The sequence below is a fragment of the Flavobacterium zepuense genome, assembly GCF_007097145.1.
Lineage (GTDB): Bacteria > Bacteroidota > Bacteroidia > Flavobacteriales > Flavobacteriaceae > Flavobacterium > Flavobacterium zepuense.
Genome location: NZ_VJVZ01000002.1, coordinates 173015 through 230685 on the forward strand (window position 1 = coordinate 173015; position 57671 = coordinate 230685).

The 57671-nt window shown below is 41.2% G+C and carries 47 protein-coding genes (1 of these 47 cut by a window edge); 9 read left to right on the forward strand and 38 right to left on the reverse strand.

Annotated elements, in window-relative coordinates:
- The 7 genes from FMM05_RS03625 to FMM05_RS03655 form a co-directional block, all read right to left on the reverse strand.
- Positions 1 to 346 carry the 5' end (the start) of an SDR family NAD(P)-dependent oxidoreductase gene (locus FMM05_RS03625; RefSeq protein ID WP_143371983.1) on the reverse strand. It extends 431 nt beyond the left edge of the window, so the window shows 346 of its 777 coding nt (coding positions 1–346); the start codon lies at positions 344 to 346; its stop codon lies off the left edge, out of view.
- Between the two features lie 91 nt (positions 347 to 437).
- Entirely contained in the window at positions 438 to 1700 is a 1263-nt protein-coding gene (locus FMM05_RS03630) for an efflux RND transporter periplasmic adaptor subunit (protein ID WP_143371984.1), read from the reverse strand.
- A 7-nt stretch (positions 1701 to 1707) separates the two neighbouring features.
- On the reverse strand, positions 1708 to 3120 hold the full coding sequence (locus FMM05_RS03635) for a TolC family protein (protein WP_143371985.1): 1413 nt from the start codon (positions 3118 to 3120) through the stop codon (positions 1708 to 1710).
- Positions 3121 to 3210: 90 nt separating this feature from the next.
- Positions 3211 to 3486, reverse strand: coding sequence for a four helix bundle protein (locus FMM05_RS03640; RefSeq protein WP_317129557.1), 276 nt, complete (start codon positions 3484 to 3486; stop codon positions 3211 to 3213).
- Positions 3487 to 3576: 90 nt separating this feature from the next.
- Positions 3577 to 6693, reverse strand: a complete 3117-nt coding sequence (locus FMM05_RS03645; RefSeq protein ID WP_143371986.1) for an efflux RND transporter permease subunit — start codon at positions 6691 to 6693, stop codon at positions 3577 to 3579.
- Positions 6694 to 6778: 85 nt separating this feature from the next.
- Positions 6779 to 7102, reverse strand: coding sequence for a DUF6660 family protein (locus FMM05_RS03650; protein ID WP_235894353.1), 324 nt, complete (start codon positions 7100 to 7102; stop codon positions 6779 to 6781).
- Between the two features lie 52 nt (positions 7103 to 7154).
- The gene (locus FMM05_RS03655; protein WP_143371987.1) at positions 7155 to 7940 is read right to left on the reverse strand and encodes a bestrophin-like domain; all 786 of its coding nucleotides are present in this window, start codon (positions 7938 to 7940) and stop codon (positions 7155 to 7157) included.
- Positions 7941 to 8099: 159 nt separating this feature from the next.
- On the opposite strand from FMM05_RS03655, the gene FMM05_RS03660 reads away from it, so the two are divergent.
- From FMM05_RS03660 to FMM05_RS03670, 3 genes are all read left to right on the forward strand, one after another.
- Positions 8100 to 10145 (forward strand): thioredoxin domain-containing protein, encoded by a 2046-nt coding sequence (locus tag FMM05_RS03660; RefSeq protein ID WP_143371988.1) that lies wholly within the window; start codon positions 8100 to 8102, stop codon positions 10143 to 10145.
- Positions 10121 to 10981, forward strand: coding sequence for a mechanosensitive ion channel family protein (locus tag FMM05_RS03665; protein WP_143371989.1), 861 nt, complete (start codon positions 10121 to 10123; stop codon positions 10979 to 10981). The genes FMM05_RS03660 and FMM05_RS03665 overlap by 25 nt, the downstream gene beginning before the upstream one ends.
- A 154-nt stretch (positions 10982 to 11135) precedes the next feature.
- Positions 11136 to 11816 carry a hypothetical protein gene (locus FMM05_RS03670; RefSeq protein WP_143371990.1) on the forward strand — a complete coding sequence of 227 codons (681 nt, stop codon included), beginning with the start codon at positions 11136 to 11138 and terminating at the stop codon, positions 11814 to 11816.
- Positions 11817 to 11825: 9 nt separating this feature from the next.
- On the opposite strand, the gene tsaB is transcribed toward FMM05_RS03670, so the two are convergent.
- From tsaB to FMM05_RS03685, 3 genes are read right to left on the reverse strand one after another with little or no spacing between them, the layout of a single operon-like run.
- The gene (gene tsaB, locus FMM05_RS03675; RefSeq protein ID WP_143371991.1) at positions 11826 to 12482 is read right to left on the reverse strand and encodes a tRNA (adenosine(37)-N6)-threonylcarbamoyltransferase complex dimerization subunit type 1 TsaB; all 657 of its coding nucleotides are present in this window, start codon (positions 12480 to 12482) and stop codon (positions 11826 to 11828) included.
- Positions 12482 to 13774: an efflux RND transporter periplasmic adaptor subunit gene (locus FMM05_RS03680; protein ID WP_143371992.1), complete on the reverse strand. Its 1293-nt coding sequence runs from the start codon at positions 13772 to 13774 to the stop codon at positions 12482 to 12484. Before FMM05_RS03680 ends, tsaB begins: the two co-directional genes overlap by 1 nt.
- A gap of 2 nt (positions 13775 to 13776) precedes the next feature.
- On the reverse strand, positions 13777 to 15219 hold the full coding sequence (locus tag FMM05_RS03685; RefSeq protein ID WP_143371993.1) for a TolC family protein: 1443 nt from the start codon (positions 15217 to 15219) through the stop codon (positions 13777 to 13779).
- Between the two features lie 140 nt (positions 15220 to 15359).
- On the opposite strand from FMM05_RS03685, the gene FMM05_RS03690 reads away from it, so the two are divergent.
- Positions 15360 to 16751, forward strand: a complete 1392-nt coding sequence (locus tag FMM05_RS03690; protein ID WP_143371994.1) for a DUF4403 family protein — start codon at positions 15360 to 15362, stop codon at positions 16749 to 16751.
- 2 nt (positions 16752 to 16753) lie between these two features.
- Here the strand turns inward: FMM05_RS03690 and FMM05_RS03695 are convergent, their stop codons facing one another.
- From FMM05_RS03695 to FMM05_RS03765, 15 genes are all read right to left on the reverse strand, one after another.
- Positions 16754 to 16990, reverse strand: a complete 237-nt coding sequence (locus FMM05_RS03695; protein WP_143371995.1) for a hypothetical protein — start codon at positions 16988 to 16990, stop codon at positions 16754 to 16756.
- A gap of 1 nt (position 16991) precedes the next feature.
- The gene (locus tag FMM05_RS03700) at positions 16992 to 17582 is read right to left on the reverse strand and encodes a DUF420 domain-containing protein (protein ID WP_143371996.1); all 591 of its coding nucleotides are present in this window, start codon (positions 17580 to 17582) and stop codon (positions 16992 to 16994) included.
- Positions 17582 to 18208, reverse strand: coding sequence for an SCO family protein (locus FMM05_RS03705; RefSeq protein WP_143371997.1), 627 nt, complete (start codon positions 18206 to 18208; stop codon positions 17582 to 17584). The genes FMM05_RS03700 and FMM05_RS03705 overlap by 1 nt, the downstream gene beginning before the upstream one ends.
- A gap of 2 nt (positions 18209 to 18210) precedes the next feature.
- Positions 18211 to 18876 (reverse strand): hypothetical protein, encoded by a 666-nt coding sequence (locus FMM05_RS03710; RefSeq protein ID WP_143371998.1) that lies wholly within the window; start codon positions 18874 to 18876, stop codon positions 18211 to 18213.
- Positions 18877 to 18952: 76 nt separating this feature from the next.
- A complete protein-coding gene (locus FMM05_RS03715; RefSeq protein ID WP_143371999.1) occupies positions 18953 to 19315 on the reverse strand; it encodes a cytochrome C oxidase subunit IV family protein in 363 nt (120 codons plus the stop codon).
- 21 nt (positions 19316 to 19336) lie between these two features.
- A complete protein-coding gene (locus tag FMM05_RS03720; RefSeq protein WP_143372000.1) occupies positions 19337 to 20329 on the reverse strand; it encodes a cytochrome c oxidase subunit 3 in 993 nt (330 codons plus the stop codon).
- Between the two features lie 46 nt (positions 20330 to 20375).
- A complete protein-coding gene (locus FMM05_RS03725; protein ID WP_235894354.1) occupies positions 20376 to 20978 on the reverse strand; it encodes a cytochrome c oxidase subunit 3 in 603 nt (200 codons plus the stop codon).
- Positions 20978 to 21880, reverse strand: a complete 903-nt coding sequence (cyoE, locus tag FMM05_RS03730; RefSeq protein ID WP_185965506.1) for a heme o synthase — start codon at positions 21878 to 21880, stop codon at positions 20978 to 20980. The genes FMM05_RS03725 and cyoE overlap by 1 nt, the downstream gene beginning before the upstream one ends.
- A 335-nt stretch (positions 21881 to 22215) precedes the next feature.
- Positions 22216 to 22584, reverse strand: coding sequence for a VanZ family protein (locus FMM05_RS03735; protein ID WP_143372002.1), 369 nt, complete (start codon positions 22582 to 22584; stop codon positions 22216 to 22218).
- Positions 22577 to 22957, reverse strand: coding sequence for a glycine cleavage system protein GcvH (gcvH, locus tag FMM05_RS03740; protein ID WP_143372003.1), 381 nt, complete (start codon positions 22955 to 22957; stop codon positions 22577 to 22579). The genes FMM05_RS03735 and gcvH overlap by 8 nt, the downstream gene beginning before the upstream one ends.
- 58 nt (positions 22958 to 23015) lie before the next feature.
- Complete coding sequence (gene sov, locus FMM05_RS03745) at positions 23016 to 30446, reverse strand: T9SS outer membrane translocon Sov/SprA (protein WP_143372004.1); 7431 nt, start codon at positions 30444 to 30446, stop codon at positions 23016 to 23018.
- A 3-nt stretch (positions 30447 to 30449) separates the two neighbouring features.
- Positions 30450 to 31031: a Holliday junction branch migration protein RuvA gene (gene ruvA / locus FMM05_RS03750; RefSeq protein WP_143372005.1), complete on the reverse strand. Its 582-nt coding sequence runs from the start codon at positions 31029 to 31031 to the stop codon at positions 30450 to 30452.
- A 57-nt stretch (positions 31032 to 31088) separates the two neighbouring features.
- On the reverse strand, positions 31089 to 33380 hold the full coding sequence (locus tag FMM05_RS03755; RefSeq protein WP_143372006.1) for an NADP-dependent malic enzyme: 2292 nt from the start codon (positions 33378 to 33380) through the stop codon (positions 31089 to 31091).
- A gap of 88 nt (positions 33381 to 33468) precedes the next feature.
- The gene (locus tag FMM05_RS03760; RefSeq protein ID WP_143372007.1) at positions 33469 to 34152 is read right to left on the reverse strand and encodes a response regulator transcription factor; all 684 of its coding nucleotides are present in this window, start codon (positions 34150 to 34152) and stop codon (positions 33469 to 33471) included.
- Positions 34149 to 35591 (reverse strand): sensor histidine kinase, encoded by a 1443-nt coding sequence (locus tag FMM05_RS03765; protein WP_143372008.1) that lies wholly within the window; start codon positions 35589 to 35591, stop codon positions 34149 to 34151. The genes FMM05_RS03760 and FMM05_RS03765 overlap by 4 nt, the downstream gene beginning before the upstream one ends.
- A 135-nt stretch (positions 35592 to 35726) precedes the next feature.
- On the opposite strand from FMM05_RS03765, the gene FMM05_RS03770 reads away from it, so the two are divergent.
- Positions 35727 to 36356: a hypothetical protein gene (locus FMM05_RS03770; RefSeq protein ID WP_143372009.1), complete on the forward strand. Its 630-nt coding sequence runs from the start codon at positions 35727 to 35729 to the stop codon at positions 36354 to 36356.
- Here the strand turns inward: FMM05_RS03770 and queG are convergent.
- The 3 genes from queG to FMM05_RS03785 all read right to left on the reverse strand — a co-directional run bounded on the left by queG (position 36334) and on the right by FMM05_RS03785 (position 38770).
- Positions 36334 to 37263 carry a tRNA epoxyqueuosine(34) reductase QueG gene (gene queG, locus FMM05_RS03775; RefSeq protein WP_143372010.1) on the reverse strand — a complete coding sequence of 310 codons (930 nt, stop codon included), beginning with the start codon at positions 37261 to 37263 and terminating at the stop codon, positions 36334 to 36336. The two genes, FMM05_RS03770 and queG, sit on opposite strands and share 23 nt — an antisense overlap.
- A gap of 158 nt (positions 37264 to 37421) precedes the next feature.
- The gene (gene ruvB, locus FMM05_RS03780; protein WP_143372011.1) at positions 37422 to 38444 is read right to left on the reverse strand and encodes a Holliday junction branch migration DNA helicase RuvB; all 1023 of its coding nucleotides are present in this window, start codon (positions 38442 to 38444) and stop codon (positions 37422 to 37424) included.
- 32 nt (positions 38445 to 38476) lie between these two features.
- Positions 38477 to 38770 carry a GNAT family N-acetyltransferase gene (locus FMM05_RS03785; protein ID WP_143372012.1) on the reverse strand — a complete coding sequence of 98 codons (294 nt, stop codon included), beginning with the start codon at positions 38768 to 38770 and terminating at the stop codon, positions 38477 to 38479.
- 165 nt (positions 38771 to 38935) lie between these two features.
- Here FMM05_RS03785 and FMM05_RS03790 point away from each other — a divergent pair, with 165 nt between their 5' ends.
- The gene (locus tag FMM05_RS03790) at positions 38936 to 40357 is read left to right on the forward strand and encodes an APC family permease (protein ID WP_143372013.1); all 1422 of its coding nucleotides are present in this window, start codon (positions 38936 to 38938) and stop codon (positions 40355 to 40357) included.
- Between the two features lie 314 nt (positions 40358 to 40671).
- Here FMM05_RS03790 and FMM05_RS03795 read toward each other — a convergent pair whose 3' ends face one another.
- The 8 genes from FMM05_RS03795 to FMM05_RS03830 are packed head-to-tail and all read right to left on the reverse strand — an operon-like array spanning position 40672 to position 52329.
- Positions 40672 to 42483 (reverse strand): cytochrome c oxidase subunit I, encoded by a 1812-nt coding sequence (locus tag FMM05_RS03795; RefSeq protein ID WP_143372014.1) that lies wholly within the window; start codon positions 42481 to 42483, stop codon positions 40672 to 40674.
- Between the two features lie 32 nt (positions 42484 to 42515).
- Positions 42516 to 43703: a cytochrome c oxidase subunit II gene (locus FMM05_RS03800; RefSeq protein WP_143372015.1), complete on the reverse strand. Its 1188-nt coding sequence runs from the start codon at positions 43701 to 43703 to the stop codon at positions 42516 to 42518.
- Positions 43704 to 43722: 19 nt separating this feature from the next.
- Positions 43723 to 45303: a quinol:cytochrome C oxidoreductase gene (locus FMM05_RS03805; protein WP_143372016.1), complete on the reverse strand. Its 1581-nt coding sequence runs from the start codon at positions 45301 to 45303 to the stop codon at positions 43723 to 43725.
- Between the two features lie 25 nt (positions 45304 to 45328).
- The gene (locus tag FMM05_RS03810; RefSeq protein ID WP_143372017.1) at positions 45329 to 45874 is read right to left on the reverse strand and encodes a c-type cytochrome; all 546 of its coding nucleotides are present in this window, start codon (positions 45872 to 45874) and stop codon (positions 45329 to 45331) included.
- Between the two features lie 8 nt (positions 45875 to 45882).
- Positions 45883 to 46407 carry a DUF3341 domain-containing protein gene (locus FMM05_RS03815; RefSeq protein WP_143372018.1) on the reverse strand — a complete coding sequence of 175 codons (525 nt, stop codon included), beginning with the start codon at positions 46405 to 46407 and terminating at the stop codon, positions 45883 to 45885.
- Between the two features lie 5 nt (positions 46408 to 46412).
- Positions 46413 to 47831 carry an NrfD/PsrC family molybdoenzyme membrane anchor subunit gene (gene nrfD / locus FMM05_RS03820; protein WP_143372019.1) on the reverse strand — a complete coding sequence of 473 codons (1419 nt, stop codon included), beginning with the start codon at positions 47829 to 47831 and terminating at the stop codon, positions 46413 to 46415.
- Positions 47832 to 47868: 37 nt separating this feature from the next.
- The gene (locus tag FMM05_RS03825) at positions 47869 to 50940 is read right to left on the reverse strand and encodes a TAT-variant-translocated molybdopterin oxidoreductase (RefSeq protein ID WP_143372020.1); all 3072 of its coding nucleotides are present in this window, start codon (positions 50938 to 50940) and stop codon (positions 47869 to 47871) included.
- A gap of 33 nt (positions 50941 to 50973) precedes the next feature.
- Positions 50974 to 52329, reverse strand: a complete 1356-nt coding sequence (locus FMM05_RS03830; RefSeq protein WP_143372021.1) for a cytochrome c3 family protein — start codon at positions 52327 to 52329, stop codon at positions 50974 to 50976.
- 213 nt (positions 52330 to 52542) lie between these two features.
- Here FMM05_RS03830 and FMM05_RS03835 point away from each other — a divergent pair, with 213 nt between their 5' ends.
- Complete coding sequence (locus FMM05_RS03835; RefSeq protein ID WP_235894355.1) at positions 52543 to 52932, forward strand: SPOR domain-containing protein; 390 nt, start codon at positions 52543 to 52545, stop codon at positions 52930 to 52932.
- A 133-nt stretch (positions 52933 to 53065) separates the two neighbouring features.
- Here the strand turns inward: FMM05_RS03835 and FMM05_RS03840 are convergent, their stop codons facing one another.
- Together FMM05_RS03840 and FMM05_RS03845 are read right to left on the reverse strand one after the other, a co-directional pair.
- Positions 53066 to 55114: a M16 family metallopeptidase gene (locus tag FMM05_RS03840; RefSeq protein ID WP_143372022.1), complete on the reverse strand. Its 2049-nt coding sequence runs from the start codon at positions 55112 to 55114 to the stop codon at positions 53066 to 53068.
- A 17-nt stretch (positions 55115 to 55131) separates the two neighbouring features.
- Positions 55132 to 56457 (reverse strand): M16 family metallopeptidase, encoded by a 1326-nt coding sequence (locus tag FMM05_RS03845; protein ID WP_143372023.1) that lies wholly within the window; start codon positions 56455 to 56457, stop codon positions 55132 to 55134.
- Between the two features lie 379 nt (positions 56458 to 56836).
- Between FMM05_RS03845 and rplU the strand changes: the two genes are divergently transcribed.
- Both rplU and rpmA read left to right on the forward strand, forming a co-directional pair.
- Positions 56837 to 57202: a 50S ribosomal protein L21 gene (gene rplU, locus FMM05_RS03850; protein WP_026990652.1), complete on the forward strand. Its 366-nt coding sequence runs from the start codon at positions 56837 to 56839 to the stop codon at positions 57200 to 57202.
- Between the two features lie 26 nt (positions 57203 to 57228).
- A complete protein-coding gene (gene rpmA, locus FMM05_RS03855) occupies positions 57229 to 57489 on the forward strand; it encodes a 50S ribosomal protein L27 (RefSeq protein WP_026990653.1) in 261 nt (86 codons plus the stop codon).
- Positions 57490 to 57671 lie beyond the last annotated feature (182 nt).

Genomic DNA, 57671 nt, shown 5'->3' on the forward strand with positions numbered 1-57671 from the left:
TTGCCTGTAAAGTAGCATTAAAATCTTCGGTAGTCATATCAACTACCGGTTTGCCCGCCCCTTTAACACCTGCATTGTTAACCAATATATCAACCGTACCAAAGGTTTCGATGGTTTTAGAGAACAGGTAGGTAATTTGCGGCTCCAGCGTAACATCAATTTTAAGCATGATGGCTTTTTGGCCTGCCTCTTCAATTGCTGCAACGGTTTTTTGGGCACCCTCCTCATCAGTATGATAGGTAACCACAACATTAGCACCTTCTTTGGCATATTCTATAGCAATGGCTGCCCCAATACCGGAATCTGACCCGGTAACGATGGCAACTTTTCCTTCTAACTTTTTCATTGTATGTATGTTTTACCCCTAAGTTAAAGTGTTTTAAATCAAAGGCAAAACCACTTAACATACATTAGCATACCGTTAGTGCAATTTTAGCTTAATGCTCATGCCCACCCCCGCCTTCACTCTTAACAAGGTGGCTTTGTATGTAATAAGCCCCTTTAAGCACTATTTGTGCATCAGCCTCTATTTTTTGCAGGAGTGTTACCTGAACATACCCCAGTTGCGTGGTACCCGTTTTAACCTCAACACGCTGAAAGTGGAACATCTTACCCTCATGCTCGTGCTCTTCATGTTCATGTTCGGCTTCTTCGTGCTCGTGTCCGTGCTCTTCTGCTTCTTCATGGCCTTCTTCCAACACAAAAATAAACTCGCGCCCCTCTGCCCTAACAACGGCATCAGTAGGCAAAGCCTTAACTTCTTTTATACCCACATCTATAAGGGCATTTACATACATACCCGGTATAAGTACCTGGTTGTTGTTACTAATGTCGGCGTGAACGGCAACCGATTTGGTTTCGTTCTCAAATGCCTTGCTTACCGTGAACACTTTACCCTTTATCTCTATATTGTCCTGGTTGGTTAGCGTAAAACGTATGTTCTGGCCAGGTTTTACTTTTTGAAGGTCTTTCTCATAAACCAATAAATCTACATGCAGTTTGGAGTTATCTATTACGCTGAACAACGGTTTGCCAACCTCGGCATTACTGCCTATCTTAACGTTAACCTGCGTTATGTAGCCCGCAATGGGCGCTATAATAGGCATGGTTGAACTCGCACCCGCTTTGCTAATGTTAAGCAGCGACAATTGCTTTTGCAGCGAATTGAATTTTGCCTTTTCGATCTCAAAGTCGGATTTGGTGCGCTGGTATACTTTTTTGGAGTTTACATTCTCATCACTCAGTGTTTTTTGGCGGTCGTATTCTAATGTAAGGTATTCCAGATTACTTTTAGAGGTAAGGTAGGCTTCCTGAAGCTTGGCAAATTCCGGACTCTCGATGGTTGCCAGCAATTGCCCTTTCTTTACAAATTGCCCTTCGATAACATTGATGGATTGCACGACCCCCTGTAAATGTACCGATACATCGGCCTGGTTTTGGGGCGGTAATTCAGTATAGCCATTAGCATTAACCACATCGCTAAGGTTTTTCATACTGAAACTACCCAGCGCAATGCCCGATGCCGTATATTGTGCCTCGTTAAGCTCCACCTCTTTAATGGGCATATGCCCGTGGGCCTCTTCAGTTTCAGGCTTATCTTGTGCCGCAACTACTTTTTTAGGATCACGTAGGGCAAAATAAAGGATTACCCCCAGTACAACTCCTATAGCCAGTATGATATATATATTAGATTTTTTCATTATTTTTTTATTGATCAACAAGATATTGCAGGTTAATAACTGTAGTGTTGTAATTATTTAATACCTGTATGTAATTGGTACGGATATCGAGCGCGGTTTCCAGCACCTGCACATATTCTACATACGATATATCGCCGTTCTGGTACGCTTTACCGGCATTTTTAGCAATGGTTTCGGCGTTAGGCAATGCGGTAGTTTTGTAATACGTAAGTACTTCTTCATACGTAATAAGCTGCTCCATTTCCTGCTGAAACCGGCTTTGCATTTGCAATTGTAAATATTCAGCATTAGTTTTTTGGATAATTACATTGGTCTTAGCTGCCTTTATTTTAGCCGATGCGCTCCCCACAAAAATAGGCAGCGATAACCCAACGCTAAACCCCTGGAAGCGCGGCGACCCGTCGTAATAGACGGTTTGCCCATTAACTTCCTGGTTGCCGGTAAATGATTGTATAAAATACCCTGCGGTAATATCAGGCCACAGTGCAGACGATGCCACTTTGCGGTTAGCCTCGGCCACTTTAACCTCCTGCGAAGCCAGTTGTATGTTGCTATTTTGCTTAACCAAAGTAGTATCGGCAAGAGTAAGCGAAGGCAAAGCCACAAAAGAGGTATCGCCCACAGTAAAGTCGGTATCAGCGTGCAGCAGCGTCCTGATTTTAGATTTCTCTACTCGTAACAGTGCTTCATTCTGCTTTATCTGCTGTTCCAGTTCCTGCTGTTTAGATACTGCCGTAATTTTTTCGAGGGAGTTGGATTCGCCTGTTTCAAATTTTAAGGTTGCTGAGCGCACAAAGCGCTCCATCAGGGCATTTTGTTTACGCAGCATTTTGTTGAGCTCGGCATAATACAAAATGGCATTCCACGATTGGCGAATGCTGTAGGTTATATCCTGCTTGGTACTTTGCAGGCGCAACTGGCTGCCTGCAACATTCTCCTTCAATAACTTCCTTGTTGCACCATACACAAACGGACTAAAGGTTTGCGACACGTTAAAGTTCTTGTCCTGCGCATGGGTGTTTATTTGCCCGAACGTGCCATTTACCTGTGTTTTGGCTATATCGTAGCCCGTACCCAACAATTGGGTTTGCATTTGGGTATCTAATTGTGAGGATTGTATGGATGGATTGTTTTTCATTCCATTTGAAATAGCGTCCTGTAAAGTTAGCTGTCCGGGTTTTTGCGCTCTCGCGGAAATGGAGAACAAAATCAATAAGCAATATACAATTGGCAATTGGCAAGCTGTGCGTTGCTTGAAATTGGCAATCGACACCAGACAATTAGCAAATAGGAATTGACAAACAGTATTTGCTTTAAAATTTGCAAGTTGTAAATTCTTTTGTTTATTAAAAGTTGCTAATTGCATATTGTCTATTGCTAATTGCCTGTTCCTTTTAACAATAAAAATATTGTTCTTCATTTTAATACTTTTCAGGATTATTAATCATGTGATGTAGCATTCTTCCTATTTCAGCATTTTGTGATAGCAAATAATCTTTAGTTGGTTCGTTTATATAACCACACGAAAATGCAAATCTATCCATACTAATGTCTCTGAATTTTCCATATCACAGTCGGATAGTTTTGAAACAAAATGTGCGGGATACTGTTTTTTTCTATAAGCTTCCGCCATATTAGCGCATACACTTCTTGAACTTCTCCTTATCTGATCAATTAAAGCATACCTTTCTTCTTTAGGAAAAGTTTTAGTTAACCCAAAAATTTCCATTGCCAATGAAAAGGCTTTTTTATATATCGTTGTTTCTTTAAAATTTATAACTCCCATTATTAGTGTCTAAAATTTTTATTGATTATTTTTTTTGGAATTGCTTATGGCAATTTTTCATGAGGTCACTCATTGCTTATTGTCCATTGCTTATTGCTTATTATTCTTAAAGCCACGCTCAAAGTAATAATAAAGGATAGGGAGAACAATCAAAGTTAACAAAGTAGCGGTTATCAGACCACCAATAACAACGGTTGCTAACGGTTTCTGAACCTCAGCACCCGCGGTGTTACTCAAAGCCATTGGCAAAAACCCTAATGAGGCGACTGATGCTGTTAAGATTACCGGTCGCAACCTTACCCTGGCACCTTCTTTAATGCGTTCGTAAATACTGTCCATGCCTTCTTTCTTTAACTGGTTAAAATATGCTATCAATACAATGCCGTTTAGTACGGCTACCCCAAACAATGCGATGAATCCTACACCTGCGGAGATGCTAAACGGCATCCCTCTTAACCATAATGCAAAGATGCCGCCTATGGCTGAAAGGGGTATGGCAGTAAATATCAATAATGACTGTTTTAGAGATCCAAAAGTGAAATATAAGAGAATAAATATGAGCAAGAGGGCAATTGGAACGGCAATTAAGAGGCGTTGATTTGCCTCAATTAAATTCTCGAATTGGCCTCCATAAGTAACGTAGTAGCCTTCTGGCAGGTTAAGGTTAGCATCCAGTTTTTCCTGGATACCCTCCACAACTCCCTGAATATCTTTACCTTTTACATTGAAGCCCACCACTATACGGCGTTTACCGTCTTCGCGGCTAATTTGCATGGGGCCATCTTCGTACTTAATGGTTGCCACCTGCTCTAAAGGTATTTGGTTACCAGAGGGTAACGTTACATACAGTGAGGTAAGGCTCGAAATATCGTTACGGCTGTCGGCATCAAGGCGTACCACGAGATCAAAGCGCTTTTCGCCCTCGTAAATCACTCCGGCTGAGGCACCTGCAAAGCCCATACGTATTACACGGTTAAGGTCGCCAATGTTTAATCCGTAAAGTGCAAGCTTATCTTTATTGTAGCGAACGGTAATTTGGGGCAGTCCGGCAACGCGTTCGGCTTTGGCATCGCTCACACCCTCCACGTTTTTAATGAGTTGCATAACCTCATCGCCTTTACTAACCAGCAGGTCGATGTCCTCACCAAAAATTTTAATCGCAACATCGCTCCGCACCCCCGTCATTAACTCATTGAAACGCATTTGTATAGGCTGCGAAAACTCGGTACTTGCCCCGGGAATATCTTCAAGTGCCTCTTCCATCTTCTCCATAAGCTCTTCTTTTGTAGAAGCTGATGTCCACCCACTTTTATCCTTTAAAAGAATGATCATATCGCCGGCCTCAATAGGCATTGGGTCGGTAGGAATTTCGGCGCTACCTATCTTGGTAACCACCATTTTAACTTCCGGAAATTTCTCCTTCAGGATTTTCTCAGCTTTGGTAGTAGCTTCAATTTCCTGCGAAAGCGAACTGCCCGACGCTATAATAAGGTGGGTGGCTATGTCGCCTTCATCTAACGTTGGTATAAATTCCCCGCCAAGGGAATTAAATATTAATAGCGACACTACAAACAACGCAACTGATGCACCTAGTACTATACCTTTAATTTCCAAAGCTTTGTTAAGCATTGGCCTGTATATTTTGTAAATACCATTAATAATTCGGTCGCTAATATTGGATTTGTGGCCTGCCTCTTTTTTAAGCACCAGCGAACTCATCATGGGCACATAGGTAAGCGATAGTAAAAACGCTCCCAATACGGCAAAAGACACTGTTTGCGCCATTGGCCCGAACATCTTACCCTCTATACCTACCAATGCCAGGATAGGCAGATAGACTATTAAGATGATAATCTCGCCAAAGGCAGCGCTGCTCCTTATTTTAGATGATGCCTCATACACCTCATCGTTCATTTCATCGGTGGTAAGTGCTCCGGCTCTTCGCACCTGTAACCTATGGATAATGGCCTCTACAATAATTACGGCACCATCTACAATAATACCAAAGTCTATAGCCCCCAAACTCATAAGGTTACCGCTTACGCCGAAGAGTTTCATCATGCTAATGGCAAACAGCAGCGCTAACGGAATTACCGATGCTACTACCAAACCGGCGCGCCAATTGCCCAGCAGCAACACCAATATAAAGATTACGATTAACGCTCCCTCTAAAAGGTTAGTTTCTACGGTGTTAATAGCATTTTCAACCAGTTTGCTACGATCCATAAACGGCTCTATAACCACACCTTTGGGCAGCGATTTTTTAATCTGCTCCATTTTTTCTTTAACGCGGGCTACTACCTGGCCGCTGTTCTCGCCCTTAAGCATCATAACCATGCCGCTAACTTCTTCGCCTTTACCATCTTTAGTAACTGCGCCGTAGCGTATACCACTGCCTATGTGCACTTTGGCAACATCTCGCACTAAAATGGGGATGCCATTCTGGTTTTTAATTACTATCTTATTAATGTCATCTATGCCGCTAACCATACCAATACCCCTTATAAAATAGGCATACGGTTTTTTGTCGATATAGGCGCCCCCTGTATTTTCGTTATTGGCCTCAAGGGCCGAAAATATCTCGGCAATGGTAACATTCATACTCTTAAGGCGGTCGGGCTGTACGGCAATTTCATATTGCTTTAAGTTACCACCAAGGGTGTTAACCTCAGCAACACCGGGTGTTCCTATTAATTGTGGTTTGATTATCCAGTCCTGAATGGTACGCAGCTCTGTCGCATTAAACTTACTTTCATAACCTTTTTTAGGAAATACCACATACTGGTATATTTCGCCAAGGCCGGTACTTATAGGAGCCATTTCGGGCGTACCCAAGCCTTTTGGCATAACCTCTTCGGCTTCTTTAATTCGCTCAGATATTTGAGCGCGTGCCCAGTAAATATCTACATTTTCTTTAAAAACCACGGTAACCACACTCAACCCAAAACGGCTGATGGATCGCAGCTCTATAACATTGGGTATGGGCTTAACCGATTGTTCTATAGGGTAGGTAATAAACTGCTCCACCTCTTGCGTGGCAAGCGTCGGCGAACTGGTTATTATTTGCACCTGGTTGTTGGTAATATCTGGCAGGGCATCTATGGGCAGGTTGTATGCCGAATAACTGCCCACGGCAATTAATGCCAGGGTAAACAGCCCTATAATAAATTTATTATGGATGCTGAAATGAATGATCTTATCTAACATGGATTTGTTGTATAATGATAAACTGTTTAGCCGGCCTGGCTAAACCAATTGTAAATACACCCCGCACTCAGGCAGGGATCTATCATTATACTATTTGGGGCGGCTGCCAGATGGAGCCGTAAAAAGAAGAAGCAACCGACTCGTAAAAATTAACCTGTTCTTTAACAGGCACATCAAAATTCAGGATATTGAATTCTGCTGCCGGTTGCAGCACTATGGCCGCAATACAACCGGAGCATACGCAAAACGGTGTGCAAAGGTCAGTATGGTCATGATGGCTTTCTTCTTTAGAAAAATGTGCAGTGGTATCATCTCCCATTTTAGCATGGGCATCACTGCAAGGCATAACCATAAGTACCAGTAAATAAACTGATAATAATGCGGTTATAATTTGCCTTGTTTTTTTCATTGGTGTAAAAATAGAAAAATTTATAATGTAACAAGCAGCTATTTATAAATTACTATTTAAACATATGCTCCAGGGCAATAATATTTTGACGGGAAGCTTCGGTATTTATAATACCACGGCGTGGCCTGTCTAAATCCATTATCAGGAAAACCGTAAGCACCGTCATTAATGCAAAGCCACTTACAATTACATGGTTTATTTTTTTACTGTTGCTGCTGTAACCTACTATTAAGCTGGCAGTAATTATCAGCAGAAATAAAAACCAGAAGATGGAATCGGGCACGGTGGCATTCCGCGCTGCCTCTACTGTGCTAACGCTGTCTATCATACTATTTAAAGCTGGAATCATTTGCTGCGACCGCAAGGTATTTTCTTTATCATGGGATTGATTTACTACCAAAGCCCATATTTTATCAGAATATTTCGCGCTATTATTTAGAGCTATAGTATTTTTATCTGCATCAGCACCGGAATTATAGTAAGCAATACGGGCATTTACATAGTCTTTAAAATCGGTACGCAATATGGTGCGAATATTATCCGGATACAGGTCGGCACGCAGTACAGCTGTACCAATATCGTTCGCTTCCTTCACTATAGACTGCTTACGGGCATCGTAACGCGAAGCGGACATGCCGAAGGTAAATGATAATAACAATGCCAGCAAACCCAACAGCGAACCCTCTACCGGACCTAAACCTTCGGATGCGCTTTCCGGATCCTTAGCTATCTGCCTTTTATGAATACCAAAACCAATGCGGTTAAATACCAGCATGAAAATAAAAAGGATGGCAACAATTACAAAAGTGGGCGTTTGGTAAAGTACAGATGTATTCATAGTCAGCTATTTATTGCACAACTAAGATAACCAGTTTTTTCTTAAGTTTATAAACGTCCCGCTTATATTGTAATGATGTACAGCTGTTTGTTTTTGTTTTCTTAAAAACTTTTGCCACCCCTTGTGGTTTTAGTAATTTTAAGGCTTCAAAACTGAACCATGAATTTACTCCACCTCGAAACAAGCCCTTATCTTTTGCAACATGCCGGCAACCCTATACACTGGAAAGCCTGGAACGAAGCTTCGCTTGCGCAGGCACGTACAGAGAACAAACTTATAATTGTAAGTGTGGGGTATTCGGCATGCCACTGGTGCCATGTTATGGAACACGAAAGTTTTGAGGATAATGAGGTGGCCCAAATAATGAACCAACACTTCGTTTCTATAAAGGTAGACCGCGAAGAGCGCCCTGATGTAGATGCCACGTACATGAAAGCCGTACAGCTTATGACAGGTCAGGGCGGCTGGCCCATGAATGTGGTGCTACTACCCAATGGACGACCGGTTTGGGGAGGCACTTATTTTAGGAAAAACAATTGGATAGAAGCCCTTAACCAATTACAGGAGTTATTTGCCAGTGCACCTGAAAAGATGATAGATTATGCCGAAAAGCTATTAGAAGGCATTCAGCATACCGGATTGGTGCAACCAACCACTCAAGGCGAAATTCCACATCCTGCCAATATTAAGCCTTTGGTAGAAAAATGGGCTAAGAGTTTCGACTGGGATTATGGTGGCTATGCCCGCGCCCCCAAGTTTATGCTGCCAAACAATTACCTTTTTTTGCAACGGTATGGTTTCCAAACAAAAACTCAGGAGCTGCTGGATTTTACCGACATTACACTTAAACGCATGGCCTGGGGTGGCTTGTTTGATACCGTAGGCGGCGGTTTTTCGCGCTATTCTGTAGATATGGAGTGGCATGTACCGCACTTTGAAAAAATGCTGTACGATAATGGCCAGCTTATGAGCCTTTACGCCGAAGCGTACAAGCGCGATAAAAACCCACTATATAAAGAGGTAATAGAGAAGATACACTTTTTTATTGAAACCGAACTTACCGATAATAACGGTGCTTTTTACAGCGCCTTGGATGCAGATAGCCTTAATACTGTAGGCCACCTTGAAGAAGGTGCTTTCTACGCTTGGGAAAAACAGGAACTTAAAGATTTACTTGGAGTTGACTTTGACTTATTTTCTGAAGTCTTCAACATAAACGAATTTGGATTTTGGGAAGATGGCAGGTTTGTGCTTATTCAGGGTCAGCCTTTAGAAGCTATAGCGCAGGAGGCCGGCATTTCTGCGGAAGCGCTACAGCAAAAGAAATGGGGTTGGGAAAAGAAATTATATGAAGTACGCGAACTTCGTGCAAAACCCCGCCTCGATGACAAGATCTTAACGTCCTGGAATGCCATTATGCTTAAGGGTTACGCTGATGCTTATAAAGCGCTGGGTGATGAAACGTACATAAATACTGCCCGCCGCAATGCCGCATTTATAATAAATATACTTTGGGATGCTAATGGCAACCTGTGGCGTACCTATAAAAACGGTACTGCAAAAATTAATGGTTTTTTAGAAGATTACGCACATACCGCTGATGCTTTTATCTCATTATACGAAGCTACGCTGGAAGAAAAGTGGCTTACCTATGCCAAGCAATTAACCGATTATTGCCTGGAACATTTTTATGATGAAGAGCGCCAGTTTTTTACTTTCGCCTCCGCAGATGGAGAGCAACTGGTATCACAGCACTATGAAACGGAGGATAACGTGATACCGGCATCTAATTCGGTTTTAGGAAATGTACTTTACAAATTGAGCCTTTTGTATGATAACAGCTATTATGAAAAAATAGCACTGCAAATGCTGTACCTCATAATACCGAATACCGATTATGCATCGGCATTTAGCAACTGGCTTAACCTTTGGCTACAGCTATCGGCAGATAACAAAGAACTTGCCGTATGCGGAGAAGGTGCCGCAGAAGCTATTAAACGAATCAACAGTAAATACCTTCCCCATGTAATTGTTGCGGGCAGTACTGCCGACTCTACACTTCCATTTTTGCAAAACCGCTTTGTAAAAGACAGGCTAATGTTTTATGTTTGCCAAAACAGGGCATGTAATGCCCCAACAACCGATATTAATACCGCTTTAAGCGATTTAAATTTACAACAATGCTATTTGAAGAAACAAAAGTAAAAGTAGAAGAAACACAGGTAGAGCAATACATACACCAGTTTACGCAGGCCATTATTGGCTATATACCTAATGTGCTTAAGGCAATACTTATTTTAATCATTGGCCTTATAGTTATAAAGATATTACGAAGGATCATTACCGGCTTAATGACCAAACACGCCGACCACGACCCTACCCTTCTTAAATTTGTGCTGGATGTTGCTACCTGGATATTGCGTGCCTTTATTTTTGTTGCCGTTATTGGGGCATTAGGTGTAGAAACCACAACTTTTGCAGCAGCTATAGGTGCAGCGGGTATTGCCATTGGCTTATCATTGCAGGGGTCGCTTAGTAACTTTGCAGGCGGACTCCTTATCATTCTTTTCAAGCCATTTAGGGTGGGCGATTATATAGAGGCACAAGGCCAGGGCGGCACGGTAAACAGCATACAAATTTTCAGCACCAAGCTAATAACATCTAACAATCAAGTTGTTTATCTGCCTAATGGTACCTTATCTAACAATACCATTAAGAACTTTAGTCAGGAAGAACTACGCCGTGCAGAAATTTTGATAAGTGTGGGCTATGGCAGCGACCTTAAGCAGGTAAAAGATGTAATACTTAAGACAATAGCAATAGACTCAAAGATATTAACCGAACCCGCTCCCGGCATAGAAATTAAAGGACTTGCAGAAAATTCGGTTGATCTGGTGGTTTTTATTTGGGCTGAAAGGCCAAAGTATGGCGCCATGGTATCCGACTTTTATGAGAACATAAAATCAGCGTTTGAGCAGGCAGGCATTGAAATTCCTTTCCCACAACGTGATATTAATGTAAAGAATCCTGAAAAAAAGTAATTAGTTCGCACAATAACAACAACGCACCACCGTTTTAATGGCATGTTTTTTGTTAAAATTACTTATTAGATGCCCAATGGCTTTATACACAAAATTATATAAAGTATATTTGGCAAAATTTTAAAACTATTTACCGAATTATTACCCCAAAACAATGAAAAATTTAAGTTTTATCCTTACCGCATTTGCTTCATTATCAACACTGGTAGCAAGTGCACAGTACAGTTCTCGTGTTGCAGATTCTGATGGTAGGTCTGTAACTGCAAGAAAAGAAAAGAGCCAGCCGGCAACGGGTTCTATGTTTATAAATGACAAGTTTTTGCCTGCAAAAATATCTGGTGCGCAGTCTACCGTGTTACTACGTTACAATGCCTATGCCGATAACTTTGAGATGAGCAATCCTCAGGCTAACGAAACTAAAACCCTGCCTAAAGACCCAAGCGCAAACATTACGTTTGTGAGTGATGATAAGGAATACGTTCTTACTGATTATATTGGCGAAGATGGGAATTCAAACAACGGCTATCTGGTTGTTGTTAGCGAAGACACTAAAGTTAAGATTTACAAAAAAGAACGAGTTACCATGACGCAGGAATTCTTCCCTTCTAACAGCTACCAGGTTTACAAGCCGGCTAACTACAAAAAGGGAGATGATGAGTTTTATGTAAAGCTTGGAGATAAAGAGCCTGCGTTCTTTTCTGGAAAAAAAGAATTTGCTAAACTTGTAGGTGGTAAAAACAAAGAAGTTTTAGACTTTATAAAGAAAAACAATATTGATGTAGAGAAAGAGGCCGATCTTGTTAAGCTTTCTGCTTATGTAGAAACAATTATCTAATCGGGGAGATTATTTTCCTGCAATAAAATCTTTTAAATAATAAGGTTCAAAATAAGCGACATCTACAGTGTCGCTTTTTTTGTACTTATCAAATGCCACTTGTGCCATTTGCGCAGCCGATGGGTATACAACGTCCTCGTGGTAAATAAATTTACCCGCAGGCAGTACTTCGTTAAACTTAGCAGCACCATCGCCCACTAAATGTATAGGCCCGGCTATATCATCAAAAAAACCTTCGGTAATAACCTCAGCCTTAGTTTCCCTTATCTTATTATATTCTGCATTAAAAACAGCAGTATATGCTTCCATACGGCGGGCATCTATCATAGGGATTATTACACCTTCTGTAATACTTATTTTTAGCGCAAGCAACTGTAGGGTATCTATAGCCATTAATGGTATGTTAAGCGCGTAGCACAGACCTTTTGCTGCCGAAACGCCTATGCGAAGCCCGGTATAAGAACCCGGACCCATGCTTACAGCTATGGCATCAAGATCGGCAAAAGCAATGGTATCCCTTAAAACATCTTCAATAAAAACGTGCAGTTTTTCGGCATGGGCATAACCTTCACCCGCAAACTCTTTAAGAGCTAAAAGCTGCCCGTCTTTAGATAATGCTACCGAACAGTTTTTGGTAGCGGTCTCAATATTTAAAATATAGGCCATTACTTAGTGGTATTGGGCTTGGTTTGTATCTTATCGTTAGGATTAAGCTCTTTACTTACCAAGGTATAAGGGCCAATAATTACCTCGTCGCCCTTTTTAAGTCCACTTGTAATTTCAATATTAGTATCATCTTGTATACCGGTAGTTATAGGCCTTAGCACTGCTTTATCGCCTACTTTTACAAATACACATTCAAACTTTTTATTGGTAATGCCGGTTTTCTTTTCCTGCTCTTTTTCTTTTAGCTGAGCCACAACATCCTGATTTGCAGCAGTAGTATCGTTCTTAACCACAACCGCGCTAATAGGCACGGCAACAATATTTTCTTTACGCTCAGTAATAATGTCAACCGTAGCCGTCATACCCGGCCTGAATGGAGAATAATTTTCAGGTTTACCTTTAAGCATATCTTCGTATGATTCTTTAAGAATGCGCACTTTTACTTTAAAGTTAGTAACCTGGTCGGCAGTTAATTCACTGCTGGCCGAATTAGATATGCTGGTAACTGTACCTTTAAATTTTCTCTTCAGGTAAGCATCCACTTCAATCTCAGCGTCATCACCTATTTCTACTTTTACAATATCGTTTTCATTAACATCAACTTCTACTTCCATATTGTTAAGGTTTGCTACACGTAAAATCTCGGTACCAATGTTTTGCTGGGTGCCTAAAACGCGCTCTCCAAGTTCTGTATCAAGCTTAGAAATAGTACCGTCTACAGGAGAATAAATAGTGGTACGGTTAAGGTTATCCTGAGCCTCTGTAACCGATGCACCCGCACTTTGCACACCAAAATAAGCCGATTGCTTAGAGGCCTGAGCCACCTCATAAGCCGACACGATCTTATCCCATTCTGATTTTGAGATTACACCTTTTTCTAAAAGTTTTTTATTACGTTCATAGTTAGCCTTCGCCTCTTTAAGCTGTGCATCGGCCTGGCTCAAACCTGCTTTTGCTGTAGATAACGATGCCGCAGTCCTGCTTACGCCACTCTCATAAAGATCTGGATTTACCCGAACCAGTAGCTGCCCTTTTTTAATAGCCTGCCCCTCTTTTATAGGAAGTTCGATTATTTCACCCGAAACTTCCGATGATATTTTAACCTCTATTTCCGGTTGTACTTTTCCTGTAGCCGAAACAGTTTCGGTTAGCGTAATTTCTTTTATAAGGGCAGTTTCTACCTCTTTACCTTTATCGGTGTTACCAATGCTGCCGGTTTGTTTAAGCACAACAAGTAGTACAACAATAAGTGCAACGGCCCCTAACAGATAGTAAATAGTTTTTTTAGACATGGTTATGGTTTATTATAAATTGGCATCCCAAAGTAAAATTCAAGTATTTTTATGCGGAAGATAAAATCGTATTTTGTACGTAACACTTCCGACTGTGCGTTTACAAACAGCGTTTGTGCCTGGTTAAAATCAAAAACATTTATAAGTCCCGCTTCGTAGCGTTCACGGGCATAATTAAAAGAACCTTCCCTCGCAGCAAGGGTTACCTTTGCAGCCTCATAGGTTTGCAGCGCACCCTGGGCATCGGTAAAAGCCGTATATACATTTGTTTCCAACTTAAGCTCTTCCTGCTGCAATGTAATTTTAGAACGATCTAATGCAATTTTAGCACGCTCTACCCCATTGCGGGCAGTAAAGCCGTTAAGTATTGGCACATTTAAAGACAACCCAAAGGAGTGGCCTTTATTATCGCTAAACTGTTCAAAAATAGGATCACGCCTGCCTAACACAGGCTGAAAGTTATTTTGCAGCACCGTTTGGTTGGTACCTTCTATATACCCAATAACCGTAGTGGGCGAAGTTAGGTTAGGCCCAACACCAATAACCTGGTCGGCATAGGCAGCACGGGTTGTAAAGCTGTAAAAGCCCTGTAATCTGGGTTGGTAAACACCCCTGGCAATTTTTACATCTTTCTCGGCAACCTCTACATTTGCTTTGGCTATCTTAAGTTCAGTCCTTTGCTCTTTTGCTTTGTTATAAATCGTAGCAGCCTGTTCCAGTAAAATCCCGGTTTCATCTACAGGATAATCGCTATCATCAGTATCAAAATCCTGAAAATTTTCCAATTGCATCAATTGGGCAATACTAAGTTTAGAAAGTAAAAGTGTATTTTGCGCCGCTATGGCTTTTTGGTTATCGGTTGCTACGGTAGCCTTGATATCCAGCAAATCGCCTTCAGGTACCACACCTGCATCCACAAGTTGCTGGGTACGGTCTAACTGTTGAGTATCATATGCCAACTGTTGCTGCTGTACCTTTAAATTTTCTTTATTAAATAATATTTGAAGATATGAGTTCGCAACATTAAGCGCTATATCTTCCTGCATTTTTGTTAATTGGTATTGAGCTGATATCGAAGCCAAACGCTCGCGCTTTAAACGGTTTATGTTTTGCAGGCCGTTGTAAATATCAACACCCATGTTTAACCCTAAGGAGGTAAACTGCGTAGTTTGGTTTTCTAATAAACCGGTTGTAATATTCTGGTTAAGACCTATATTCCACGAGTGGGAACCCTGCCCATTAAGTGTAGGCAAAAATGCTCCCTTTGCATCGCTGGTATTTACCTTAGCCGATCGTACATCAAGCGCAGAAAGCTTAATGGATATATTATTTTTTATAGCATAATCTATACACTCCTCTAACGACCACTTTTTTTGCTGTGCCGCTGCCTCAATGCTGTAAAAAGCTAAAAAAATAAAAAACGCTTTAAATAATTTGTGTTTCATAAGCTTTGGTTACCCAACATGAGGCAAATTTATTAAATATTTATTAGCCCCGCATATCGTTACGATATGATTAGACTAACGCCTGATGTTTTTGTTACAAATAAACGTTAATTTTGCGCTATTATTTTCAAACAGTATTTATGAAACCCTTACTGCCCTCATTATTAGCGCTAACGCTATTGCTTTCAAGCTGCTCCACAACCAAGCGTATTGAAGCCCTTAAACCAGAACCCGGTAACACTACCGATGTGGTTTATCAAACATCTACATCGTTTATTAACCTGCCGGTTACTATTGCCGTTGCAGATATCGAAACCCAGCTCAACAAGTTGCTTACAGGCTTAATTTATGAAGATAAAGCCATAGATGACGATAATATTGCCATGAAGGTTTGGAAAACAGCTCCCATAAAATTTACCGAAGTTAATGGCAAGCTGCAATCGGTCGTTCCTATAAAAATTAATGCAAAGGTGCGGTATGGTACATCTGCACTGGGCGTAGATTTGCATGATACCCGTGAGTTTGACCTTGATGCCGTAATTACATTTAATAGTAAAGTGGGCTTATCCAACTGGAAAATGACTACCGATACCAATATCCAGTCGTTAGAATGGAAAGAGAGCCCAACCGTGACTATTGCCGGACAAAAAGTAGCCATTACCTACCTAATTAACCCTGCCATAAAAATTTTCAGGTCGAGGATAGAAAACACACTTGATAAAGCCATAAGCGAGTCGGTTGACTTTAAGCCACAGGTGCTTGCCGCCTTAGAAAAAGTAAGCACTCCGTTTTTAACGAGTGAGCAATATGAAACTTGGTTTAAGGTTGTGCCCGTAGAATTATATGTTACCGATGCCGTGCTCTCTAAAAAACAGATCACTATGGCAATGGGGCTTAAATGCACCATGGAAACCACTGTGGGCCAGCAACCGAAATCTAACTTTAAGAAGGAAAACGTAGTGCTTAAAGCCGTAAACAAAATGCCGGAAAAAGTTAGCGCAGTGGTTGCAGCGGTATCTACATATGAAAGCGCATCACGCATTGTGACTAAAAACTTTCAGGGACAGGAATTTGGAGATGGTAAACGAAAAGTTACAGTACAAAAAGTAGACATGTGGAGCAAAGACAATAAAATGATCATTGCGCTTGATATGACCGGCAGTATCAACGGCACGATCTATCTATTAGGTTATCCTAACTATAATGCGGTTACTAAAGAGATTTACTTTGACCAGATGGATTATGTGCTTAACACCAAAAGCGTGTTGCTAAAAACAGCCAACTGGCTTGCAAGCGGGATCATCCTTAAAAAGATACAGGAAAGCTGTCGTTACTCTATAAAAGAAAACCTTGAAGACGGCAAGAAAAACATGCAGCCGTACCTAAATAACTATTCGCCTACGCCGGGAATTTTTATTAACGGTAAACTTGATGATTTTGTGTTTGATAAGATTGAGCTAACTGATAATGCCATTATAGCCTTTATAAAAGGATCGGGCAATATAGATCTAAAAGTAGATGGAATGAAGTAGGCCTATTGGGCCTGCTTCTGTTTTTTTTGTTTCCTTAACCTGTAAATGGCGTAGCCCAGCAATGCCGCTAACAGGTAAGGAAATATCATTAAGTATATAATACCATTGTTAACCGACTCCGGTTTTATACCACTGTCACTACTCTCTAACGCCGCACGGCACATGGCGCATTGTGCATTGGCTGAAGCCGAAAAGGCAAACAATACAATTACAGCTATTATTTTTTGAAAAGCTTTCATATTAATGATGGTAATAAGGAGAGATCATTAAATATACAATAACACCTGTAACAGCAACGTACATCCACATTGGGTATGTAATACGCGATATTTTTTTGTGCCTTTCAAAATTACCTGCAAGCCCTCTTACATATGTTATAAGCACAAAGGGTATTATTATTACCGATAGCGCAATGTGTGTAAGCAGTATAAAATAATACACGTAGCGAATAGAACCAATGCTTAACTTCTCAGCTTCGTCTAAAATGCTGTTGTGGTTAGTATCTCCAAAAACCGTGCTATCGGCTGTCATGTGGTAGGCCACATACATTACCAAAAAGCTTATCGAAAAACCTATCGCTATCTTTACAAGGCGCTCGTGTAACACACGATTACCTTTTTTAATAGCCATTACCGCTACAAACAATGTAATTGCTGTAAGGCCGTTTATTGTAGCATATATGGGCGGCAGAAAAGAAAGTGGCTGAACATCAAATCCCAACTTTCTTAAATTAACACCAAACAGTGCTGCCACTGCAACAGGTATAATTATAGAAACCGCAGTTATCCACTTATTGTATTTAGTTTCTGCATTATTGATTGTATTCTCCATTATTCTGCTAATAATTTTTTAATGTCTTCTTTAATTGCCAGCACACCCGCATCATCTAAACCATCATAATAGGTAATAGGGTTACCATAATTATCTTTACGGCTGCGAATGTTACCATCTTTATCTACAAGCGCAAACAGGCCAGAATGCTCAAAGCCCCCTGCAACATTTTTATTCTCTCCGGCATAAAGGTTAAAGCCCTTCATGGCAAGGTTATGAATATAATCCCTGTTACCTGTTAAAAAGTGCCAGTTGTAATGCTTAGCGCCAAGTTTTTCGGCATGTTCTTTCAAAACCTGCGGGGTATCATATTCCGGGTTAATACTTACAGATGCAATACCAAACTCCGGGTTGCCATAATATTCTTCCTGGAGTTTAAGCATGTTTTGGTTCATTATAGGGCATATAGATGGGCAGGTACTAAAAAAGAACTCTACCACATAAACTTTGCCAAGGTAATCTTTACCAGATATTTTTTTATTGTTTTGGTCGGTCAGTTCAAATTCGGGTACCGTGCCAATCTCTGTAAGATCCGACTTTTTAAAACGGTCAACGATTTTAGGAACGGCCCAGATACCAAATATCAAAACAATAAATGATATCCCTATATACGATTTGTTTTTCATTACTATATTTCCCTTTTAACGCCTTTAGGTAAGTTTTTCCTAAGGGCAAGGCGGTATTCCCTCAAAACTATCTTTACATCATCGGTAAGTTCATTACTAAGCTCTGAAGCCGAAAATGCATTGTAGCTGTTTTTAAACTTATCATCATTACCCTTTTTATCTTTGCCATTGCGCCCTCTAAGATTACCATCTTTATCAATAATAAAAATATTAGAGTTGCCTAAAGTTGCATCAAGCGGCTCATCAGCCTTTAAAGAGGCATAAAAGCTTTTAATCTCATCGGGGATGGCGTACACAAATTTCCAGTTACTAATATCGGCCATGGTCTTAAGCTTTAATGCTACATCCTTAACCTGCTGCTGTGTACCATCGGGCACCAGCATTACTATCTGAAAATCGTTAAAGTCTTTATATTTGGCATTTACTTTCTGGTTGATATTAAAGATGCTTTCTTCGCGTGCTTTAATATCAGTGCCTAAAAAACCAATAATAGTTATTTTGCCTTTTAAAGCGGTGGTAGTGCTATCGCCGGGAATGGCATGGGGTAATTCTGATATATTCTTATTAATTACCGGCAAAAAGAGTGAGTTGTGCTTAACCAGCGAAAAATAAATATAGAGCATTAACGGTAGTGCCAACAGGCAAAGAAGAACTATTTTTTTTTTCATACTGCGTGGTGAAAATTTACCGGTGCAAAATTAAAAAAGGCGGTTGAAATAACCGCCTTTTTTATGATTTATGTTTTTAGAAAATCCATTTGTATTGGGATTCATGAAACACATCAAAAATATAATTACCTTCTATAAGTAAGATGAACACTAAATAGATAATTAAGAACACAAGTGGAGCAACTATAGACCATCTCAGGCTACTTTTTTCGCCTTCAAGGTGCATAAACGCCCACATTATATAATATGCTTTTACTACCGTAAGAATTATAAATAACCAGTTAAGCAGGTTAAGGCGGAAAAGACTGTTCATAAACAGTACCTCCGGCTTAGCTATACCAAAGATAACCTCTACAATAGTTATAGCCGATAGTATTCCAAAAACTGTCCAGATCCTTTTTAGATTTGATTCGTGCTGACCGTGAGTATCGTGTGCCATGTCTCTTAAAATTTTATTTGATTAAACCAGGTAGAAGAATGTAAATACAAATACCCAAACTAAGTCTACAAAGTGCCAGTAAAGACCAACTTTCTCAACCATTTCGTAGCTTTTTCTTTTCTCGTATGTTCCGTAAATAACGTTAAGGAAAATAATGATATTGATCATAACTCCTGAGAATACGTGGAAACCATGGAAACCTGTAATAAAGAAGAAGAAATCAGCAAAAAGCTTGTGGCCGTATTCGTTATGCTCAAGATTTGCACCTTTTACATATAACGTACCACCCTTAATAGCCTCTAACGATGCATCTCTTGTAAGTACAACTTTCTTTTTAGTTTTAGGATCTATAGTCTCTGTCCTGATAACAACATTTGGATGTGCTTTTAAACCTTCTGCAACCTCTTCAACTGTAAATTCAGGAAGTGCAGGAGCATCTTCAAACCAAATACCGTTAGCCCTTGTCTTATCAACTCTGGACGTTGGCAGGTGTGCAGCAAAATCGGCTACAGCAACTCTTTTAAATTCGCCTTCGGCATTCTTTTCAACAAATTGCAGTATGCTGCCACCTTTTGTTTCTACAGCTCCAAACTCTCCACCAATAAAGTTTTTCCACTCCCAGGCCTGAGACCCAAGGAATATAAAACCACCTATAATGGTAAGCACCATATAAACGGCCACTTTGGTTTTTTTAAGATGGTGGCCTGCATCAACTGCAAGTACCATTGTAACTGAAGAGAAGATAAGGATAAATGTCATCAAAGCCACATAGTACATTGGGGCCTCTACACCATGCATAAATGGAAAGTGGGTAAACACCTCATCTGCAATAGGCCATGTACCTATGAATTTAAACCTTGAGAAACCATAAGCGGCAAGAAATCCTGAGAAAGTAAGAGCATCTGATACGATGAAGAACCACATCATCATTTTACCATAGCTCGCTCCCATAGGCTCATTTCCACCGTCCCATGTTTTTCCTGTAGTAGCTGTTGAAGTAACTGTCGCTGCCATATAACGTTATTAGGTTAAAAAGTTTTCAAATTTACATTTTTTTCTATTAATAGAAATAGAAAAATAAAAACAAATATACCCACAAAAGATCGAGAAAGTGCCAAAACATTGCACCCAACTCTATTCCAAGGGTTTGAGAAGGATTGTATTTTTGTTTAAAATGATTATAAATTACCACAAAAAGCACAATAAGCCCTGCAAAAAGGTGGGCAAGGTGCGCAAGTGTTACAATATAAAGAAAAGATGTGGTAATTGTGCTCTCCGGGCCGGTAAAAAAATACCCCGTTTCTATAACTTTAGAAAAGCCGTTAAACTGCGCACCAACAAAGCCCAAACCCAATGCCAGGGTAACTAACAGCCATGTTGTGGCAAGCTGGTTATTATTATCCTGCACTGCTTTTTTCGCCAAGTGAAAGGTAACACTACTGGCAACAATTAAAACAGTACTTATTATAAATGCCTGCGGCAAAACAAAATCGTTAATCCAGTCCGGTCTTGATGTACTTACAACATAAGCACTGGTTAATCCCGCAAACATCATAAACATACTGGCCATGGCAAACCAAAGCAGCATTTTTTTTGATTTTGCGCTTCTTTCTTTATATTCAGCTTCAGACATGGTCATTTCAACCTGTTGTAACTTTATCATTATCCTAAAAATTTATCAAGTACATAAATTACCTGCAATAGCGATATATACGACACGCTTACAAGCATTAATTTTTTTGCCGATGGGGCATCCATATTCTTATACAACTTCACCGCATACACCAGCATCCAGATACCTAAAGCTAAGACTACCGCAGCAAAGCCCATACTCAGCTTGAGGTTACCGGTAAAGCCTGTAGCAGGCAGATATGAAGCTATAATAAGCCACACAGTATATAATATTATTTGCAAGGCAGTCTTTTTATCGCGCTTGCCTGTAGGCAGCATATAAAAGCCTCCTTTTTTATAATCGTCAAATAAGAACCAGCCAATAGCCCAAAAATGCGGAAACTGCCAAAAGAACTGTATAAGGAAAAGTGTGCCGGCCTCTATATCAAAATCATTAGTAGCAGCAACCCAACCCAGCATAAAAGGTATAGCTCCCGGAAAAGCCCCCACAAATACTGCAAGTGGCGTAATAGTTTTTAACGGCGTATAAACACTGGTGTATAAAAATATAGAAATAGCACCAAACATTGCCGTTTTAGGGTTAATGCTATACAATATACCTATACCTGCTATGGTTAATAGCGACCCCAGTATAAAAGCATTCCTAACCGATACTTTACCTGTAGGCACCGGACGGTTTTTGGTACGGTCCATTAGTGCATCCAGGTCTTTTTCTATGATCTGGTTAAATACATTTGAGGCACCCACCATACAGTAGCCGCCAATAGTTAGCATAATAAGAGTAGCCCAGTGAAACGGATTATCATCAGATACACCCAGCAGATAACCTGCTACAGAAGAAAAAACAACGCTGATTGCAAGCCTGGCTTTGGTTATGGCTACAAAATCTGCAAATAGCGAGCGGAGGGAAACCTCGTTGTCGGAAACGTTCAAAATAATTTTCATTGGTTTTCAAAAACTGGCGCAAAGATAGGTCAAAAAGCTTAGTCTCAAAACGATTTGTCTTTATAAAAAAAGTTTGGCAAAAGTTAAAACATATTTTTTTGATGGCACGACGCAACCTTTTTAAATATTGAGCGTCTATAGTATATAATCTTTCCTGTAAAGGTTGTTTTATAAAATTTGTTGTTACGAAAAAGAAAAAGAATCCTTCGACAATTGCTATGAAAAAGGATGAAGCCGCCTAAAAAATTTTTTAGGCGGTTTTTTTATGTCTAAAAGTGAAAAATCAGGCATAAAAAAACCCGGACTAACTGTCCGGGCTCACTTTATTTTTTATTGAACTTTTCAAAAAGCCAGATGACTAAAATTGCTATTGCACTACCAAAGGTATTTGCTATAGCATCCTGTACATCGGCACTTCTGTCGGATGTAAAAAATTGCTGAAAAAGCTCTATAAGGATTCCAAAACCAATTGCAAACATAAAAACGACTAGCCGGGTTTTAGCCCTGTTAATACCCTTTCTTAGAGAAAGATACCAAAGCAATGTAAAACCAAAGTAAAACGTTGCATGGATAAACTTGTCTTTATGCTCAAGGTCGATAGAATCATTACGGAAATTATTCATACTTACCAGGCAGCTTACTGCAATTCCTGCAGTCCATAAAAGTGCCGCCCATAAGTATTTGTTACGCACCTATAAGCTCTTTATATTGGTCGCTGCTTAAAAGCTCTTCAACCTCAGCAGCATCAGATATTTTTACTTTAACCATCCATCCTGCTCCGTAAGGATCAGAGTTTACACTTTCAGGATTGGTTTCAAGAGCATCATTAAACTCCACAATTTCGCCGGATAATGGCAAAAACAGGTCTGATACTGTTTTCACGGCCTCAACTGTACCAAACACTTCATCTTTAGCAAGTGTCTGATCCAGAGTTTCAACCTCTACATAAACAATATCACCAAGTTCTTTCTGGGCAAAATCTGTAATGCCCACTGTAGCTGTATCGCCTTCAATTTTAACCCACTCGTGGTCTTTTGTGTACTTTAAGTCTGCAGGAATATTCATGTTAGTTTGTTTTGTACAAATGTATGTTTTATAAAAATAACTGTAAAATCTTTTTTTATTAATTACCAAAATTATACCTCAGCGTAAAGCCCGACCTGATTGTTGTTAATGGGTATGAGGTAGAAATTACGGCTTTAGAGAACGAGTGGTCGTAATAGAAAATAGCTGTAAGGTTTTTACTGAACGAATAATCGGCCGTTAACTTAAGCGTCCATATATCCTGGCCACCACCAAGTTGGTTATTATCATAATCAAGGTAACGCACTATGGTTTCATTCTTTCTAAGGGTAAAATCGGCCTTAAGGTTAATATCACTCTTAATAACATTGCTCACATTATCTGCAAGGCTGGAATTTATTGTAACATCTTTAATACGATAGCCAAGGCCCAATACATATTCGTTACCCTTAACCTCCGTAAGCAGATTGTTATCAAAGCTCATGTTAAGCGTACGGTCTTTACGAACCTCTGCAAGTATCTTAATAGAATTTTTCATCTCGAAATCTACACGGATAAGCGGGTTAAACTGCTCTGTAAGGTTGACATTAGAGATAATATTCTTGTTATAAAAGTTACCTACCCCGTTATTATCCTGCAGTATATTATCTTCTTTATAATCAAGATTAGACCTGTATGAGTTAATGTTATAAGAAGCCCTGTAGCCATGCTGCAACGAGAAACGCTTAAACCTGTCTTTAAAGAATTTAAGACGCATTAAACCGGTATACTTAACAACCCAGTTAGGTAATGGCGTATCCCTGAAAGCACTTGTTTTAACACTACCGGCATCTTTTCCGGTATAAGCGGCAATGAACGACGGTAGTAATACCGCCTGGTTATTTTTACCAAAACCTATAGGATAACCAGCATTAGCAGTAGCAAACTCGCTTGTTCCTGCCACGTACCTTGGCAATGAAGTTGCATCTACTCCATAAAACTGCGTTGCAAGCCTATCGGCTATTACCATCCTGTTTTGCCTCATTTGATCAAAAGCTTCAGACCCGTTTACATCGCTTTGGCTAAAGGCCGTTTTTATAAGTATTGTAGATATCTGGAAGTTACCATAGTTATAAGGTGAAAGCGGCTGATAACGGTAAGTACTTGAATCTTCATCATAAGCATCATATTGCTCTGATGCATTATCCTGAGAGGTCCTGTCGGCCGTAAGGTCTATTTTAAAATCAGGCAATAACTCAATAGCAGCAGTAAGGTTAAGCTGTTTAGTATTAACCTGCGTAACATTCTGATTAAACTCCTGGTAACTTGTAAGGTAACCCGCTTTTGCAGCCTCATACTTAATATCGGCATCCTGGCTACCTATAATAAAGCCAAAATTTGGTTTAGTTGTACCAAGGAAACCTATACTTGGCAAAAATCCGGGTAATACTGTACCGTTAGTCTCAGTATAGTTAATCTGTATGGTCTTAACACTTGTAACTACGCCTATTAAGCTATTTACAAAAGGATTACCTGTTTCCTGAGGTTTAGGAGCAGCAGTAATTTTTTCACCCGGTTTTGGCGGAGCCTTAGGCGCAGCATTTGTAGCAGCTTTCTTTTTAGGCCCCAACCCTATGTACTTATAAAATAAGTCCATATTAAGTGTGGTATTAAGCTTATGCGAATTGGCATTTTGTATGGTGTTACCTAATCTGTAAGTATCAAAACCACCACTGCCATTATCTACATCAACTTCGGCTAACGCGTCTGTAGAACGCAGCCAGTTGTAATTTGCTGTATAACTATACGTAGATTTCACAAAGTTAAACATGGGCAATTTGTTGATAGGAATATCATAATTTACTACAAACTGCTGGGTGTGGGTATTTGCCTCACCAACATTCCAAAAGTCCTGCCACACGGTGTAATCCTGTATTGGGGCACCATCCTCATCAAGGTAGTTCCTTACTATGTTACTTGTTGCCACTGCATAGTTAAACCTAAGCGACTTGGTAATATTATAGTTAAACCCATACTGGTAATTAAAGAAATAATTACGGCGGTACAGTGGGTCTATAGGTATGCCCTCTACATCTACATTACGGTATTGCTGCTTATTAAACTGCCTTATAATATTAGTACTGAAAGAAATGTTAGATGGCAGGTAATTAAAATTAAAGTCGCTTAACAATTTCCAATATTGGCTCTTTTTCATAAACGCCGTGTTTTTAAACGGCTCTATAGGCTTGTTTTGGAAAACATAATTATAATCTGCCGATACCCTTACCTGCTGGTCTAACATATCCTGTATCTCGTAATCATGATGATTCGTCTGATTATAAGAATAGGAAAGCGTTAAGTTCTCTGGGTCGTAAATATGCTGTTTCTGTTCCGGCGCACGTTCTTTTTTAACACCAATAAAGTTTATACTTTTTGTTTTGGTATAATCTATAGCCCTGTTCTTAATATTTTCTCTTTCGGCATCAGTAGTAGCCTCAGCTATAACCTGGTCTAACGTTACATCCTGATAGAACGGATCATACTCCGGTGTAATGGTTTGCTCGCCTACACTATAGTTAAAAGGCAGGTTAATATGCCATTTTTTAGGCAATAGTTTACCAAGGCCAATATTAGTTACAAAGTTATATTGCTTGGTATCTTCCCTGCTTCTCTCGTTAGGGCTTTGCTCTATGGTACCGAAACCAATTGTACTCATGTTACCGGTAGCCGAAATTGTAGCAAAATCGGCAAAATTGGCATCCATACTGGCAACAGCAGCCATACCTCCTTTATTATCCATATCAGACAGGCGAAGCTCGTTAAACCAAACCTCTCCCCTAATGTGCCTTACCTGGTTATTGGTGCTAAGCCTGTTTAGCTCTATGGTGTTATTTTTAACACCCACCATTAAGGTACGTACATAACCAAAGTTAGGATTACCCTTTATACCTATCCTTATCCTGTCGCTTAATGTAGGATCCAGCTCCCGGGCATTTACAAAGTACACGCCATTAGCATCGGCAGCCGTAGTAGGCAAGGTACCGTTAAGCACCATTACCTTAAGTTTTGTAAGGGCTGCAAGTGTTACTTCTATCTCATTACCATCAGCACCTTCAGGCCAAACCTGCTCTGGCGTATAGGCATTAAATGCCGAAAGCACAAGGCTTTTTTCTACCTGGTAAAAGTTATCTGTAAAGTCGTTACCAAAACGAAGGAAACCCGACATTTCATTATCCTGAAGCGAATTGCTCTCAGGAAGATTAGAATCGGCAGATGATGTAAGTGCCTCAGCATGCAGGAACATCCTAAGCTTTTTATACTGGCGCATATCTACGTTCACATTTTTAAACACTGCACGCGAATCGCCCGGCTCTAAACCACTGTCATTAGACGTAGAGGCCGAAGTAGAATAAACCCTTAATGAAAGTGCCTGCTCATTTTGGTTGATAACTGCGTTGTTACTATATAATTGCTCGCGTTGTACGCCCGGTGGCGATACATAAGGTATAGGTTGCCTTTGTCCGTTTTCCTGTATGTTTAAGGATACTACATCAAAACCAGTTTGGTCTACAGTAACGTCATCGTCATCACTACCCGTTTGGTCAGGATCATCAAATGATGCCGTATATCTTCTCCACTCTCCCCTTACAAGGTCAAGAGCACCAAAACGAAGTGTAATTTCTTTTCTGAACCCGCTAACAAACATCCTCATAAAGCGGATAGAACGTACACTACTTATACCACCCACACTTGTGGTAGGGTCATCACTATCTACAGCAATAGGAATTTTATACAATAACCACCTGTACGGAGTTGTAGTACCATCGGGAAGATCAGCATCAACCGTAGACGGTCTCTCATCAACAAGGTAACCCGTACCAACTACAGCACTTGGCCCCACAGGAATGGTATACCTGTAGTAAGCATCTATGGTATTCATGGTATTATCCCTGTTTACATCTTCGGTATCGGGCAGGGTTGTGTTACCCCTGTTAGTATCGCCCACATCTACAGGAGAGTTGCCCTGGGTACCATTGTAATTTTTATATCGGTTTATAACGTCGCCATCGGCACTAAGAAAAAACTGGTAGTTATCCTGTGCAGGGTCTGGCTGGCCCGCAAATGGAGTACCGGCACCTTCTTCTGCATCCAGGATACCATCAAAACCTGCATCCTGCAACCCACGGTTGGCAGCATCAGTATCAAAAGCATAAATAAGCGATTGCGATACCGGAACCTTACCCCAAACTGTAGAGAATGTAGTAGCAGCGCCGTCAGTTCCCGGCAATCCGTTTTCGTATTGTTTCCTGTTATCTTTAAGTATATCTTCGGATATTTCACCAAGGTTTATTTCTATCGTACCGGTATTATCACCTGTTGCCTCATCGCCCACACTACCTACATAAGGATCGAGCATCCAGAACTGGATGTACTCTACGTTCGTTTGCTCAAAGTTGGTAGATGTTATAGGCCTCATGATACCTGCCCAGTTTTGGGTTGCCCTGGCTTCAGAAAATGTACCTCCGGCGGCATCGGGGCTAAAGTTATAAGGACCACGTTCCTGTGGAAAATACGAAAGGTCTAACGTACTTACTACAGTACTCTGGCCGGGAACCACATCGGTTACCGGATAAAGCTCATCATAGTAAACACGCCTTGTCCTGTTACTTGACACATCTGACGAGGAAATACCATCAGGCAGCTGGCTCGATGTATAAAATACCGGATCTATGCTATACCATGCCATTTTTGCCCTATTGTAACCCGAGCTCAGGTCGTTAAGAGGAGGATCTACACCGCCTATTACCGGCACGCTTGATAGCGTCCACCCGGTGGCACCGCGCATATCTATGGTAGTTTGCGAACCCTCAAAATCATCTACATAAGTGGTAGCTTCACCATTAAATTGGTCGGCTTTAGATGCTCCCGGTTTAAGGTAAGCTATTTCTCCCCTAAATGAGATGTTTGAAGCCACATCGGTATCCATATTAGGCAGTTTGTTTACCATCCTGGTAAAGAAAGGCACCTCGGTAGAATAGGTTGTATTAAGGCCGAAAATGGTATTATTAACCGATTCCTGCCCGTAGTTTGTTTTATTGGTAAATGGCCTCTCGCTCATGTTTAGCAAAGTGGCGCCCACCAAAAACTTATCGTTAAATTTATGCTCTACGTTAAAACCTGCAAAACGCCTTGTTTGCTGGCCAAAGGTGGAGTTGTTTTCTATAGATACTTCTATTGGCGTGTTAGAGGCCTGTAATGATGTATCTAATATTTGTACACGCCCTGCCTGGTAGTTTACAGTATAGTCTACACCTTCTACAAGTACACGCCCACCGGCTGTTACAACTACAGATCCCTGCGGTACGTTAAACGCATTTAACGAGATACCATCGCTACCGGTAGATTTAAAGCGCCCTTTTAACTGGAACTTGTTCTTTTGAGCATCCTGTAACGCATCTGCCTGGGTGCTTTTATACATCTTACGGTATACATACTTTCTTTGGTTAGTATTAAACGTAGATTCTGCCGCAGTGTGGTAATCCGGATTAAATGTGCTGTTCTGCCCCAATTTATCATACAGGTATTCACCAAAAGGTTCTACGGTTGTAAATATTATACGCCCGTTTTGAGCATCTATGGTAAGGCCATCCACAAAGTCAAAGAAACCATCGCCACCCACCTGAGGGTCGTTAGTATAATTAAGCCTGTCTACATTAAACACACGCAGCAAAGGCGTATCGGCCACCGATGTTTCAGGAAATGTAGCCTGATCGGGCAGTGGCTGAACCGGAAGACCCGGATACTCAGCAGGAACAATATAGTTAAGCGGAGAAGGATCGGTATACATAATATTAAACCTAAAATCCTCCTGCGTTATCTGGTAAGCGTTAGGCACCTGGTAAATGTTTTTCATCATCAGGTCCCAAACCGGCTCGTTTACATTTACAAGGTTACTCTTAAGCATTTTTAAGATAAGGCTCTGGGTAGATACGGTAGCAGGATCTTCTGTACTGCCCTGGGTGCCGCCCACAACAGTTGCAGCTACACCATCGGTACCAAACTCTCCCACCTGATACACCTGGTCGCCCATGGTGTACTGGTATGCCACAGCAAGAACCTCATCATTATTTAGTTTTTGATTAAGCGATATATAACCCAACTGTGTATGAAAAGTATACTCGCTGCTGCTAAGTTTACGGGCATTTTCTAATTTAGAGTAGTCACGCCCTTCGCTGGCAGTAAAGTTCGAAAAACTACTACTACTGGTGGTTACAATTTCTCTTATAGAAGATTGTAGCCAACTGCCTGCCTGACCTATGGTTTCCGGATTAAAACCATTATTAGAGTTATCTGGAGGAAGGTTAAAACCTGGATTTGTAAAAAACCCTGCTGGATTATCTATACCTACAGTCTGGGGAGTAATATCAGCACCTGATGATAATCCGCCTTTTGTAAGCTGGCTTTCACCCAAATCCTGTAATGCTATAATATTTCTTGAGTTATTTTCAGTAGCGTTAATACGGTTTTGCCTGTTGGTTACCCAAACCTCTACACGGGTTATTTGTACCCTGCTGTTAATTAATGGGTAACTTCTTAACGCCTGGTCATAAAGGTTCCTGAAATATTGCGAAAGGAAAAAGTGCCTGTCAGAATCATAGTCGAGAGCAAAAAGCTCAAAGTCCTGAACAGTACCGCCGCCTTGTGCTGTAACGGTCTTAGTTTGTGATTTTTGTTCTGAGAAAATACCCGTAATGGTAGTTTTACCAAACTGAAACTGCGCCTTAACACCAAAAAGACTTTGCGCACCTCTAACCAACGAGTTAGATAATGGGAAACTTACGTTACCAACTTCGATCTTCTGAATAATATCGTCTTCGGTTGGGGTATATTCTAATTTTATAAGGTTTTGGAAAGCAAATGTACTCTCAGTATCATAATTGGCCGTTACACCCAGCCTTGTACCTACTTTACCCTGAAGGCTCATGCTTATACGCTGGTCAAAATCAAAGGTAAAGGTACGCCTATTACGTGGTGAGAGTGATGGGTTATCCTGCTTGGTATAACGTATACCCAAATCCATCTCTACCGATCCCTGGGGCTTAACATCTATGGTATTACTACCAAAAATAGTCTCAAAAAAGCTCGAATTAACGTAGTAACGCGGCAGTAGGTCTTTTTGTTCCTCTGCCGTTCCTTTACCATCTATAGTTTTAGATTTTTGTTTGTAATACTCACGCATCGATTCGCGCAGTACAAGTTCATTGTATTGCTCCGGGGTCAGTATTATAGGGTATGTAATATTAAATCCGTCAAATTTATTCGTGTAAATATAACGGTTCGTTATAGGATCATACGTGTAGGCCCCCACAATACTCTTGGGGTTTTCCATTACCATGTTACCGGTATTGTAGCCTGTTAACGTATCCTGCTGTACAGGATCTTCCTCTTCTTCATCAATTTGTGCCTGGGCAATAACGCTGAAGAACAAAAAAATTACAGAAAACGAATATTTTATATTGGTATAAAAGTCTTTAGAGTACTTTGTTTTCAAGGACTATAAATTTTTTAAAGCTTGTTTTATAATAGTTTCTACGCCAGCGGAAGGGTTTTCCTTAACAATTTTTTCGACGGCTTTTTCCGCTAATTTTTTGTTAAAGCCCAAGACCTCCAAGGCAGATAACGCTTCATCTCTGTTTGTATTGTAACCCGCGAGCGAAACTTCCTCCAAATCGTACAGTTTTAACACTTTGTCCTTTAGATCGAGTATTACGCGCTGGGCTGTTTTTGTACCGATACCCTTAATAGATTGTATGGGTGCAACGTTGCCCGAACCTATCGCCTGGATGATCTGGCGCGGCTCTAAAGAAGACAGCATTGTCCTGGCAATGCCCGCACCAACACCCGATACTGATATAAGCTGCTTAAAAAGTTCCCTCTCAGCTTTTTCTACAAAGCCAAAAAGCGTGTGGGCATCTTCTTTTATCTGTAAAAAAGTGTATAGTTTCAGGTTATCAGAATCCGGCAGCAGCGAAAAAGTGTGCAGCGAAATATTAACATGGTAACCCACACCGTGGCAATCTATTACCACTTCGGTGGGGGTCTTTTCCACCAGCCTTCCCTCAAGATGTGCTATCATATTTCTTTATTAAGCAAGTCCGTAAAAATAACAAAATTATTGTACCAATGGGCAATCTTATTTTTTTGCCATTTTAAAACGCTTTTCTTTTTCCTGTGCATCTACAACAGCAACGGCTGCCATGTTTACCATTTCTTCTACACTGGCACCAAACTGCACTATGTGCACCGGCTTATCCATACCCATCATTATAGGGCCTATACTTACCACTTTATCAAGCTCTTTTAAAAGCTTATAGGTAATATTTGCCGACTCTAAATTAGGGAATATAAGTGTATTTACTTTTTTGCCTACCAGTTTAGAGAACGGGAACTTAGCCTCATGCATATCTGCATTTAAAGCAAAATCGGCTTGTAATTCGCCATCAACAATAAGGTCTGGGTAATTTTTATGAAGGATAGAAACCGCCTGGCGTACCTTTACCGCACTCGGCTCCGGCGATGAACCGAAGTTAGAGAACGACACCATTGCCACTACCGGCTCCATACCAAACAGTCGTACCGTACGGGCCGTCATGAGTGCAATATTAGCAAGTTCCTCGGCAGTGGGGTTGGGGTTTATAGCGGTATCTGAAAGGAAAATAGGCCCTCGCTTGGTAAGCATCATATTAGTAGTTGCTACACGGCTTACGCCCTGCGACCTGTCTATAAGCTGTAAAATAGGCTTAACCGATGACGGGTAGTTACGCGAATAGCCTGTTAACATAGCATCGGCATCGCCGGTATTTACCATCATTGCGGCAAAGTAGTTACGCTGGCGCATCATTTTTTCAGCATCAAGGTAGTTGACACCCCTGCGCTGGCGACCGCTCCAAAATATATTGGCGTATTGTTGTAAACGTTCTTTTTCTATATCGGTTTTAGGATCTACAATAAGTACATCGTTATCAAAACCAATTTCTTCCTTAAGCTCCTGGATGGTTTCCCTGTCTCCTAAAAGTATAGGCGTACCAATACCTTCTTCCATAACAATTTGGGCTGCTTTAAGCACATCAAGCTGGTCGGCCTCGGCAAATACGATACTTTTAGGATCGCTCTTAGCACGGTTAGTAAGCAGGCGCACCATTTTGTTATCATTACCCAAACGGTCTAAAAGGCCTTCAATATACTTATCCCAGTCGGTTATTGGGTGCTGGGCCACACCGCTTTCCATAGCAGCACGGGCAACAGCCGGTGCCACTACGGCAATAAGCCTTGGATCGAACGGTTTTGGGATAATATAATCACGGCCAAAGTTTAATTTGGTTTCGCCATAAGCTATATTAACCTGCTCCGGTACGCTGGCTTTTGCAAGCTCTGCCAACGCCATTACGGCTGCCATTTTCATGGCTTCGTTTATTTTTGTAGCCCTAACATCTAACGCTCCCCTAAAAATGTACGGGAAGCCCAGTACATTGTTAACCTGGTTAGGATGGTCAGATCGGCCGGTAGCCATAATAACATCAGGCCGGGTTGCAATGGCAACATTATAATCTATTTCAGGGATAGGGTTAGCCATGGCAAACACAATAGGATCGTTTGCCATAGTAAGCAACATTTCAGATGAAAGCACATTACCTACCGAAAGCCCAAGGAACATATCTGCACCTTTTACCGCTTCGGTTAATGTTACCGGCTCGCCCGGCTGCGCGTAGCGCATTTGCAGGTCTAAAAGGTCGGTGCGGCTTTGTACCAACATGCCGTTAACATCAAACATGGTAATGTTCTCTACCTTTACGCCTAATAAAACGTACAGGTTAGCACACGCAAGCGCAGCAGAACCTGCTCCTGACACCACAATTTTAAGGTCGCCCAGTTGTTTACCGGCAAGCTCGGCAGAATTTATAAGCGCTGCTGATGAGATAATGGCGGTACCATGCTGGTCATCGTGCATTACAGGGATATTAAGCTCTTCTACAAGGCGGCGCTCAATCTCGAACGATTCCGGGGCCTTAATATCCTCAAGGTTGATACCTCCAAAAGTGGGGGAAATATTTTTTACGGTTTCGATAAATTTTTCAACATCTTTCGTGTCAACTTCAATATCAAAAACATCTATATCGGCAAAAATTTTGAATAAAAGGCCCTTGCCTTCCATTACGGGCTTAGAGGCTTCGGGGCCAATATCGCCAAGGCCTAAAACGGCGGTACCATTAGATATTACCGCTACTAAATTACCTTTAGCAGTATATTTATAAACTTTATCTACATCTTTTGCAATTTCCAAACAAGGCTCGGCAACGCCAGGGGAATATGCCAGAGAAAGATCTCGTTGTGTGGCATAGGGTTTAGTGGGTACTACCTGAATTTTTCCCGGATGCGGCTTAGCGTGATAGAGTAAGGCCTCACGCCTTTTGCTGTATTGATTCATTCTTTATTAGCTTTTGTAACGAACCAACAAAGGTAAAGTTATCGATTGAAATGGGAAATATTTAACACTATTCTTTTTAAGCTAAAAATCAGCAGATGAGCTTGTACCCAAAACCACGAATATTCACGATTTCTATAGCCGGGTCTTTGTGCAGTTTCTTGCGGAGGCGCGTAATGTAAACATCCATATTGCGGGTGTTGAAAAAATTGTCGTCACCCCAAAGTTTTAGCAATGTGGCTTTCCTGTCCATTACTAAATTTTTATTTTGAAGCAGTAACACGAGCAACTGACTTTCTTTATGTGAAAGCTTTACTATCGTTCCATCACTATCCTTAAGTTCCTGCCTTTTTGGCGAAAAGCTGTAGCTGCCTATGGTAAATTCATCTGCTGGCTGATTCTCCGGACTGGCACGTTTTAGCAATTCGGCTACGCGCAAAAAAAGTTCATCTAAGCTGAATGGCTTCTTAAGGTAATCGTTGCCCCCGCTGGCATATCCCTGGGTTACATCTCTAATATCGGCTTTAGCGGTAAGGAACATCAATGGTATTTTAGGGTTGGCTTGCCTGATTTGTGCCGCCAGAGTAAAGCCATCTTTGTAGGGCATCATAACATCCAGTATGCACATATCAAACTCAAAAGACGTATACAGCTGCCATGCCTGCTTACCATCAGGGGCAAGCATAACAGCATAACCTTTTTTCTCAAGGCTTTCTTTTACCACCTTCCCTAAAAAGGGCTCATCTTCGGCTAAAAGCAGGGTATACTGCTTCATAGCGGTAATGTTATGGTAAAAATACTTCCATTGGGCACGTTATCGGTTATTGATACTGTCCCTCCATGAGCCTCTGCCACCTTTTTAACGTAACTAAGCCCCAGTCCGTAACCTTTTACATTGTGCACGTTACCCAATGGTATCCTGAAAAACTGCTCAAACACCTTGTGCTTGTACTCGTCAGGTATACCGGGACCGTTATCTGCTACAGCAATATTTATACTTTTATCGGACACTAAACAGCTTATATCTATTTTTGAAAAGGCATTGCCATGTTTTATCGCATTATCAACCAAATTACCAATTGCCCTAAGCAAATGACTTTTGTTTCCCCTTACAACTGTGTTTTGTGCACAGGGCGAAAAATGAATTCCTACCCCACTTGTACTTTTCACAATTTCATTAATAAGGTTATCAACAGCAATGGTATCATTAAGGCCCATATCTATTTTTGCCAGGCGGGCGCTGGTAAGTATCTCATCGGTAAGGCCGGCCAGTTTGTTGCTTTGGTACACTATAATATCAAGGTAGCTTTGCTGCGCTTCGGGGTCATGGCTAAACTGCTTTAACGCCTGCGCAGTAACGGTTATTGATGTTAGGGGTGTATGTATTTCGTGGGTCATATTGCTTATAAAATCGTCTTTAAGGGCATTAAGTTTTTGCTGGCTGAGTAATACCCTAACGGTATACCAAAAGCAAATAATTGTAATTATAACAAGTAATAAAGCACCAAACAGCACCCATTTAAGTTGACCTAATAAATACAGTCCCGTATTGTTAAACGATGCATACAGCCACGTTTCTTTATAGGGCCGCCTTATGGCAAAGTTTACTTTTTTCGTGTTAAAAGTGTAATTGTCTTTATCATTTTGATTGAATGTAAAAGCCTCCCTGATGTTTCTTTTTTGTAACGATGCTTTATATAGGGGAGTAATATCGTTTACAGTAATGGGTGTTTTATCATAGGCTTTATCCAGGCGGGCACCAAGCTTTTGCGTATAAAAATAAATAGACCCTTTTTTAAGGTCGGCATTTACCATATCTGCCATCTGCTCTATAAGCACAGCTTTTGCCTGTGGCGTTATATACTCTAGTTTTTGAGGGAACTGCTCAATGCTCAGGCTTATAGTAGTCCTGTCGGCGCGGGGTGCTTCCACTTCACTTATTGTAAAAACAGTCACCTTTTGCCCGGCATTCCATTTACAGCTAATGTCGATAATAGTAGTATCGGCCAGCCAACCTTTAAACTGGCGAATTACATTTAGCCTGTGTTTTTCAAAAGCGGTATCAACTGCTTCATTTAGCGCTTCGTTTATGTTGCGTTCAAAAACCTTAGACTCCGTTTGGTACGTCTGGTAGCTAAAATACAGCTGCAAAGCCGTAACGCCGGTAACGCAAACAGCCATTAACACAAACACTATTAGCAGGTTCTTTTTCATATACCCGCCAAAAATAAATGTTTAGTGTAAGCCCAACTAATTTTGTTAACACTAATTAACCCTGTTAAAGGCTCATTAACCTGCAGGCTTTAGGAGCCGGCATACATTTGCTGTGAATCAATAAAATTTATCATCATGAAAAAATGCATTTACCTTTTTTTACTAATCAGCAGCCTGTGCGCGGCGCAGGGAACCACGCTAAAAATGACAACCACCTATCCTGAAAACAAAGAAATTGACCAGCTTTTCCGCTTTCAGGGTATCGAAATGTACCATACTAAAATTAGTGGTACCGATTTAAAAAGCAAGAAGTATTACATAGTTTCTAAAGAAATATGGAAGGGCAAAGTTAAAAGTGTCGACACTTTGTTCAATTCGGCTACCTTTCCGGTGTCGGTTGTTGAAGGCGACACCTTAAAATTCAACGTAATCGCAATGAAGTCTGGCTCAAAGACACTAAAAGTCATGTTCGATTTTGGCCGGTTTTCTCTTATAGAGGAATACAAAAGCACCAAACATAGTGATTACAGCCTGCGTGATTTTGGCGCACAAATAGAAATTGAAACCGGAAAACCTTTTTATGCTTTTGCCTATATACTGCCGCAACGCAATAAAGACGGTAGCAGTTCCTGGTGCGCCGTACAATATAGCGGCAAGGACATTGAAAATTGGGGTACAGAGTTTGGCATTGAGCATTATATTTTGTTTGAGATGAAGTTTAGCGATCAGGAAAGCCTGTTCACTACAGCTCTTTCAAAAAATTAATGTTGCGCTTTAACCCATCGTATTTTGCACGCTTTACCGCCGAGTTTTTAAACACAGCCCTAAAGGTATCCTCGGTGATTTCTTCCCAGTCTTTTTTAGTGAGCGACAATAAATCCGGGTGCGGATTAAAAAGCGGTTCGCGGTGGGGTTTGCTAAATCGGTTCCAGGGGCATACGTCCTGGCAAACATCGCAGCCAAATGCCCAGTCGTTAAAACTGCCCCGCATTTCGGCAGGTATATTTTCTTTAAGTTCTATAGTAAAGTACGATATGCATTTGCTGCCGTCTACCACATAAGGTGCAATTATGGCCTGTGTTGGGCAGGCATCAAGGCAGGCCGTGCAGGAGCCACAGTGGTCGGTTACGGCATAGTCGTATTCCAGGTCGATATCAACAATAAGCTCTGCAATAAAAAAGAACGAGCCAGTTTTTTTGCTTAGTAAATTTGAGTTCTTACCAATCCAGCCCAGTCCGCTTTTTGCAGCCCAGGCTTTATCTAACACCGGGGCCGAATCTACAAATGCCCTGCCCCCTACTTCGCCTATAGTGGATTGTATTGAGTGCAGTAGTTCTTTAAGCTTTTCCTTAATTACAAAGTGGTAATCCTGCCCGTAGGCATACTTAGATATTTTGTAGGTATCAGTAGTTTGAGTTTCTTCAGGGTAGTAATTCAGCAATAATGATATGACACTTTTTGCACCGTCAACAAGCAGTGTTGGGTCAAGCCGCTTATCAAAATGGTTCTCCATATACTGCATCTTGCCGTGGCGGTTCTGGTTAAGCCAGGCCTCCAGGCGAGGTGCCTCTTCTTCCAAAAAACCGGCTTTAGATATGCCGCACGACATAAAGCCGAGGCGCAGGGCTTCGGATTTGATGAAATCAGTATATTTTTGCTTGTTGTTTTTCATGACCTGCTGCACCTTTAGGTTGACAGGCTGTCGTTGCAAAGAAGGCACAAAGCAATCTCATGATTGTATGGATGAGATTGCTACGCTCCGCAAGCTGCGCTCGCAATGACGGCCGTGTAGGGAAGTTATGTTAAATCAAAAATCTTAATTCTTAAAACTTAAAAGAGCCCTCCCTGTATATTAGTACGTATTTTACCCAAATGCTTGTAGGCTTTCTCGGTTACCTCGCGGCCACGCGGAGTACGCATAATAAAGCCCTCCTGAATTAAGAATGGCTCGTATACCTCTTCTATGGTTTCGCCGCTTTCAGATACTGCTGTTGCCAGCGTAGACAAGCCTACCGGGCCACCTTTAAATTTATCGATAATCGTGGTAAGTATCTTATTATCCATTTCGTCAAGGCCGTGCGCATCTACATGCAGCGCTTTAAGTGAATAGCGGGCAATCTCAATATCTATCTTACCATTGCCTTTGATTTGGGCAAAATCGCGCACACGGCGCAATAGTGCGTTGGCAATACGCGGTGTACCGCGGCTACGGCCGGCAATTTCTATAGCCGCCTCCATAGTTATAGGCATTTTCAAAATGCCCGAACTACGCTGTACAATCGTGGTAAGCAATTCGGTAGTGTAATATTGCAGCCTGCTGGCAATACCAAAACGGGCACGCATAGGTGCAGTTAGTAAGCCAGAACGGGTGGTGGCACCTACCAATGTGAACGGATTTAGACCTATCTGTACCGAGCGGGCATTGGGGCCACTTTCGATCATGATATCAATCTTGAAATCCTCCATTGCTGAGTACAGGTACTCCTCTACGATGGGGCTAAGGCGGTGAATTTCGTCTATAAAAAGTATGTCGCGCTCCTCCAGGTTGGTAAGCAGTCCTGCAAGGTCGCCGGGCTTATCTAAAACAGGGCCCGATGTTATTTTAATACCCACACCCAGTTCACTCGCTAAAATATTGGCAAGCGTGGTTTTACCCAATCCCGGAGGGCCGTGAAACAGCGTATGGTCTAACGCTTCGTTACGCATATTAGCCGCCTGCACAAAAATCTGGAGGTTTTCGAGCACCTGCTCCTGCCCGGTAAAATCGTCAAAGGAGAGGGGCCGCAACTTTTTTTCAAGGTCGAGCTCTTCAGGGTTGTAACTGGTATTGGTAGGATCTAAATTCTCATTCATGCCGCAAAGATAACTGAATTTCGGTTAGCTTATTACATTTGGTACCCGTCTGAAAGTATACTGCGCCACTCGGGGTGTTCGTTAACATAATGCAACACATATGAGCATGATGGCACTACTGTTAAGCCGTTATCTTTGGCACATTGCAGGGTTTGTTTAACCAGTTCGGCAGCGTAGCCCTTGCCCCTAAGTTCGTGCGGGGTTTCGGTATGGGTAAGATATACTTTTTCACCTTCGCGGTAAAATTCTAAAAATGATATGCCGCCTTTGGTATGCAGCTCAAATTGTTTTTCGTCTTCGTTTACTTTAAACGTGGTCTTTTCCATAATGGGATATTTTTATAAAGATATTACATTTTAATGGAACGCGGATGACACGGGTTGAAAAGCAGATTTACACTGATTTTAACTACAACCCTTTTACTAATAATCAATCGCGATATTAATCAAACACTTTTTTAAATATCTTTAGCCAAATTAACCAAACCAATTATGCAAGAAGAACACGAAGACAAACACTTAAAGCGCGAACTGGGCCTGCTGGACGGCACCATGCTGGTGGTAGGATCTATGATAGGATCGGGGATTTTTATTGTGAGCGCCGGGATCATGCAACAGGTGGGCAGTGCCGGATGGCTTACACTTATCTGGATCATTTCAGGGCTTATGACGATGATAGCCGCCGTAAGCTATGGCGAATTGAGTGCCATGTTCCCTAAAGCGGGCGGGCAGTATGTTTACCTAAAAGAAGCCTATAACGAATTAGTGGGCTTTTTATACGGATGGAGCTTTTTTGCCGTGATACAAACCGGTACTATTGCGGCCGTGGGGGTAGCTTTTGCAAAGTTTACCGCCTATTTGTACCCACCTGTAAGCGACCAAAATATTTTATATGAAATAGGTTGGTTTAAACTGAATGCCGCTCAAATCCTATCTATAGTCACCATTATAATACTTACCTACATTAACAGCCGTGGGGTTAAAAATGCCAAATACATCCAGACCATCTTTACCGTAGCTAAGATAGCTTCGCTTTTTGGGCTTATTGTTTTTGGGTTTATTTTAGCCGCAAAGGCTGATATATGGAATGCCAACTGGGCCGATGCCTGGGCCGCCAAGCAATATGTTAAGCAAAGCGATACCTGGATGGGCATTAGCGGGGGTGTACTGCTTTCGGCTATTGCGGCCTCTATGGTGGGGTCGCTGTTTAGCAGCGATGCCTGGAACGGCGTTACTTTTATATCGGGTGAAATTAAGAATCCGCAACGCAACGTGGGGCTCAGCCTGTTCTTTGGTACACTAATAGTTACGGTTATCTATATTTCTGCCAACCTTATGTATGTGGCTGTAATGCCCCTTGATGCTATCGCCTATGCCCCGTCAGAACGCGTAGCGGTAGAAGCTTCTCAATATATTTTTGGCACTACAGGAACGTACATCATCGCTATTATGATCATGGTATCTACCTTTGGGTGTAATAACGGACTCATATTAGCCGGAGCACGTGTGTATTACACTATGGCTAAAGACGGGCTTTTCTTTAAAAAAGCCGCAAGCCTAAATACGGCAAGTGTTCCTGGCTGGGGGTTGTGGTTTCAGTGCTTTTGGGCGTCGGCTCTATGCCTAACAGGAAAGTATGGCGACCTGCTGGATTACGTTATGATAATAGTAGTTATATTTTATATCCTGACCATTTACGGAATTTTTATCTTAAGGAAAAAAATGCCCAATGCCGACAGGCCGTATAGAGCATTTGGCTACCCTGTACTGCCATTAGTCTACATTATATTAGCATCGGCCTTCTGCTTCTTCTTACTTAAAGACAGGGCAAGTACATGCGGCTGGGGTGTATTGATAATGCTGGCAGGTATACCGGTTTATTATTTGACAAAGAAGAAAGCTTTGGCTGAATAAGGTTTTAAAACATATAATACGAAGACAGGTTAGCGCCTGTCTTTTTTTATACAATACTGTTATACAGATTTTAACTGCGTTATACTCGTTAAGAATAAAAAGTAACACAAGTACCATCCTACTGTCAAGTAGTTGATTCATCGACTCCGCTGCGCTCACAATGGAAGATTGCACCTACTGAAATCATGTGAGATTGCCACACTGCGCTTCGCTGCGTTCGCAATGACTGTACGTAGGGCAAACTATACACAATGTAATATAATGCAAAAGAGGCTACCCATATGGATAGCCTCTTTGTATTTGTTGTGAAGATCTTAGTGATGTAGTTCTTCTTCGCCGTCTTTCATTGGAACGGTTTGAGGAACAAAGTCATCATCATGACCCGGTTTACTGTAATCGTACGGCCACCTGTAAACTTCAGGTATTTCGCCCGGCCAGTTACCGTGAATGTGTTCTACCGGTGTAGTCCACTCAAGGGTGTTAGACCTCCATGGGTTTTGTACCGCTTTTTTGCCTTTAAACATGCTGTAGAAGAAGTTGAAAAGAAATACTAACTGGAACGCTGCACCTATGATGGCAAATATTGTAATGATCACGTTAACATCGGCAAGCTCATCAAATAACGGGAACGCTGAGTTAGTGTAATAACGCCTTGGCAAACCTGCCATACCTATAAAGTGCATTGGGAAGAATACACCGTAAGCACATACTGCCGTTACCCAGAAGTGAATGTAACCAAGGTTTTTGTTTAACATTCTGCCATATAATTTAGGATACCAGTGGTAAATACCGGCAAACATACCGTATAGTGCTGATATACCCATCACTAAGTGGAAGTGGGCAATAACGAAATACGTATCGTGAACATTAATATCCAGTGTACTGTCACCAAGAATGATACCTGTAAGACCACCGGTAATGAATGTAGATACAAAACCGATAGAGAATAGCATTGCAGGGTTCATTTGAAGGTTACCCCTCCAAAGTGTAGTGATCCAGTTGAACGCTTTAACAGCAGATGGTATTGCAATTAGCAACGTTGTAAAGGTAAACACAGACCCAAGGAACGGGTTCATACCCGAGATGAACATGTGGTGGCCCCAAACAATTGTTGAAAGGAATGCAATAGCAAGTATCGATGCGATCATCGCCCTGTAACCAAAGATTGGCTTACGAGAGTTAGATGTCATAATTTCAGAAACAAGACCCATAGCAGGAAGGATTACAATGTAAACCTCAGGGTGGCCAAGGAACCAGAATAAGTGTTCGAACAATACCGGAGAACCTCCCTGGTAGTGTAGCACGTCGCCTGCAATAAAGATATCAGAAAGGAAGAATGAAGTACCAAAACTCCTGTCCATGATAAGTAATAAAGCTGCAGAAAGTAATACAGGGAATGAAAGGATACCAATAACAGCAGTAATAAATAATGCCCAAATTGTTAGTGGAAGCCTTGTCATGCTCATACCTTTTGTTCTAAGGTTGATAACGGTAACCACATAGTTAAGTGATCCCATTAGCGATGAAGCTATGAAGATGGCCATAGAAACCAACCAAAGCGTCATACCCGCACCAGAACCCGGGATAGCCTGTGGCAATGCACTTAGTGGCGGATAAATCGTCCAACCGGCAGATGCAGGGCCTGCTTCAACAAAAAGGGAAATAACCATTATTATTGAGGATAGGAAGAACAACCAGTATGAAATCATGTTCATAAAACCGGATGCCATATCCCTTGCACCAATTTGAAGCGGTATAAGAAGGTTACTAAACGTACCACTTAATCCGGCCGTTAGTACAAAGAATACCATGATGGTACCGTGAATGGTAACCAGCGCCAGGTAAATATCATTTTTCATTACACCATCGGGTGCAAATTTATCGCCTAAAAGCACTTTAAAGATAGTAAACGACTCTTCCGGCCATGCGATTTGCATACGGAATAACAAAGACATAATGATACCAATAATACCCATTAGCGTACCTGTAAGAAGGTACTGCTTGGCGATCATCTTGTGGTCTAAGCTAAAAATGTACTTTTCAATAAAAGTCTGCTTATGGTGATGATCGTGGGCATCATGTCCGTGTTCGTCGTGGGCGTGTACTTCGTGTCCTACTGCTGACATATCTCTTTAATTTGATATAATTTTTAAAAGAATTATTTTTTAACTACCGCTGCTACCATTGTAGAATCGGTTTTTACTGCGGCTGAATCGGCTGGTTTTGCAGGAGCAGCTTCGCCTTCTGCCGGAGCAGCAGGTTTTTCTTTAGACTCTTTAACTGCAGCAGCTATAGATTTTTGTCCGCCTAACCATTTATTAAATGTAGCCTCATCTTCAACAACAATTTTCATTTGCATGTTGTAGTGAGAAGCACCACAAATTTTATTACATAGTAAAAGGTAGTCAAACGTATATGGCTCAAGCGGGCTCTCGCCTTTAGCAACAAGTTCGGCACTTTTCTTAGAGCGGATCTCGTTAATATTAGCCACTTTTTTCATTATAGCAGCATCCTGGCGCATATCATCTGTAGTAACAGTTGGTACAAAACCAAACTGGGTTACCATACCCGGCACAACATTCATCTGAGCCCTGAAGTGAGGCATGTAAGCTGAGTGCAGTACATCCTGAGAACGGAATTTAAAGATAACCTGTTTTCCTTTTGGTAAATGTAATTCGCCAGCCTGGATATCATCCTGAGCGTTAGCATCGCCCATATCAACACCCATAGTGTTAACACCTTCTATATAACGCACGTTAGCTTTACCAAGTTTACCGTCTTTACCGGCATAACGCACTTCCCAGCTAAACTGCTTTGCATATACCTCTACATATACAGCATCTTCTTTAGCTTCTTCATCAATAAACATGATGTTTGTCCATGCATATAATCCGTAAAGGATAAGGCCTGCAAGTACAATTACCGGGATAATTGTCCAAATAAACTCAAGTTTATCGTTATCAGCATAGTAAAAAGCAACTTTACCCTGTTTACCCCTGTATTTAAAGGCAAAGTAGTGAAGTAAGAACTGCGTTATGGTTTGTGTAATAAATATAAGCCACATAGATGTAGCCATAAGGCTATCGTATTGAGGACCGTGAGCCGAAGCCGGAGTACCCAATGCAAAATGGCCCCATTCTATTAAAGCATAAATAGTAAAAATGTAGATGAAGCCTAAAAAGCCAAACATCAGGTAACCATTAACACTATTATCCCTGTCGGTAGCAACCTCAGAATTTTCATTGTAAGTAGCCGCCCCTATTTGGGTAAGGTGGAATATTTTAGTTAACTGCCATATCGCAATGCCTAATAAAACTAAAACTGCAATTACCAATAAACTTGTCATTTGTTTATTTCTTTAAATATTAATATTGAAAATGCTTACTTTCTTCAATCAGCGGGTTGCGTTTAGCAAGCAGCGGCTGTTTAGTTAACGTGGTAAATACTACCAGGATAAATAAACCTAAGAAGAACATTACAGCACCTATTTCGCCAGCACCTATAAACCATTGGTCTCCTACGGTAGCAGGCATGATCATGTTATAGAAATCTACATAGTGTCCGCAAAGTATGATAGTTCCGGCTAAAACAACGATCCACGAAAGACGTTTAAAGTCGGTATTAATAAGTATCAAAATTGGCAGCACAAAGTTCATAACCACCATACCAAAGAATGGCAGGTTATAGTTTTCTATACGCATTTTAAAATAAACAACTTCTTCGGGTATATCTGCATACCACATAAGCATAAATTGCGAGAACCAAAGATACGTCCAGAATACGCTAATACCAAACATAAATTTAGCAAGGTCATGGATGTGGCTTGTGTTAACATACTCCAGGTAACCGCGTGATTTAAGGTATAGGGTAATTAAGGCGATCGTAGTAATGCCGCTTACAAAGAAGCTGGCAAACACATACCATCCAAACAAGGTACTGTACCAGTGCGGATCTACCGACATGATCCAGTCCCAAGACATTATCGATTCTGAAACTATAAAGAATACAAGGAATGCAGCAGCAGCTTTAAAGTTTTTCTTGTAGTAAGAATTGTCTGTAGCTTCGTCTTGTAGTAATGAATTCTTTCTTGAATACTGACGGTAGAAAATCCATCCGCCCATAAATATTGCAGCCCTTATTAAGAAGAATGGCCCGTTAAGGTAACCCGACTTACCTTGTATAAGGTGGTCTTTAGCTACAACTTCCGGGTCTAACCATATAAATAAGTGGTGAAAATGTAATACACCTGCAACAAGTAGTAAAAATACAATTATACAGCCCGGTATAAGGTAGCTTGTGATACCTTCCATAACCCTGAACAATACCGGAGACCATCCTGCCTGAGCAGCATTTTGTATACCGTAAAAAGCAAGGGCACCAAGAGATAAAAGCGTAAAAAACAATGCAGCAACATATAAAGCAGCCCAAGGCTTGTTTTGCAATTGGTGGAAAACGTGCTCTGCGTGCTCTTTGTGAGCATCATGATCGGCATGAGCGTCGTGGCCTTCATGGGCAGCAGCAACTTCAGAGTGTGCGTGGCCTTCATGACCCGCTTCGGCAGCATCGCCTGTAGGAGAAGCCGCGTCATGGTGTGCCTCGGCAGTAGCAGCAAGAGTATCAGCGTGCTCTTCTATAGCAACCGGAGATGCGCTATCCGGAGCCGTGTGAGCAACTTCTTCCTCTGTGTGGTTTACAACAACAGAATCTGTAGCAGGCTCAGCTGCATTATGAGCATCAGCTTCGGCAGCGTCGTGCCCGTGTGCTTCGGCAGCAGTCTCATCATGATGTTCAGCTTCGCCGTGTCCTCCATGATGTCCTGCGGCAACTATTGCCTCTGCTTCTTCAACAGTTGAGGGTGCAGTAAAAAAACTATAGCCAACACCAAGGGCGCCAAGCACCATCAGTATAAAGGCAAAAGTTCTTAATTTACTAGAAAATGTATACATATTTTATGCTTTCAGTGTTCTACAATTATAATTCACTCTTAAGTTTCATAACATAGTGGGCAACCTGCCAGCGCTCTTCCTGAGAAAGTTGGTTAGCGTGAGACCCCATCATGTTAAGCCCGTATGTTACTACGTGGAAAATACTACCTTCGGTAATAACCCTGTCTTTATAGTTAGGTACACCGGCAAATTTTTCCCTTTTAGCCAGGTTACCTTTACCGTCGCCTTTATCGCCGTGGCAAATTGCGCAGTAAATAGTAAACAGCTGCTCGCCTTTAGCCTCATCAATATCTTCCGGGGCAAGTGGCGATGTAAGGTTAGCCTTAGCAAGGTCATACCCTGCAGGAGAATTTTCGTATTCGTATGGAGTGAACCCCCTTGGTATAGATCCTTTTGCAGGCAGCTGGCCTTCTTTACCGTTAGGGAAAGCAGCCGACTCCGAATAGGTTTCATAGCCTACAGATTCATACATGTTAGGGAAATACTGGTAGTTTGGCGCCGATGTATCGTGGCACGAAGTAAACCCTGCATATGCAGTTACCAATAATGCTATTTTATATAATGCTTTCATACTTCTTGTTAATGCTTTTCAATTACTTTTACTTCTACAGCTCCGGTTTCCTGAAAAAATGCAACCAATTCGTTCTCGTCTCCATGAACAGCGATCTCCATCAAAAAGTGGTCATCGGTTGTTCTTACATCCGGGTTTTCTGCTTGTTTAAACGGCCATAATTTACTCCTCATATAAAAAGTAATAACCATTAAGTGAGCTGCAAAAAATACGGTAAGCTCAAACATTACCGGTACAAAGGCCGGCATGTTCTGGATGTAGCTAAAACTTGGCTTACCGCCAATGTCCTGTGGCCAGTCTACGATCATGATGTAACGCATCATGGCAGTAGCAACAGATAATCCAACCAAACCATATAAGAACGAGGCAATAGCTATCCTTGTTGGGGCAAGACCCATGGCTTTATCAAGGCCGTGCACCGGGAAAGGCGTGTAAACTTCTTCAATGTGATGATGTGCAGCGCGGGTTCTCCTTACTGCGTCCATTAGGATATCATCATCATTGTACAATACATGTAAAACTTTATTGCTCATGATTCTTAGTGATGATTATGTTCTGAATGTGAATGATTGTCGTGTGCTTCATGCAGCTTTTTATATTTTTCGCTGGATGTTTTCATGATCGATTTAACCTCGGCCTGTGCAATTACAGGGAAACTCCTTGAATATAGAAGGAATAACACGAAGAAGAAACCAATTGTACCTATGTAGAATCCGGCATCTACAAATGTAGGCTGGAACATGGTCCATGAAGATGGAAGGTAATCCCTGTGAAGTGATGTAACGATAATTACAAAACGCTCAAACCACATACCTACGTTTACCACGATAGAGATGATGAAAGATACCATGATGCTGGTCCTGATCTTTTTAAACCACATTACCTGCGGAGAAACAACATTACAGGTCATCATCAGGAAATAAGCCCACCAGTAAGGTCCGGTTGCCCTGTTAATGAAGGCATACTGTTCGTACTCTACACCAGAATACCAAGCAATAAATAACTCGGTAATATAAGCTACACCTACTATAGATCCTGTAATCATGATTACAATATTCATTAGCTCAATGTGTTGCACAGTAATGTAAGCTTCAAGATTTGATACTTTTCTCATAATAATTAGCAGGGTGTTAACCATTGCAAATCCTGAGAAGATAGCTCCCGCAACGAAGTATGGCGGAAGAATTGTTGTATGCCATCCCGGTATAACCGAGGTAGCAAAGTCAAAAGATACGATAGTGTGTACAGAAAGTACAAGAGGGGTTGCAAGGCCGGCAAGCACAAGAGATACCTCTTCAAAACGCTGCCAGTCTTTAGCACGGCCGCTCCATCCAAAACTTAATATACCGTAAACCTGTTTTGTAAAAGGTGTAATAGCCCTGTCGCGAAGCATTGCAAAATCGGGTAGTAAACCTGTCCACCAGAAAACCAGTGATACCGATAAGTATGTTGAGATTGCAAATACGTCCCAAAGTAGTGGCGAGTTAAAGTTAACCCATAGCGACCCAAACTGGTTAGGTATAGGCATAACCCAATATGCTAACCAAGGGCGGCCCATGTGGAATACAGGGAACATTGCTGCCTGGATTACAGAGAAGATGGTCATTGCCTCCGCAGAGCGGTTAATAGCCATTCTCCATTTTTGACGGAACAATAACAATACCGCCGAGATAAGTGTACCGGCGTGACCGATACCTACCCACCAAACGAAGTTGGTAATATCCCAGGCCCAGCCTATTGTTTTATTTGATCCCCATGTACCAATACCTGTCCCTACTGTATAGGAAACACACGCTACGCCCCATAAAAATGCAGCAAGTGCAATGGTAAATGCTATCCACCATTGTTTATTGGCTCTGCCTTCTACCGGACGTGCAACATCAACTGTTACATCGTGATAATTTTTGTCACCTATAATTAAAGGTTTTCTAATGGGTGCTTCGTAATGAGACGACATATTCCTTTTATTTGTTTCTATTAATTTATTTTAACTACTATGTATTCCTTACTTTAACGTGGTAGAATACATTAGGCTGTGTGCCAATGTGGCTAAGCAGGTGGTAAGCCCTTTCATCTTCTTTTAGCCTTACGATAGGGTCTTCCTTCTCGTTAACATCGCCAAATACCATAGCTCCGGTACCACATGCTGCAGAACATGCACATGCATCGTTAAATTCGCCTTTAGCAACCGTTCTGCCTTCGCGTTTAGCCTTAAGGATAACCGCTTGTGTAGACTGGATACAGAAAGAACATTTTTCCATAACACCGCGTGAACGAACGTTTACATCAGGGTTAAGAACCATACGCCCAAGATCATCATTCATATGATAATCAAAGTCGTTGTTCTTGTTGTATAGGAACCAGTTGAAACGACGTACTTTATAAGGACAGTTGTTAGCACAGTAACGTGTACCCACACAACGATTGTAAGCCATGTGGTTTTGCCCCTGGCGGCCGTGAGATGTAGCAGCAACCGGACAAACAGTCTCACAAGGAGCGTGGTTACAGTGCTGGCACATTACCGGCTGGAATACTACCTGAGGGTTATCTGCAGGGTCTTCCATATTATTAAATTTCTCAACAGAGTCAAGAAGTCCGCTCATACTTTCTTTAACCTCTACATCCTCTGCAAAAGTATCTTTAGATGAGTAGTACCTGTCAATACGCAACCAGTGCATATCGCGGCTTCTCCTGATCTCTGATTTACCAACAACCGGTACATTGTTTTCTGCGTGGCAAGCTATAACACAAGCACCACAGCCCGTACAGGCGTTAAGGTCGATAGACAGGTTAAAGTGATGTCCTGTAGTCCTGTCAAAAGACTCCCAAAGGTCTATCGAAGCAGCAGGAACCTCTTTATGGTCATAAGACACAACCGGCATGATATTCCAGTCGGCAACATCTTTAGTATTAAAATCGTTCAGGGTAGCTTCTTTAACGATATCTCCCCTGCCCATTAATGTTCTTTGAAGCTGAACGCATGCAAATTCATGCTCGCCTTCGGTCTTAGTAAGTTTAGCCGTTTGGAAAGCGTTAAAGTTGTTGTAAATGCTATATGCATTAACACCTACTATCATTTCTTTCTTCATGGCAGCTGCGCGGCCGTAACCTAACGCAATACCGGCAGTACCTTTAGCCTGGCCCGGCTGTATGATAACAGGAACATTTTCCAGTTTTTTACCGCCAACCTCTATAGTAACATAGCTACCGTTAAGGCCGCCGTTAGCCACGTTCCAGTTTTCAAGGCCTAATGCATCAGCATCAGCTTTAGAAACCGTTACGTAGTTATCCCACGATGTTCTTGTAATAGGGTCAGGAAACTCCTGTAACCAAGGGTTGTTAGCCTGCTGGCCGTCTCCAATACCTGTTTTAGTGTAAAACACAAGCTCTAAGGCACCGGTAGTTGGCTTAGCAGATGCAAGTGCAGACGCAGCACCGGCGTAGTTAGCACCAAGGGCAGCAGCAGCTGTTGGGGCAACCGTAGCAACGGCAACACCATCATGCACTAACTGGTTCCACGTTTTGCCTGCAACATAGGTTGGGGCAACCGCTTTAAGGTAATCGTAATAAGCTGTTGGGTTTCCAGACCATGCAAGTAGTGCATCCTGGAATTGTTTTGTATTAAACAACGGACGGATAGTAGGCTGTGTGATAGCATACGTTCCTTTAGCTATTGTTACATCTCCCCAAGACTCAAGGTAATGAGGCATAGCAGCAGCTACAGTTGTTTTAGATGCAGTTTCATCTTCTTTAAGAGCGAAAGAAACCGATAGTTTTACTTTTTTAAGCCCTTCTACAAAATCTGCACTGTTAGGCAGTGTGTATACCGGGTTTACATTGTTCATGATAAGCGTGTGTATAGATCCCGCTTTCATGTCAGCCACTAATTTAGCAACCGCTTTAGCATCACCTTTACGCACATAACGCGGTGCAGCCGGGTTAAATGCAGCCGACTGTAATGCATTGTTAATTGCAATAGCAAGAAGCTGTGCATTAACATCATCCAGGCCGGTAACAAGAACACCACGTGAACCCGCAGCTTTAAGCTGGCTTGCAGCAGCCTCTACAGCTTTAGCATACGTAGCATTTACTGCCGGAACACTTACAGATGAACCTGTAACAATGTTATATATTTTTACAAGAGCGTATTTTTGCTCAGTAACAGTTAAAGGAATACGCTTATCAGCGTTAGCACCTGTAAGAGACATATTAGACTCTATTTGTATGTGCTTAGACATTTTACCGTTTTTAGGGATACGGTTAATGGTATAGCCATTATCATATCCTCCACCCTGCCAGTCGCCAAGGAAATCAGCGCCGACAGAAACAATAACGTCAGAATTTATAAAGTCGTAATCAGCAAGAGCCCTTTCGCCATATACCTGCTGGAAAGCATCAAGAGCTTCTGATGAAGAAACCGCATCATAAACCACATGCCTGAAACCAGGATATTTAGCACCAAACTCTGCTATAATTTTATCTGTAGACGGGCTTGCCAGTGTACCTGTAAGCACTACCACCTGGCCACCTGTTGCAGCAGCCTGAGAAAGGCCAGATTTTACTTTAGCATCAACCTCTTCCCAGGAAGCAGGTTTGCCTGAAACCACAGGTTGCTTTAAACGCATACTATCGTATAGGGAAAGCACAGATGCATGTACCCTGCCGTTAGCCGTTACTTTAGAACCTGCAATGGTATTATTTTCAACTTTTATGGGGCGCCCCTCACGGGTTTTAATAAGTATGTTGGCAAAATCAAAACCATCTGCCATTGTAGTAGCATAATAATCTGCAACACCCGGTATTATTTCTTCCGGCTGCACAACATAAGGTATTGATTTGATTACCGGGCCTTCACACGCTGCCAATGAAGCAGCAGCAGTACTAAACCCTACATATTTTAAAAAGTCACGACGGCTTGTAGATGAAGATGACAAAGCTTCCTTGTCGCCAAGAAACTCCTCTGTAGGGATTTCTTCTGCAAACTCATTGTTTCTCAGCGTCTCAACAATAGAGCTGTTTTGATTTAGCTCCTCAACACTTTGCCAGTATTTTTTGTTTGATGCCATGTTGTATATAAATATTAGCTTCTTATAAATTGATTAATAGTGACATTTACCACACTCAGTACCACCCATATTGGCAGCGGTAAGTTTTTGAACGCCGTATTTTTTGGCAAGTTCATCGTGGATTTTCTTGTAGTAGTCATTTCCTTCTACCTTAACATCTGTTTCGCGGTGACAGTTAATACACCAGCCCATTGTAAGCGGCGCATTTTGTTTCATCACTTCAAATGTTTCAACAGGGCCGTGGCATGTCTGGCATTCTACACCTGCAACAGAAACGTGCTGAGAGTGGTTAAAGTAAACGAAGTCCGGAAGGTTGTGTATCCTAACCCATTTAACAGGTTTTTGTTTTCCGGTATATTTTTGAGCAGATTTATCCCACCCTACTGCATCATACAGTTTTTGTATTTCAGCGGTGTAGAATTCTTTAGAATGATCTACATATAATGAGTCTTTATCTCCTGCAAATTCAGCAATATTCTTATGGCAGTTCATACACACATTAAGTGATGGTATACCTGAATTTTTACTTACCCTGGCAGCAGAGTGACAGTACTTACAATCGATGCCGTTATCGCCGGCGTGAATTTTGTGCGAGAAGTGTATTGGCTGTACCGGCTGGTAGTCTTTATCTACACCTACCTGCATAAGGTAGCCGTAAAGAAAGTATGCACCTGATAGCATTAGCAGTATTACAGTAACCAAAACAAGGAACTGGTTTTTAGCATACGCTTTCCAAAGTGGCAATGTAGGCTCAGCCTCAGGATATACAACACCGTTAGCAGCGGCAACCCTTTTAAGCGTTCTGTTTACCAACACAAGCATTACAATTAATACAATAAGCACTAAAACAAGCGCACCTAATATTAATTTGTTAGATGACCCGCCATTACCTTCGCCACCTGCCTGAGCAGTTGCAGCAGCCGGAGCAGCAGAAACCTCTTTAGGCTGTGATGTAAACGCAAGGATGTTATCAATATCCCCTTCAGAAAGCTGAGGGAACGCCGTCATGGTTACGCCACCGTTATCTGCAAAAAGCTTTACAGCCTCTGCATCGCCGGATTTGATCATCTCGCTACTGTTGTGAATCCACTTGTAAAGCCATGCTTTGTCATGCTTATCTGCCACACCCCTTAGGGCAGGGCCTGTAGATTTGGCATCCAGCTTATGACATGAAGCACAATTGGCATTAAACAATTCTTTACCTTTTACAGGGTCGCCCGCACCGGCAGCAGGAGCCGCCGCAGCAGCATCTCCGGCAAGAGCAGCTGTTGTTGCAGCCGCAGGAGCAGCAGGATCTTGTGCAAATGACGAAACGGTAAACGAGAGCGAAAGCGCCAGGCAGAATAATAAGATTCTTGAAATCGAAGTATGGTTACCCACTTTTTTCATATTAAAAATGATTATCGACAATTTTGGTATGGTTTTTATAGAGGTATATTATGTAAATACTATACTTTTTTAAAAACTCCCACAAAAATACGACTTAACATTTATTCTCAAACCCTAATTAAATGTTATCTCTTAATTTATAATAATTCTAAATAAATCGCGTTAAACCCAATAAAATAAATAGTTGTACATTTGTGGTAAACACACTTAATAATGAGAATTTTAAGAATTAAGCCCGCTTATTTAACATTACTTTTAGGCCTTTTTTTAACCACCAAAGGCACAGCACAAACCAATACCGTAACAGTATCTCAAGACCCTAAATTTGAGGAATTGCTTGCCGAAAAGCGTAAAATAAACTCTTCTATAACGGTAAACGACCGTTACAAGCTCCAGATTTTTTATGGTGCGAACGATAAAGCACGTAAAGCTTTACAGGATTTTAAACGTGATTTTAAAGAGCTGGATGGCACTATAGTATTTGAAAGCCCAACTTATAAGGTATGGGTGGGCAGCTTTGGCTCGCGCATTGAAGCCGAACGCAAGCTTACCGAAGTGAGAAAAAAATATCCTAACGCATTGTTGGTAAAGCCCAACAAATAATAAGCATTAAATATAAAATCACGCCTTTGCGGGATTTTTTTTACATATATATCATTTTTGCACTTACTTTCTTACGCAAAAAAAACAAAGGCTGCCATATGGCAGCCTTTATAGTATATATTAAGGAGTACTACTATTGAAAATCAGCAGGAGCAACACCTTCGTTTATTTTGGCTTCGGTAACTGTAAGATCCAGCTCTATACCTACATTCATGTTTACTTTGTAAGGAATTTTAATTCCTTTTAGATCTTTGTAATCACTGTAAAGTGTAGTGCGTGTTGCTTTTTTACCATCAGGACCTTCTTCTTCGTGGTTCTCTGCAATTTTATAACCGGTTTTCACATCATAATAGTAAGTGTTACCGCCATTTTTAACAGCATAAGCTTCAGTTCCGTTGATGGACTCTATACCCGTTAGCTTAACTTCTTTGCTGTTAGCAAGTGTAAGCTCTTCAAAAGGCACAGCACTCGCCTTCATTTCGGCAAGATCCTCACCTGCAAGATCTGTCTTTTGGCCTTGTTGCACCACGTAGCCACCTTTTTCGTTAACTACTTGCTTCATCATGCTCATACCCATAGCTTTCATTTCTACAAACTGTTTGTTTTCGGCAGAAACTTTCATAACAACCTCAAGCGGAGTACCCTGTACTGTAGCCGTAGACTTTGTATAAAGGGTTTTTACAGCCTTAACAGCCTTCTCGCCACCAATAGCTTTTACATAGCCATCAAGCACCGTTTTAGCTGTAACACCTGCAGGAACCGGTTTGTTAACTACAGGCTTCTCGGTTGGGTTACCAAACTTATCGTAATAGTTAACCGGTATTTTAGATTTTTCAAGGCCGGGAAGCACATCGGCAGCCTTACCTACAATAACAATCCTCGATTTATCTGCAAGGAAAAATTTATTGGCAGCAGCTTTAATATCCTCAGGGGTTACTGCATTAATATTCTTAATGTAGTTTTCGTAAAAATCTTCAGGAAGGCTTTGTGTTTGCGTAAGTAGTGCATAACGGGCAACAGTAGCCGGTTTTTCTATTTGCATTACAAAGTTACCAACGTATTTAGCTTTCGCATTTTTAAGGTCTTCGGCACTAACAAGGTCAGTACGTATCCTTTTAAGCTCGTTTAATATCTCTACCACAGAGCTGTCGGTAACTGCGTTACGAACCGATGTAGAAGACGTGAACGCACCTACATACTTATCGCCTGCTATAGATGAGTAAGCACCGTATGTCCAGCCATGAGCCTCACGCAGGTTAAGGAAAAGCCTTCCTTCGCCACCGCCACCTAAAATTTGGTTAGCAAGTAACGCAGCAAAATATTCTTTATCGGTCATTTTTAGGTTAACAACGTTTACTACAGCAATTTCCGACTGTACAGCGTTTGGCATATCTACAAAATTAACCTGGGTATACTGCACATCTTTAGGGTCGCTGTAGCTAACTGTAGGTGCTACACCCGGATCCCATGATGAGAATAGTTTTGTTACTTGTTTTTTCACATCTTTAGCCTTAACATCGCCCACTATAACAAGGTACGCTTTGCCCGGCACAAAATAAGTATCGTAATTTTGGTTAACATCAGCCAGGGTTACATTGTTAAGTGTAGCCTCACTAAGGTATTCGCCGTTAGGGTGGTTTTTACCGTATACAAGTACGTTCTCTACCCTGCCTGCAACTGCTTTTACGTTTTTCTCTTCAGATTTTAAGCCTTCAAGAATCTGCGCTTTTTGCTTATCAAACTCCTCCTGTGTAAACACAGGGTTTAAAGCACCATCGGCCATAAGCTCTAATATCCTGCCCGAATATTTAGAAAGGCCGCTTGCATAAGCACCGTTAGCCGAGAAATTAATGTTAGCACCTAAAAAGTCTACCTCTTCGTTAAAGGCAGTTTTACTCATTTTTTTGGTACCGCTGCCCATAAGTGCGCTTACCATATCTGCAACGCCTTTTTTATTGCCTTCGGCATAAGGAGCGTTATCTAAAGCAAGGCTAAAGGTAACCCTTGGCAGTTTGTGGTTTTCTACCACAAGTACTTTAAGTCCGTTTTTAAGAGTAAAGGTTTCCGGTTTACCTACGTTTACTGTAGGAGCCGGCCCCGGTTTAGGCATTGGCCTGTCTTGTGCCTGCATAGCTGTGGTATATAAAAACAAACCTGCTAATAAATATATAACTTTTTTCATGATCGTTTTTTGTATGCTTAGTTTTGTGCTTTGTCTTTAGATGGAACGTAATCTAACAGTAGTCTTTGGTTAGTATTAAGGTATTTTTTAGCAGCATCCCTAATATCTTCCCTTGTGATATTGCGATAAATATCAATCTCTGTATTAATAAGGTTAACATCTCCATATAAAAGATAGTATGTAGCAAGGTTATCAGCCACATCTTCCACACGCGAATTGTTGTTTACATAACGGTTCTCTATCTGGTTTTTAAGTTTTTCAAACTCTTTTTCAGATATAAGCTCTGTTTGCAGTTTTACAATTTCGTCATCGGCCTCTTTTAAAAGCTGTTGCGCCGTAAAGCCCTGCATAGGTATACCGTAAACAAAGTACACACCATAATCTTCCTGGCTGTAGTTAAATGCACCTATTTGAAGCGCCATTTTTTTATCGTCTACAATTTTTTTGTACATCCTTGAGCTTTTACCATCGCTTAACAGTGAAGATATCATATCAAGTACACGAGCATCTTTAGTATTCATTGCCGGTGTACGGTAAGCCGTAACGATCATTGGCAGCTGAATGTTAGGATCTTCGTAAGTAGCGTTAAACTCTTTAGTTATAGGAGCCTCTTCGTATTTTTGGCGGGTTACCGGAGTACCTTTAGGTATGGCACCAAAGTATTGCTTAACCCATTTTTTAGTCTGATCTACATCCAGGTCGCCCGCAACTACAAGAACTGCATTGTTAGGGATATAGAATTTTTTATTGAAAGCCTGGAACTCTGCAAGCGTAGCAGCATCAAGGTGCTCCATATCGCCAATGGTTGTCCAGCGGTACGGGTGTACCTTAAACATATTCTTTTTAACCTGGGCAAACAACGCACCGTAGGGCTGATTGTCGTACCTAAGCCTTTTTTCTTCTTTAACTACTTCGTTCTGGGTATCTACACCTATCTGGTTAATTACCGGGTGCATCATCCTTTCGCTCTCCATCCATAAACCTAACTCCAGGTTGTTAGATGGGAAAACCTCGTAATAATACGTCCTGTCATCGGTCGTGTTGGCGTTATTGTTACCACCATTAGCCGTAACTATTTTAAACCACTCACCTCTTTTAATATTCTCTGTACCTTCAAACAGCAAGTGCTCAAAAAAGTGTGCAAAACCTGTCCTGTTAGGGTTTTCGTCTTTAGCACCTACGTGGTACATAACCGATGTAACAATAACCGGGGCCGATTTATCCTGGTGCAGGATTACGTGCAGTCCGTTATCCAGCGTATATTCCTCAAATGCTACTTTTTGTGCCGAGGCCGTTGCACCAAGCATCAGGAGAGAGCCCAAAGCCATTATAGATTTTTTCATAAAAATTAATAATTATTTTTGATTTTGATAATAGGTGTGCAATTTCGCTAATTTGTTACAATTATTTTAATTTTTTTTGTGATTTTGACTTTTTCACTCTTATATATAACGAGTGGTGAGAATTATCACACAGCCGCCAAATGCAAAATATCGCCATATAAATAATAACACCCATAGCCAACCGCTGCTTAAACCATTAATAACTAAGGCCTTTTTAGTTTTACCGATAACCGCAGCTAAAAAGTACACAGCTAAGCGGCGTGAAATTAACACCTATACATATAATGTAAAAAGCGTGATATTTTTATTGCAACGTGTTGACTGATAAATAATAAATTGTATATTTGCAACCTTAAAAAATAATTTAAACCATATTGTTATGTACGCAATCGTAGAGATAGCAGGGCAGCAATTTAAAGTTAGCAAAGACCAAAAAGTGTACGTACACCGTTTGGAAGGTAAAGAGGGCGACGCAGTTACATTTGCGAAAGTTCTTTTACTTGACGATAACGGAACCGTTACTTTAGGCGCCCCGGCTATAGAAGGTGCTTCAATCGAAGCCAAAGTGCTGCAGCACTTAAAAGGAGACAAGGTAATTGTTTTCAAAAAGAAACGTAGAAAAGGATACAAGAAAAAGAATGGCCACCGCCAGTCTTTAACCCAGATCCAGATCTCAGTTATTAATTTTGGTGGCACTAAGAAGAAAGCTACTAAAAAAGCAGAAGCTGAAACTGCAGCAGAATAATTACTAACAATTAAAAACAAAACATCATGGCTCACAAGAAAGGTGTCGGTAGTTCCAAGAATGGTAGGGAATCAGAGTCGAAACGTTTAGGCGTTAAGATTTTTGGTGGCCAGGCCGCCAATGCTGGTAACATTATTATCAGGCAGAGGGGTTCTAAGCACAATCCGGGTGAAAATGTTTACATGGGTAAAGACCATACTTTACATGCTAAAGTAGATGGTGTTGTTAAATTTCAGAAGAAAAGAGACAACAAATCTTATGTATCAATAGTACCGTTTGAAGCTTAAGACTTTCAGTTAACCCTTTTTTGGGTTACACAAAAATATAAAGCGTCAGGATATCCTGACGCTTTTTTTATGCGCTAATTTTTTTTGGAAGCAAAATCTCCTGTCCTGCCCTTTTTTAGAATGGAAAACCTCAACAGGTCAAAACGTACAAAAAAGCGCGTTTTAATAGTGAATCTCAGAGT

Bases quoted from the DNA above. Each gene is read 5' to 3' on its own strand.
- FMM05_RS03640 (WP_317129557.1), bottom strand. From the start codon at position 3,486: ATGGGAGTTATAAATTTTAAAGAAACAACGATATATAAAAAAGCCTTT.
- FMM05_RS03630 (WP_143371984.1), bottom strand. From the start codon at position 1,700: ATGAAAAAATCTAATATATATATCATACTGGCTATAGGAGTTGTACTG.
- FMM05_RS03690 (WP_143371994.1), top strand. From the start codon at position 15,360: ATGAAACCCTTACTGCCCTCATTATTAGCGCTAACGCTATTGCTTTCA.
- FMM05_RS03655 (WP_143371987.1), bottom strand. From the start codon at position 7,940: ATGAATACATCTGTACTTTACCAAACGCCCACTTTTGTAATTGTTGCC.
- FMM05_RS03795 (WP_143372014.1), bottom strand. From the start codon at position 42,483: ATGTCAGCAGTAGGACACGAAGTACACGCCCACGACGAACACGGACAT.
- FMM05_RS03810 (WP_143372017.1), bottom strand. From the start codon at position 45,874: ATGAAAGCATTATATAAAATAGCATTATTGGTAACTGCATATGCAGGG.
- nrfD (WP_143372019.1), bottom strand. From the start codon at position 47,831: ATGTCGTCTCATTACGAAGCACCCATTAGAAAACCTTTAATTATAGGT.
- ruvB (WP_143372011.1), bottom strand. From the start codon at position 38,444: ATGAATGAGAATTTAGATCCTACCAATACCAGTTACAACCCTGAAGAG.
- FMM05_RS03665 (WP_143371989.1), top strand. From the start codon at position 10,121: ATGCTATTTGAAGAAACAAAAGTAAAAGTAGAAGAAACACAGGTAGAG.
- FMM05_RS03785 (WP_143372012.1), bottom strand. From the start codon at position 38,770: ATGGAAAAGACCACGTTTAAAGTAAACGAAGACGAAAAACAATTTGAG.
- FMM05_RS03705 (WP_143371997.1), bottom strand. From the start codon at position 18,208: ATGAAAAACAAATCGTATATAGGGATATCATTTATTGTTTTGATATTT.
- FMM05_RS03830 (WP_143372021.1), bottom strand. From the start codon at position 52,329: ATGAAAAAAGTGGGTAACCATACTTCGATTTCAAGAATCTTATTATTC.
- FMM05_RS03760 (WP_143372007.1), bottom strand. From the start codon at position 34,152: ATGAAGCAGTATACCCTGCTTTTAGCCGAAGATGAGCCCTTTTTAGGG.
- FMM05_RS03635 (WP_143371985.1), bottom strand. From the start codon at position 3,120: ATGAAGAACAATATTTTTATTGTTAAAAGGAACAGGCAATTAGCAATA.
- FMM05_RS03710 (WP_143371998.1), bottom strand. From the start codon at position 18,876: ATGAAAAAAAAAATAGTTCTTCTTTGCCTGTTGGCACTACCGTTAATG.
- FMM05_RS03835 (WP_235894355.1), top strand. From the start codon at position 52,543: ATGAGAATTTTAAGAATTAAGCCCGCTTATTTAACATTACTTTTAGGC.
- FMM05_RS03805 (WP_143372016.1), bottom strand. From the start codon at position 45,303: ATGTATACATTTTCTAGTAAATTAAGAACTTTTGCCTTTATACTGATG.
- FMM05_RS03645 (WP_143371986.1), bottom strand. From the start codon at position 6,693: ATGTTAGATAAGATCATTCATTTCAGCATCCATAATAAATTTATTATA.
- FMM05_RS03845 (WP_143372023.1), bottom strand. From the start codon at position 56,457: ATGAAAAAATCTATAATGGCTTTGGGCTCTCTCCTGATGCTTGGTGCA.
- FMM05_RS03720 (WP_143372000.1), bottom strand. From the start codon at position 20,329: ATGGCAGCGACAGTTACTTCAACAGCTACTACAGGAAAAACATGGGAC.
- FMM05_RS03680 (WP_143371992.1), bottom strand. From the start codon at position 13,774: ATGTCTAAAAAAACTATTTACTATCTGTTAGGGGCCGTTGCACTTATT.
- ruvA (WP_143372005.1), bottom strand. From the start codon at position 31,031: ATGATAGCACATCTTGAGGGAAGGCTGGTGGAAAAGACCCCCACCGAA.
- FMM05_RS03695 (WP_143371995.1), bottom strand. From the start codon at position 16,990: ATGAAAGCTTTTCAAAAAATAATAGCTGTAATTGTATTGTTTGCCTTT.
- FMM05_RS03800 (WP_143372015.1), bottom strand. From the start codon at position 43,703: ATGACAAGTTTATTGGTAATTGCAGTTTTAGTTTTATTAGGCATTGCG.
- gcvH (WP_143372003.1), bottom strand. From the start codon at position 22,957: ATGAATATTCCTGCAGACTTAAAGTACACAAAAGACCACGAGTGGGTT.
- queG (WP_143372010.1), bottom strand. From the start codon at position 37,263: ATGAAAAACAACAAGCAAAAATATACTGATTTCATCAAATCCGAAGCC.
- FMM05_RS03660 (WP_143371988.1), top strand. From the start codon at position 8,100: ATGAATTTACTCCACCTCGAAACAAGCCCTTATCTTTTGCAACATGCC.
- FMM05_RS03840 (WP_143372022.1), bottom strand. From the start codon at position 55,114: ATGAAAAAAGTTATATATTTATTAGCAGGTTTGTTTTTATATACCACA.
- tsaB (WP_143371991.1), bottom strand. From the start codon at position 12,482: ATGGCCTATATTTTAAATATTGAGACCGCTACCAAAAACTGTTCGGTA.
- rpmA (WP_026990653.1), top strand. From the start codon at position 57,229: ATGGCTCACAAGAAAGGTGTCGGTAGTTCCAAGAATGGTAGGGAATCA.
- FMM05_RS03815 (WP_143372018.1), bottom strand. From the start codon at position 46,407: ATGAGCAATAAAGTTTTACATGTATTGTACAATGATGATGATATCCTA.
- FMM05_RS03715 (WP_143371999.1), bottom strand. From the start codon at position 19,315: ATGGCACACGATACTCACGGTCAGCACGAATCAAATCTAAAAAGGATC.
- FMM05_RS03670 (WP_143371990.1), top strand. From the start codon at position 11,136: ATGAAAAATTTAAGTTTTATCCTTACCGCATTTGCTTCATTATCAACA.
- FMM05_RS03790 (WP_143372013.1), top strand. From the start codon at position 38,936: ATGCAAGAAGAACACGAAGACAAACACTTAAAGCGCGAACTGGGCCTG.
- FMM05_RS03825 (WP_143372020.1), bottom strand. From the start codon at position 50,940: ATGGCATCAAACAAAAAATACTGGCAAAGTGTTGAGGAGCTAAATCAA.
- FMM05_RS03770 (WP_143372009.1), top strand. From the start codon at position 35,727: ATGAAAAAATGCATTTACCTTTTTTTACTAATCAGCAGCCTGTGCGCG.
- FMM05_RS03765 (WP_143372008.1), bottom strand. From the start codon at position 35,591: ATGAAAAAGAACCTGCTAATAGTGTTTGTGTTAATGGCTGTTTGCGTT.
- FMM05_RS03755 (WP_143372006.1), bottom strand. From the start codon at position 33,380: ATGAATCAATACAGCAAAAGGCGTGAGGCCTTACTCTATCACGCTAAG.
- FMM05_RS03700 (WP_143371996.1), bottom strand. From the start codon at position 17,582: ATGGAGAATACAATCAATAATGCAGAAACTAAATACAATAAGTGGATA.
- FMM05_RS03725 (WP_235894354.1), bottom strand. From the start codon at position 20,978: ATGATAAAGTTACAACAGGTTGAAATGACCATGTCTGAAGCTGAATAT.
- FMM05_RS03650 (WP_235894353.1), bottom strand. From the start codon at position 7,102: ATGAAAAAAACAAGGCAAATTATAACCGCATTATTATCAGTTTATTTA.
- rplU (WP_026990652.1), top strand. From the start codon at position 56,837: ATGTACGCAATCGTAGAGATAGCAGGGCAGCAATTTAAAGTTAGCAAA.
- FMM05_RS03685 (WP_143371993.1), bottom strand. From the start codon at position 15,219: ATGAAACACAAATTATTTAAAGCGTTTTTTATTTTTTTAGCTTTTTAC.